The organism is Microbacterium sp. sgz311019 (assembly GCF_056135325.1).
In genome coordinates, this window is the sequence record NZ_JBWAXO010000001.1 from 398,654 (window position 1) to 455,450 (window position 56,797).

Below are 56,797 nucleotides of genomic sequence, written 5' to 3' on the forward strand. Positions count from 1 at the left end.
GCGATCATCCAGAGCGGTCCGCTCGAGGCCGTCGCACCCGAGAAGGCGGGGCGCGTGACCCGCGAGCTCGCCCAGCGCCTCGGCATCCCGGCCACGCGCGACGCCTTCGCCGCCGTGACGCCGCGCGCCCTGCTCGAGGCACGGGCCGCGCAGTCCGCCGGATCGACGCCGCTGTCGGGCGCCCCGGGATTCGCGTTCGCGCTCGATCCCGAATCGCTGCCGGTCTCGCCCGACGTCGGTCTCGGACGTCTCAGCCTGCCGATCGTCATCGGCACGAACACGGACGAGTACCGGCTGTGGCTGCCGCCCGCAGCCCTCGCGAAGATCGGCAGGATGCAGGTGTTCCTGGCGCGGGCCGCGCTGCGCATCCCGCGGTCGACCGCCGCCGCCTACCGTCGTGAGCTTCCCGGCTCGACCCCCGGAGAGATCCTCGGGCAGATGGTGACGGACCGCCTGCTGCGTGCTCCGGCGATCCGCGCCGCGCAGACGCGAGCCGGACGCACCTACGTCTACGAGTTCGCATGGCCGAGCCCGGTGCGCGGCCTGCGGGCGGCGCACGCGATGGAGATCGGCTTCGTCTTCCATCGCGGTGGGACTCCCGATGCCCTTCGGATGGCGGGACCCGGCGCGCCGAAGGCGCTCGCGGACCGCATGCACGACGACTGGATCCGCTTCATCGAGACGCAGGATGCCGGCTGGCCCCCGTTCGACGACAGCCGGACCGTGCGGCGCTACGACACCGAGACGACAGACGTTCCGCTGCCGCGCGCACACGCGCTGGATGCGCTGATGCGCTGAGGCCGCATCCGCTATTCCGTCAGCGCGCGCACCACGGCGTCGGCGAGCAGGCGGCCCCGCAGCGTGAGCACGACGGTTCCGCGGACGGCCGCATGCCCGTCGATCAGCCCGTCCGCGATGAGGGAGGCGACGGCCCGGCGCCCCTCGCTCTGCAGCTCCGACACAGGCAGCCCCTCGCGGATGCGCGAGCGCAGCAGGACGGACTCGAGGGTGCGGGCCGCGGCATCCGGGCGCTCCCGTCCGGCCGCGGGAGACTCGCCGGCCGCGAGCCGCTGCGCGTAGGCCGCGGGGTGCTTGACGTTCCACCAGCGCAGGCCGGCGACATGGCTGTGCGCACCGGGGCCGAAGCCCCACCAGTCGGCGCCGCGCCAGTACGCGAGGTTGTGCCGTGACCGCAGATCGGCGTCGCGCGCCCAGTTCGACACCTCGTACCAGTCGAAGCCGGCGGACTGGAGCCGCTCGTCGACGAGCTCGTACATGTCGGCCTGCAGGTCGTCGTCGGGCGCTGCGACCTCACCGCGGCGGATCTGCCGTGCGAGTTTCGTGCCGTCCTCGATGATGAGCGCATACGCCGAGACGTGGTCGGGCTCGAGTGCGATCGCGGTCTCCACCGAGTCGCGCCAGTCGCCGAGCGACTCCCCCGGGGTGCCGTAGATGAGGTCCACGCTCACCTGCAGCCCGGCTCGCCTCGCCGCAGCCACGGCGGTCCGAACGTTCGCGGGGTCGTGCGTGCGGTCGAGCGCCGCGAGCACATGCGGCACGGAGGACTGCATCCCCACCGACATGCGGGTGACGCCCGCCCCGGCCAGCTCGTCCGCCACGGCATCCGTCACGGTGTCGGGGTTCGCCTCGACCGTGACTTCCGCTCCGTCCACGATGCCGAAGGCGTCGCGGACGCCGGCGAGCATCCGGGCGAGATCGCCGGCAGGCAGGAGCGTGGGGGTGCCGCCGCCGAAGAAGACGGTGGATGCCGGTCGCAGGGCGCCCGCATCCCTCATCGCTCCGCGTGCCAGCTCGACCTCCCGCAGGAGCGTGTCGGCGTACTGATCCTGGCGGGCGCCGCGAAGCTCGTCCGAGGTGTACGTGTTGAAGTCGCAGTACCCGCAGCGCACACGGCAGAACGGCACGTGCAGGTACACGCCGAAGTCGACGGCAGGGTCGACGGGAAGGTCGTCGGGCAGCGCGCCGTCCGCCGGAGCCGGATCGCCGATCGGAAGGGCGGAGCCCATCAGGCGGGCGTCGTGTAGAGCGGCGAGATCGCGCGCAGATACCGCTGGAACAGCGCCCGGCGGCGGCGCTTCACGAGGCTGGGCATGAGCTTGTAGACGAAGGATGCCGGCGCGTCGAAGGCGCGGACGGTGAACCACACCTCATCGGTGTCGGTGCGCCAGTCGAGCATGAACGACTCCTCGCCGCTGACGACGGAGCCGTCGACCGTGCCGAGCGCGAAGCCGATGCGTCGCGGCTCCTCGACGACGAAGATGACGCGCAGCTCTGCGTCGGCCTTCAGGCCGTTGACGCGGCCGCGCACGTGGATCGTCTCGCCCGCGCTGACGTACGGGGTGCCGTCGGCGTCGAAGCGCTGATCGGCCTCGAACTTGGACGCGCCGATCGGCTTGCCCTCGTCATCGAAGCTCACACCCGTGTACATGGGACCTGCCGCCGGACGCACATCGGACACGGTGAGTCCGCCGTCGCGGAGCGCGCGCCAGGACAGCAGCGCCTCCCCCGCACTGTGGAAGCGGGCCTCGCCGCTGCCGATCCGCCACGACTCGTGGGCGGGGACGCTGCGCTCAGGCGGGTACTGCATCAGGTCCGATGCCTGCGTCGCCCCCACGGCCGCATAGTCCACCGTCTCGTCTCGGAAGGTCCCGCGCCGCATGATCTCCACCCTACCCAGACGCGCCTGACCGCTTCGTGAGAGGTCTCTTACGCTACTTCTTGCCTGTTTCGACGTCACCCGAGAGCGCGGCGATGAACGCCTCCTGGGGGACCTCGACGCGGCCGACCATCTTCATTCGCTTCTTGCCCTCCTTCTGCTTCTCGAGGAGCTTGCGCTTGCGGGTGATGTCGCCGCCGTAGCACTTCGCGAGGACGTCCTTGCGCATCGCGCGGATGTTCTCGCGGGCGATGATGCGCGCGCCGATGGCGGCCTGGATCGGCACCTCGAACTGCTGCCGAGGGATGAGCTTGCGCAGCCGCTCGGTCATCATCGTGCCGTAGGCGTACGCCTTGTCGCGGTGCACGATCGAGCTGAAGGCATCCACCTTGTCGCCCTGCAGGAGGATGTCGACCTTGACGAGGTCGGCCTCCTGGGTCCCGGCCGGCTCGTAGTCGAGGCTCGCATAGCCCTGCGTGCGCGACTTGAGCTGGTCGAAGAAGTCGAAGACGATCTCGCCGAGCGGCATGTTGTAGCGCAGCTCCACGCGCTCCTCGCTGAAGTACTCCATGCCGAGCAGCTGTCCGCGCCGGCCCTGGCAGAGCTCCATGACGGTTCCGACGTAGTCCTTCGGCAGGAGGATCGCGGCCTTGACGACAGGCTCGGACACCGTGGCGACGCGACCGTCCGGGTACTCGCTCGGGTTCGTCACCGTCACGTGCTCGCCGGTGTCGGTCGTGACCTCGTAGATGACGCTCGGAGCGGTCGTGATGAGATCGAGGCCGAACTCGCGTGCGAGGCGCTCGGTGATGATCTCGAGGTGCAGAAGGCCGAGGAAGCCGCAGCGGAATCCGAAGCCGAGCGCCACCGACGTCTCCGGCTCGTACTGGAGCGACGCATCCGAGAGCTTGAGCTTGTCGAGCGCCTCGCGCAGATCCCCGTAGTCGCTGCCGTCGATCGGATAGACGCCCGAGAAGACCATCGGCTTCGGGTCGGTGTACCCGGGGAGGGCGTCCTTCGCCGGCTTGCGCAGGTTCGTGATCGTGTCGCCGACCTTGGACTGGCGCACATCCTTCACGCCCGTGATCAGATAGCCGACCTCGCCGACGCCCAGGCCCCTCGTCGGCACCGGCTCCGGGCTCGACACACCGATCTCGAGGAGGTCGTGCGTGGCCCTCGTCGACATCATCTGGATGCGCTCGCGCGGCTCGAGCTTGCCGTCCACCATGCGAACGTAGGTGACGACGCCGCGGTACGAGTCGTAGACCGAGTCGAAGATCATGGCGCGCGCCGGGGCGTCCGCCTGGCCGGTGGGCGCCGGGATGTCGCGGATGATGCGGTCGAGCAGCTCCTCGACACCCTGGCCGGTCTTTCCCGACACCCGCAGCACGTCATCGGGGTCGCCCCCGATGAGGTTGGCGAGCTCCAGCGCGAACTTCTCCGGGTCCGCCGCGGGCAGGTCGATCTTGTTCAGCACCGGGATGACCGTGAGGTCGTTCTCGAGGGCCAGGTAGAGGTTGGCGAGCGTCTGCGCCTCGATGCCCTGCGCGGCATCCACCAGCAGGATCGCGCCCTCGCACGCGGCGAGACTCCGGCTCACCTCGTACGTGAAGTCGACGTGACCGGGGGTGTCGATCATGTTCAGCGCGAACGTGCCGTCCTGAGCCGACCACGGCATGCGGACGGCCTGCGACTTGATCGTGATGCCCCGCTCGCGCTCGATGTCCATGCGGTCGAGGTACTGAGCGCGCATATCGCGGTCGGCGACGACGCCGGTGATCTGCAGCATGCGATCGGCCAGCGTCGACTTTCCGTGGTCGATGTGGGCGATGATGCAGAAGTTGCGGATCAGCTCGGGCGGCGTGGCGGACGGCTCGAGGGGCTTCAGGGCGCGCGGTGACATGTCCTGAAGATTCTACGGGGCAAAGGAGCGGCGGCAGGATGCGGGGTCTGCCGGCAGCGATCGCGCGGCGCAGCCGGCTGCGGAGAATTCATCGGAATTTCCCAGCAAATCCTTTTCTTTGTCTGCGGCCAGGGGCAGGGTGGGTCCGGAGTCGTGTCACCCGCGGCTCCTCTCTTCCGATCCATCATCCATGGAGGTGGGCTTCCGATGCCCTTGACCAAGAATCGACGCCTCGCCGTCGCTGCAGCGGCGGCCACCGCGGCCTGTCTGCTCAGTGCCGGGCTCTCGGCACCGGCGTTCGCGAACACTGCCGGATCGGGCCTCGTCATCAGCGAGGCCTATGTCAACGGCGGGTCGGCGGGCGCGTCGTACCTCAACAAGTTCGTGGAGCTGTACAACCCGACGTCCGCGCCGATCGGCCTCTCCGGCGACACGCTCCAGTACCGCGCCGCCACGAGCACGGTCACGCCCGCCGGATCCCAGGTGTACGCGCTGAGCGGCACGGTTCCGGCGCACGGGCATTTCCTGATCCAGCTCCCGAGCAACGGCGCCAACGGGGCGGCGCTGCCGACGCCGGACCTCGACACGGGCACGAGCATCAACCCGGGCGGGAGTGGAGGCACCCTCTTCATCGCCTCGAGCACGACCGGCGTCCTCCCGAGCGCCGCGAGCGTGATCGACAAGATCGGCTGGGGCACGAGCAACTCCCCCGAGGGCACCGCGGCCTCGGGCAACTCGGTCGTCCTCAGCTACCAGCGCTCGGCGACGGGCCTCGACACCGACAACAACGCCGCCGACTTCACGGTCGCCGCACCGACCCCGCAGGCTGCAGGCGGCGACACGACTCCCCCCGGCGGCGACACTCCCCCGACGCTGGCCATCGCCGACATCCAGGGCTCGACCGACACCTCTCCGTACGTCGGTCAGAAGGTCACCACGACAGGCGTGGTGACCGCCGACTACCGGACCGGCGGATTCAACGGCTTCTTCCTCGAGACAGGCGGCGCCGGCGGCGCGCCGGCGGACGATGCGACGCCCGGCAAGTCGGACGCGGTGTTCGTCTTCGGCTCCATCTCGGCCGGCCAGGTGAGCGTCGGCGACAGCGTCTCCGTCACGGGCACGGTCGCCGAGTTCAAGGGCGAGACCGAGATCACCTCGCCGACGGTGACGAAGCTCCCGGCCGCGCTGCCCGCGGTCGCGCCCGACACGCTCGCGTGGACGGACCTCACGACGGACGCGCAGAAGGAGGCGCACGAGGGCGAGCTCATGGCCCCGCAGGGGACCTTCACCGTCACCGACAACTACGACGCGAACTGGTACGGCTCCTTCACGCTGGCCGCAGGTGACACCCCCCTTCGGCAGCCGACGGATGCCGGCACCGCCGGCTCGGCCGAGGCGATGGCCACGGCGGCCGACAACTCCGCGCGCACGATCACGCTCGACGACGGCGCGAGCACCAACTTCAGTTCGTCGTCCAACACCGGCATCCCGCTGCCGTGGCTCACCGCGGGGAACACGGTGAGCGTCGGCGCATCCGTCACGTTCCACGCGCCCGTGGTGCTCGACTATCGGAACAGCCTGTGGAATTTCCAGCCCACGACGCCGGTGACGGATGACGGCGCCGCCGTCGCCACCTTCAGCGACCGCCGCGCGGCCAACCAGCAGCCGGCCAGCACCGGTGGCGGCGTACGGATGGCGACCTTCAACGTCGAGAACTACTTCCCGATGACGGGTGAGAAGTTCGTCGCGAGCGGGCTCGGTTCGTGCACGTACTACACGGACCGTCAGGGCAACCGCATCGCGGTCAACACCTGCACCACGACCGATGGTCAGGCCGGCCCCCGCGGAGCGGCGAACGATGCGAGCTTCGCGCGCCAGCAGCAGAAGATCGTCACGGGGATCAATCGCCTGGGTGCCAGCATCGTCTCGCTCGAGGAGATCGAGAACTCGGTCAGGTTCGGCGAGCTGCGCGACACCGCCCTCGCCGGCCTCGTCGACGCACTGAACACCGCGGTCGGCGCGAAGGTGTGGGCCTACGTGCCGTCGCCTTCGGCGGACCAGCTGCCGGCGCTCGCCGACCAGGACGTCATCCGCACCGCGTTCATCTACAAGCCGGGCGCCGTCACCCCGGTGGGCTCCTCGGTGGTGCTCACCAGCGCATCCGGCCCCGGTCAGTCCTTCTCGATCGCGCGCGAGCCGCTGGCACAGGGCTTCAAGCGGGCGAATACGACGGATGCCGACGCCTTCGTCGCGGTCGCGAACCACTGGAAGTCGAAGGGCACGGGCACGCCGCTCTACCCGGGAGACGAGGAGAACACCTCCTCGCCTGCCGTCGACCAGGGCGGATACAACGCGACGCGTGTCCAGGAGGCGAAGGACACGATGGCCTTCGCGAACCAGGTCGCGGCGGGCCTCGGCACGCAGCGCATCTTCCTGCTCGGAGACCTGAACGCCTACACGCACGAGGACCCGCTGGAGGCGCTCTACGCGGGCGGCTACACCGACCTCGGCAGCACCTTCGACCCGAGCGAGCAGACGTACTCGTACAACGGGCTCGAGGGCTCGCTCGACCACGTGCTCGCCAACGCCGAGGCCCTGAAGATGGTCACGGGTGCCGATGTGTGGCAGATCAACGCGCAGGAGGCCGTCGCCTACAACTACAGCCGCTACAACTACAACGCGACGCTGCTGTTCGACGGCGGCGACCCCTTCGCCGCGTCGGATCACGACCCGGTCGTGGTGGGGCTCGACCTCCCCGCACCCGCCGCATGGCAGTCGAACGTGGCCTACACCACGGGCGACCTCGTCACCTACGGCGGATCCATCTGGCAGGCGCAGTTCTACACGAAGGGCGACGTGCCCGGCGCATCCAAGAAGGTCGTGTGGGCCGAGCTCGCCACCGCGCCGGACGGCTCCGTCGAGTGGACTCCCACGCGCATCTTCCACACGGGCGACGTCGTCGAATACAACGGCGTGAGCTATGTCGCCCAGTGGTGGACGCAGGGGGACGTGCCCGGCGCATCCCTCAAGAAGCAGCCGTGGAAGCCGCTGAGCTGACGGCGGCGCGATAGGGCGAAGGCCTCCGGCATCCCGCGGGTGCCGGAGGCCTTCCGCACCACGGATAGGCACCGCACCGGCCTCCGGCGCCGAGGCGGGCATAACCTGGATATGTGGTGGTCCAGGTCGTGCTCGTCCACGGCATCCGCACGTCCGCGACGATGTGGCGGGCGCAGGAGGAGTTCCTGACCGCGCGGGGCAACCCGTTCACCACCCTCGATCTGCCTGGCCATGGCGGCCGGATGGCGGAGGACTTCACTCTCGACCATGCGCTGGGCACCATCGACGAGGCGGTCCGGGCGGCGGCCGAGAGGGGCCCGGTGCTCCTCGTCGGCCACTCGATGGGCGGGCTCCTGACGGTGGAGTACGCCGGTCAGGAGACTCCGCCGCCCATCGCCGGGCTCATCGGGGCGTCCTGCACGGCGATCCCACGCCACAACGCACTCGCGACGTATCGCCTGTTCATCCGCGCGTTCGACTCGCTGCCCGATCGCGGCGACTGGCTCGCCGCGCGCGTCCTGGAGCTGACCCTGCCCGAGGCGACCCGCGGTGACGTCTCGGCAGGCGGTTACGCCTACGATGCCCAGCATCTCGCGCTGGCGAGCCTCGAGGCGCTCGACCTCGCAGCCGCACTCCCCCGCATCCAGGTGCCCACCTGGTTCATCAACGGCCAGTTCGACCAGCTGCGCGTCAACGAACGGCAGTTCCTGGCGCTGAAGCCCGACGCCGAGCTCATCGTCGTGCCGCGCACGAGTCACCTCGTGACGGTGATGCGCCCTCGCGTGTTCAACGCCCTGCTCGCGGTGGCCCTCACGACGATCGAGGCGCAGCAGCCGGCTCGGGTCCCCTGACGCGCTCGCGCGCAGCCCACGTCATCGCCGCCCCGACGAGCGACAGCACGCACGCCGCGACGAAGACCAGCCAGAATCCGCCGACGAGGGCGACCAGGGCCGCACCGATCATCGGTCCGATGAGCTGACCGAGCGCCGCGGTCACGTTGACGATGCCGAGGTCGCGGGCGTGATCCTGCTCGTCGGGCAGCAGATCGGTGGCGAACGCGAGGCCGACCGTCGAGAAGCCGCCGTACCCGAGCCCCATGAGGGCGGCGGCGATGAGAGTCACCGTGAACGTCGGCGAGATGGCGATCACCGCGCCGGAGGCGGCCTGCACGACGGCGCTGATCACCGTGAGCCTGCGGCGGCGGCCGGTGCGGTCGGACGCGATGCCCGTTCCCACCGAGGCGATCACGACGAACACCGTGTAGACGACGATGAGCAGCAGCAGGTTGTCCTGCGCCTCGGCCTCCTTCTGGTTGAGCCCGTGGAGCAGGAAGAACAGGAAGAGGGCCGTCCCGAGGGCGTTGCCGATATTGGTCACGAGGCGTCCACCCAGCATCCACGCGAAGTCCCGATCCCGCAGCGAGGCGAGTCTGCCGCGCCGACGCGAGGCTGAGTCGACGTGGGGCGGGAAATCGGATGCCGCGGCCGGCGGATCCGGCAGCAGCAGCGCAGCTGCCGTGCCGCCGACCGCGATGAGGACGGCGAGCAGGAGGTAGCCGGCGAGCACACCGAGCCCGAGCAGCACGACGAGTCCGACCCCGAGCACGATGCCGACGGCCTGACTGGACCCGACGGCAGCGGAGGCCGCACCCCGCTGCGAGGGCGGCAGCTGGTCGGCGATCAGAGCGGTGAAGGCCGCGGAGGCGACCGCGACGCCCACCGACACCCCGACCCACGCCGCGCCGACGGCCCAGGGGCCGCTCGTGAAGCCGGTGGCGACGAGGCACAGCGCCGTGAGCCAGATGCCCCCGAGCGCCCAGGGGCGCCGACGACCCGCGCGGCCGCGCGTTCGGTCGGACAGGGCCCCGGCGAGCGGTCCGGCGACGATTCCGGCGAGACCGCCGATCCCGAGGACGAGCCCGGATGCCACGACCCCCCAGATCCAGTCGCTTCCTGTGGTGTTCAGCTGCAGCGGGAGCAGCAGCTGAACGGGAGTCAGCTGAACTGTCCAGATGACGAGCCATGCCAGGGTGAACAGCGTCATCCATCGCGCACCGACGCGGGCGATCATGCGCGGGACTCCGCGATGAGGGCGCGGTACCAGTCGTACGACGCCTTCGGCGTGCGCTCCCCGCTGTCGAAGTCGACGTGCACGAGGCCGAAGCGCTGCGTGTATCCGTCGAGCCACTCGAAGTTGTCCAGGAGCGACCACACCGTGTACTCCTCCACATCCACTCCCGCTGACATCGCGTCGGCGATCGCGGAGATGTGGCCGGCGAGGTAGCCGATCCGCTCCCCGTCCTCGATGCGCTCGGCTCGTGCCGGCTCGGGGAAGGATGCGCCGTTCTCGCTGATGACGATCGGCGGAAGGTGCTCGCCGTACCGCTCGCGCATCCCGACCAGGAGCGCGGTGAGCGCCTCGGGCACGATCGGCCATTCGGGTCCGAACCCCGTGTACGGGGCGTCCGGCGTGGGCACGAGTTCGAACGGCAGCGGGCTCCCGCCTTCCGCGGCCGTGACGGTCGTCGGGTTGTAGAAGTTCACGCCGTAGAAGTCCTGCGGAGCGGAGATGAGCTCCATGTCGCCGTCGTGGACGGGCATCGGGGGCAGCCCGAACGCCGCCAGATCCGGATAGGCGCCGGTGAGGAGCGGATCGGCGAAGACCCGATTGTGGAGCAGATCGTATGCAGCGGCGGACATCGCATCCTCGTCGTCGTCCCGCAGGGGACGCACCAGAGTGTGGTTGTTGACGATGCCGACGCGGTGGTCGCCGCGCGCGTGCAGGTCCTGCACGGCGAGCGCGTGCGCGAGCAGCTGGTGATGCACGGTGGGCAGCGCACCGAAGAGCAGCTGCTTCAGGGGTGCGAGAGACCCGATGCCGTAGCCCTGGAGCGTCGTCATCGCGGGCTCGTTGATCGTGTACCAGTCGTGGACGCGGTCGCCCAGCCGGTCGGCGACGAGAGACGCGTAGTCGGCGAAGCGCGACGCCGTGTCACGCGCGAGCCACCCGCCCCGCTCCTCGAGGGCCGACGGCAGATCCCAGTGATACAGCGTCGGGAACGGCGTCACCCCGGCCCCGAGCAGAGAGTCCACGAGACGCGAGTAGTAGTCCAGACCCGCGTCGTTCGCCGGTCCGACGCCGTCGGGCTGGACGCGCACCCACGAGATCCCGAACCGGTAGCGGTCCACACCGAGACCTCGCAGGAGAGCCACGTCGTCGGCCGAGCGGCGATAGCTGTCGGCACTGGGGTCGGCCGTCGACCCATCCTTGATCGCACCGGGCGTGTCGACCGCGTCGTCCCAGATGGATCTGCCGCGTCCGTCGGCGGCGCGTGAGCCCTCGATCTGGAACGCGGCGGTCGCGACAGACCATCGCAGGCCCTTCGGGACGGATGCGGTCGGGTGCGCGTGCATGGAACTCCTCGGACGTCGTCGTCGGTGGTACCTGAAGATTGTGCACCCCGTGCCACCGATTCTGCGACTCAGTCCCATCCGGGATGCGCCGCCCCACATCCGGATGCCCGCGCACGTGTTGCTCGGACCGACCTGGTAGACTCGATTCTTGGCTTGCGTGTGGGGTCCCAACCCTCACGACCGCCGCGCGGCGCCCCTCTCGTGTCCGCCGGCAAACGACCGATCCATTTTCGAACGAAAGAGCGTCCACGTGGCGAACATCAAGTCGCAGATCAAGCGCAACAAGACCAATGAGAAGGCGCGCGAGCGCAACAAGGCCGTCAAGAGCGAGCTGAAGACCGAGGTGCGTCGCACCCGCGAGGCCGTCAGCGCCGGTGACAAGGCCGCCGCTCAGAAGGCGCTCAGCAAGGCGTCGAAGAAGCTCGACAAGGCCGTGAGCAAGGGCGTCATCCACCCGAACCAGGCCGCGAACCGCAAGTCGGCGATCGCGAAGCAGGTCGCCGCTCTCTGAGCTGCCCCACCTTTTCGGAAGGCCCGTCCCCACGTGGGGCGGGCCTTCGGCGTTTCGAGGGCTCGGGTTGATGCCCGCCGGGCGGCCGGGCTCAGCCGCCGTACGGCGCGCGAGTCGCGATGATCGTGATCAGCCGCTCGAGCGCGTAGACAGGGTCACGGGACGCCCCCTTGACATCGGCATCCGCCTGCGCCGTCGCCATGATGGCGAGGCCGAGGCTCCGCTCATTCCAACCGCTGAGGTCGCGGCGGGCGTTGTTCACCTGCCAGTCCTTCATGCCGAGCCGGGTCGCAAGGGTGCCTGCCGGCTCACGGCTGCCTGCGACCCGAGCCATCGTCCGCAGCTTCATGGCGATGGCGGCCACAAGCGGCACCGGATCCACCCCTGAGTCGAGAGCCTGACGCAGAGCGACCAGGGCGTCGCCGTAGCGGCCCGCGATGGCGGTGTCGGCAACGGTGAACGCCGACGTCTCCACGCGTCCGCCGTAGTAGCGCTCGACGATCTCGGCGGAGATGTCCCCCGGAACGTCCGAGATGAGCTGCTGGCACGCGGCCGCGAGTTCGGTGAGGTCGTCGGTGAAGGCGGAGACGAGAGTGCGCAGCGCCGCGGGCGCGATGCGTCGCCTCACCGACGCGAACTCGGCGGAGGCGAAGTCGAACCGGTCGGAGTCGCGCTTGATCGCCGGGCAGGCCACCTCGACACCGCCACCGGTGCCCGCGCGGATCGCGTCGAGGAGCTTCTTGCCGCGGACACTCGCCCCGTTGTGACGGAGGATGACCGTCGCCCCGTCCTGCGGCGCCTGGATGTACGCGAGGGCCTCGGTGAGGAACGCGTCGGACATCTTCTCGCCGCCGGAGACGCGAACGAGTCGAGGCTCTCCGAACAGCGATGGCGCGGACACCCCGAGAAGCGATCCGGACGTGTAATCGTCGGCGCGCAGGTCCGAGATCTCCAGGCTCTCGTCCTCGGCACGGAGGTAATCGCGGATGGACGCGATGGCCCGTTCGGCGCAGACCTCTTCAGGCCCCGACACGAGCACGATGGGCGCCGGCTGAGGACTGCGCCACGAGAGCTGCGGAATGGTCGCCTTCGCCGCGGTCGAGCGCGTGCCCGGCTTCGCCGCGGGGGTGCGTCGGGGTGCCGGGGCCATGGCTTCAGCCTATCCGGCGCCGCCGACACGCCTCCCGCCGTGCGAAGGCGTCGGGCTCGGCGCCCCACCCGATGGCGGAGCGCGCTCGTGCCACACTTGGACCCCCGCGCCGACGGCCGTGACGAGCAGCATCCCCTCCCGATCGGTGCGATGGATGCGCGCGCCCAGCGCCATGAGGAACGCCAGCGTCGGTGCACGCGGATGACCGTAGTCGTTCCCGAGGCCCACCGAGATGAGCGCGAGCGATGCGTGCAGCGCGGCGTAGAGGCGAGGCTCCTGATCGGCACTGCCGTGGTGCGCGACCTTGACGACCGCGTACGGCGGTCGCAGGGCGCCGGAGCGCAGGAGCGCTCGCTGAACCGCGGCATCCGTGTCGCACAGGAAGAGCGACGGAGGCACCTCTCCGCCGCGGACGTCCAGCACGATGCACGACTCGTTGCCCGGCGGAAAGGCGCGGCTGCGCGGCTGCGGCCAGAGCACCGTCCACGTCGCGTCACCCAGACTCCCCGACATCCCGGTGTGCGCATCGACGAGTCTCGCGCCCGTCCGTTGGAGACGGTCGAGCACGCGCTGGTCGGACGGCTTTCCGACAGGTCCGTGCAGGACGGTGCCGACGCGGCCGAGGAGCGCCTCGTACCCGCCGGCATGGTCCTTGTCGTAGTGGGTCAGCACGAGGAGGTCGACGCGATCGAGACCGAGCCTGCGCAGGCAGGCCTCGACCGGGGCAGGCTCGGGTCCTGTGTCGATCAGTGCGGTTCGCCCGTCGGAGCGGACGAGAAGCCCGTCACCCTGCCCGACGTCGCACGCCCCGATGGCCCAGGCGGAGGGCAGTCCGATCCGTGCCGTCGCCGCCGACGAGAAGCCGGTGCCTGCGACGACGCCCACGGCGATCGCCAGGATGCCGGCCGCGGGCGCGATCGCACGGCGCAGCCGGGACGGACGGATGACCACAAGCGCCACCGCGACCGCGACCGCGCCGAATGAGGCGACGCCCACGATCCCCGTCAGCCAGGGCACGAGGTGCGCGGGCAGGGACGCCGTCGTCTCGGCGGTGCCGGCGATCCAGGCGGCGGGGATCCACGCGAGCGCCGTGAGTCCGGACTGAAGGAGCGGCAACGGCGCTGCGAGACAGGCGGCCAGTCCCAGGATCGTCGCCGGCCCCGCGGCCGCATCGGCGAGGAGGTTCGCGACGATTCCGTACAGCGGGATCGCGGGGTTGATCGTCATGAGCAGCGGACCGCAGACGAGCTCGGCCGACAGCGGGACGGAGAGCGCGAGGGCGAGGGCACGCGGCATCCATCTCGACAGACCCGCGGCGAGCGGACGAGCAAGCACGAGGAGAGCGGCGGTGGCGCCGGCCGACAACGCGAACCCGAGTGAGAGTGCAAGCGTCGGATCGCCCACCAGCGCGACGACGACCGCCGCGCTCAGGAGCGAGACGCCGGCGCCCGTCCGCCCGAGGAGGACGCCCATCATCGCGATCGCAGCCATGATCGCCGCGCGCACGACGCTCGGCTCGGGCGTGACGATGCCGACGAACAGGCCCAGAACCCCCAGTCCGGCCGCTGCCCGGATGCCGCGACGCGCACCGCACAGCGCGGCCACCCCGAAGGCGATGCCGACGACGAGCGCGCAGTTCGCGCCCGAGACGGCGGTCAGGTGCGTGAGCGACGTGACCTTCATCGCTGCCACGAGCTCAGGGTCGACGGCCGACGTGTCGCCGACCGCAAGGCCCGGCACGAGGCCGGCGCCGGGCTGCGGAAGACCCTCTGCGGAGGCGACCAGGCCATGTCGGAGATCGGATGCCACAGCCAGAAGGCCGGTGGGGCCGCGCTCGACGCGGATCCCGCGCGAGGCGCGCACAACGAGCACGGCGCGCTCCCCGAGGTCCGCGCGGAACGCCGTACCGGAGGCGACGACCGTGGAGCCGACGTCCAGCCGCTCGCCGGACACGTCCTCGGGCGCCACGGCGATCGACACCGGGACGTCGACGCCGTGCCGCTCGCGCCCCCGGTCGATCCGGCTCGCCAGCGCGTCGAGGCGAAGAGTGCCGGTCGCATCACGCTCGACCTTGCCGACGACGATCGCGTGCACGTCGATCGCGCGTCCCCCGTCGATTCCGAGTGCGGACGCCGCCGCCCGCGCCGGCTGGGCGAGCGCCACCTGTCCGCACACCGCCGCGGCGAGAGCGAGGGACACGGCGGCCAGCGAGAGCACCGTGATCCGGGCGGTGCGGCGCAGCGTGAGCGCGGCGCCGATGATGGCCGCCGCCGATGCGGCTCCGGCAGCCCACGCGAACACTCCGGCGCGGTCGGGCTGGAGGACTGCCACGATCGCCGCGCCCCACACGACCGCCGCCACCGGCAGGAGCCTCAGATCGCGCATGTCACACCGTCACGAGCTCGCGCAGGCTCTCGAGCATCTTGTCGCCGATCCCCGGGACGGCCAGGAGGTCGTCGACGCTCGTGAACCGACCGTTCTGCTCTCGCCAGGCGACGATCCGCGCGGCCATCGCCGGACCGATCCGCGGCAGGGCGTCGAGAGCGGCGGCGTCCGCCGTGTTGAGGTTCACGCGGCCGTCGCCGGGGGCCGCGGCCGCCGTCGTCGACGCCGCCTGTGCACCGGCCATCGGCACGATCAACTGCTCGCCGTCGGTCAGGGGGCGCGCGAGGTTCACCGCATCCTGAGCCGCGCCGTCGGCGAATCCGCCTGCTGCCGCGATCGCGTCCACGACACGCGCGCCGTCGTCGAGCCGGTACAGGCCGGGAGACCGGACGGCGCCGGACACATGCACGAAGAGCTTCGAACCGGTGACGACAGCCCCCGTCGTCGAGACGGCGAGCGGGATGTCGTCGACCGGCGCCGTCGCACCGCGCAGGATGCCGATGCCCACAGTGACGGCGAGGGCGACGAGAGCCACGACGATGGCGGCGCCCACGCCGAGGCGCCTCCGCGCACGGGCCGGTTCCTCGGTGGTCACCCGCCCCACGCTAGGAGCGCGCTCCTGCGCTCCCCCCGCAAGCGGAGGAGCGCGTGCACGTGGCCCGCGGCAGGCCCCCTGTGGAGGAGGCTACTTCGTGCTGAAGCTGACGACCTTCGGCGCGCGGACGACGGCCCGGACGATCTCGCGATCGCCGAGGGCGCGCACCACGCGCTGGTCCTCACGTGCCAGCCGCTCGAGCTCCTTCTCGTCGACGCGCGCCGGGACGTCCAGCGTCGCCCGGACCTTGCCGTCCACCTGCACGACAGCGGTCACCGACTCCTCGATGAGCAGGGTCTGATCGGCGCTGCGCCACGGGACGAGACCGACGAAGGGCTTGTAGCCGAGCATCTCCCACATCTCCTCGGCGGTGTGCGGGGCGAACAGGTCGAGGATCATCGCGGTCACCTCGGCCGCCTCGCGCACGGCGGGGTCGGCCGCGCCGGCACCGGAGTCGATCGCCTTGCGCGTGGCGTTGACGAGCTCCATCAGGCGGGCGACCACGACGTTGAACTTCGTCTGCTCGACGAGGCCCGGCGCATCCGCCAGCAGTCGATGGGTGACGCGACGCAGGGATGCGTCGCCGTCGGCCCACACGACAGCGGGATCGCTCGCGACGTCCTGCGCCACGCGCAGGGCGCGCGAGAGGAACTTCTGAGCGCCCGTCGTCGAGACGTCGTTCCAGTCCTTGTCGTCCTCCACGGGACCGGCGAAGGCGAGGGCCACGCGCAGGGCGTCGGCACCGTGCGCATCCAGTTCGTCCTGGAAGACGACGAGGTTGCCCTTGCTCTTGGACATCTTCGCGCCGCCCAGGATCACCATGCCCTGGTTGATGAGGCTCGAGAACGGCTCGGTGAAGTCGACCAGGCCCATGTCGTAGAGGGCCTTCGTGATGAAGCGCGCGTACAGCAGGTGCAGGATCGCATGCTCGACGCCGCCGATGTAGAAGTCGACGGGCGCCCACGTGTCGGCGGCCCGCGAGGAGAACGCCTCGGTGGGGTCCGTCGGCGACAGGAAGCGCAGGAAATACCACGAGCTGTCGACGAACGTGTCCATCGTGTCGGGGTCGCGCAGCGCGGGCTCGCCCGTCTCGGGATCGGTCGCCTGCACCCACTCGGTGGCGGCGCCGAGCGGCGACGCGCCCTTCGGCTTCAGGTCCAGCCCCTCGGCGTCGGGCAGGCACACGGGCAGCTGCTCGTCGGGAACGGGCACGATGCGGCCGTCCGCGGTATGCAGCATCGGAATGGGGGTGCCCCAGAAGCGCTGGCGCGAGATCAGCCAGTCCCGCAGGCGGAAGTTCTTCGCCGCACGACCCCGGCCGCTGCGCTCGAGCTCCTCGATGGCGCGCGCGATGGCGTTGCGCTTGGACAGACCGTCCAGGGGTCCGGAGTTGATCATGCGGCCCTCGCCCGTGAGCGCGATGCCGGTGCGCGCGGGATTCAGGTCCTCCAGGTCGACCCCGACGGGAACGCCGTCCTCGTCGAGCTCGATGACCGGGATCGCGCCGGTGATGGGCGCGGTCGTGTCGACCACGACCTTCACCGGCAGATCGAATGCCCGCGCGAAGTCGAGGTCGCGCTGATCGTGAGCCGGCACGGCCATCACCGCGCCGTGGCCGTAGTCCGCGAGCACGTAGTCGGCGGCCCAGATCGGCAGCCGGTCGCCGTTGACCGGGTTGATCGCGTACCGCTCCAGGAACACGCCCGTCTTCGGCCGGTCGGTCGCCTGGCGCTCGATCTCGGACTCGCGCTGCACGCGCTCCAGGTAGTCCTGGAAGCGCAGGCGGATGTCGGCACCGGCCTCCGCGGCCAGCTCGGAGGCCAGATCGGAGTCGGGGGCGACCACGAAGAAGGTGGCGCCGTGCAGGGTGTCAGGGCGCGTCGAGAAGACCGTGACCTTCTCGGCACGGCCCTCGATCTCGAAATCGATGTCCGCGCCGACGGAGCGGCCGATCCAGTTGCGCTGCATCTGGATGACCTTCTGCGGCCAGAAGCCCTCGAGCTGGTTCAGATCGTCGAGCAGCCGGTCGGCGTAGTCCGTGATGCGGAAGTACCACTGCGTCAGCTTCTTCTTGATGACGACGGCGCCGCAGCGCTCGCAGTGCCCGTCGACGACCTGCTCGTTCGCGAGCACGGTCTGGTCGTTCGGGCACCAGTTGACCGGGCTCTCCTTGCGGTATGCCAGACCGCGCTCGTACAGGCGCTGGAACAGCCATTGGTTCCAGCGGTAGTACTCCGGATCGCTCGTGTGCAGCACACGGCTCCAGTCGAAGGAGACGCCGTAGGAGCGGAAGCTCGCCTTCTGCTGGTCGATGTTGGAGTACGTCCAGCCGCGCGGGTCGACCCCGCGCTTGATCGCCGCGTTCTCAGCGGGCAGGCCGAACGAATCCCATCCGATCGGGTTCAGGACGTTGTAGCCGCGATGGCGCCAGAAGCGCGCGACGATGTCGGAGTAGAGGTAGTTCTCGGCGTGCCCCATGTGCAGGTCGCCCGAGGGGTAGGGGAACATCGCGAGGATGTACTTGCGCGGCCGCGTGTCCTCGTCGCCGCCCGCACGGAAGGGGTCCTTCTCCGCCCAGAGCGCCTGCCACTTCGCATGCATCGCATGCGTGTCGAAGCCGGCGGCGTCTGATGCACCGGCTGCGGTGGTGGTCGAGGAGTTCTGAGACACGGAGTGGGCCGATCCTTACCTACGGGGGTGGCACGCGAAAAAACGTGCATTCCAGGTTACCGGACGGGTGGCTTCACCAGCCGGGGGGCAGCTGCGCCCCGAGCGCCGCGAGCGGCGCCCGCGCCTTCACGCCGACCTCGGCGACCTCCTCGGCTGCGACGGACAGCCAGGTGATCCCGCCGCCCGCTCCGACGTAGGCGCCGCGCGCGTGCACGACGATCGAGCGGATCACCATCGCCGCATCCATGCTCCCGTCCTCGCCCACCCATCCGAAGCAGCCCGCGAAGACACCGCGAGGCCGGCGCTCGAGACGGTGCAGGATCGTCATCGCCGAGAGCTTCGGGGCACCGGTCATGCTGCCGGCGGGGAACGCGGCATCCCACAGCTCCCCCACCGTGGCACCGGGCGCGAGCCGCGCGGCCACGGTGCTGACGAGCTGGTGGACCGCTGGATACGATTCGACCTCCAGCAGCCGCTCGACCGTGACGGTGCCAGTCTGCGCGACGCGAGAGAGGTCGTTGCGCATGAGATCGACGATCATCACGTTCTCGGCACGCTCCTTCGGGCTGGAGAGCAGCTCCGTGCGCAGGTCCCCGTCGGAGGCGGCATCCGTCCCGCGCGGCCGCGTGCCCTTGATCGGATGGGTCCGCACGACAGCGCCGCCGCGCTCGTGGTCCGGGGCGACCTCGAGGAACCGCTCCGGACTCGCGCTCGCGAGCGACACGTCCGCGATGCGCACGAAGCCGCCGTGGTGGGCGGGGGTCGCGGTGCGCAGCGCGAGATACGCACCGACGTCGTCGACCGGGCCGTCGACGTCGAACCGTGTCGTCAGGCACAGCTGGTAGGCGTCGCCCTCGCGGATCGCCGCACGACAGTCCTCGACGAGCCCCGCGTACTCCCCCGGCGTGTGCCGGGCTCGCGCCGTCCGCGGCTGCGGACCGCCCACCGGCGGCTCTGCGTCCCATGTGTCCAGCTCACGGGCGAAGGCGTCCGCATCGGGGGCGAAGAGCCACGTGCATCGCATGGCATGGTCGAAGGCGACGTAGCGCTCCGCCCGCATCCAGCGCGACGGGATGCCGTCCCCCGGAGCGACCGGCGCCCCGGCGCGCGCCGCGCCGTCCTCGTAGGCGAGCCACCCCACCCAGCCGCCGCGGAACGGGCCGCCCGTCGCCTTGTCGGACGCCGTGCACACGACGGCACGCACGTCGTCCACGTCGGCGGGCGACCCCACGCCGAGCCAGCTCCAGCCCTCCGTGGCGGCGGGTCCCGCATCCAGCCAGAAGAGGTGGGGATGCCGGGCAGCCGCACCCGCGAACAGCCGCTCGGGCTCGCGCCACGTCGCGCGCACGGGTTGGAGCTCCACGCGTCCAGGGTAGGGGCAGGTGCTCCTAGGGGATGCGGAGGTGCTCCTTCTAGGCTCGGACCATGAACGACGTGCTGTCCTGGCTGCTCGACGCCGTTCAGTCCGTCGACCCGATCGCGCGGATGCTGCTCGCAGGCGGCGCGATGCTGCTGGAGACGAGCCTGTTCGTCGGGCTCGTCGTGCCGGGCGACACCGTTGTGATCGTCGCAGGAACGGCGGTCGGGTCGCCTCTCGAAGGCGTGACGCTGGCCGTCGCGATCGTTCTCGCCTCGCTCGCCGGCGAGAGCATCGGCTTCTGCCTCGGACGGTGGGCCGGCCCCGCCATCCGGCATTCATGGATCGGCCGTCGCATCGGGGAGGACACGTGGGCGCGCGCCGAGCTGTACATCGGGCGCCGCGGCGGGCCGGCGATCTTCCTCTCGCGATTCCTTCCGGTGCTGCATTCCGTCGTACCCGTCGCGGTCGGCATGAGCGGCTACCCGTACCGCCGGTTCCTCGCGTGGACGGCACCCGCGTGCGCCCTCTGGGCGTCGCTCTACGTGACGGTGAGCGCGCTGGCTGCCGGCACCTACCGCAGCCTGTCGCAGGAGCTCCACATCGCCGGGTACCTGTTCGTCGGCGTCATCGCGCTGTTTCTCGTCGCCGTCGTCGCGGCGAAGTGGGCGCTGCACCGGCGGGAACGGCGCCATCTCGAGCCCGATGACGGCGACGCGTCGACGCGGCCGCACGGCGGGAATGCCCAGACGGGCATGGGAGACTGAGGGGATGTCCCGAGAGACCGCCGAGCCGACGCGCGCCCGCGTGCTGTGGATCGCGCGCCTCGAATACCGGTTCCATGCGTGGCGCGAGCGCCGTGCGCGGCGGAAGGGCCTCACCCCCACCGTCATGACATTCCCCGGTTACGGCGGCGACGGCTGGGTGCGCGTCCTCGGCCGGGTCATGATCGTGCCCCTGGTGCCGACGCGGCGCCGCCGCGAGGTCACGGCGTCGGTCCGCGGCTGGCGCAGCTTCGCCGCAGTGCCGATCGGCTTCGCCCAGGTGCAGGTGACGATCGGCGGCGTCACGCACGAGGTCGTCGCCGATCGCGGCGGCGTCGTCGACGTCGTGCTGCCGGCGCCGCTCGAGCCCGGCTGGCACACGTTCACCCTCGCTGTCGAGGGTGGCGAGCCGGTCGAGTCCCGCAGTCTCGTGGTCGGGCCCGATGTCCGGTTCGGCATCGTCTCCGACGTCGACGACACCGTCATGGTGACGGCGCTGCCGCGGCCGTTCGTCGCAGCGTGGAACACCTTCGTCGTCGACGAGCACGCGCGTCAGCCGGTTCCGGGCATGTCCGTGCTGATCGAGCGCATCGTGCGCGAGAACCCCGGAGCGCCGGTCGTCTACCTGTCCACCGGCGCGTGGAACATCGCACCGACCCTGATGCGCTTCTTCACGCGGCACCTCTTCCCCTCAGGCGCCATCCTCCTCACCGACTGGGGCCCGACGCACGACCGGTGGTTCCGCAGCGGCCCGGCGCACAAGCTCCACAACCTGCGGCGCCTGGCGAAGGAGTTCCCCCACATCCGGTGGCTGCTCATCGGCGACGACGGCCAGGCCGACGACGACATCTACACGACGTTCGCCGGCGAGAACCCCGCCAACGTAGTGGGCGTCGCCATCCGCCGCCTCTCCCCCGCCGAGGCCGTGCTGGCCGGAGGCCGCACGGTCGTCGACGACCACTCGGCCGCCGAGGTGCCGTGGGTCACCGGCGGCGACGGCGCCGAACTGCTCGACCGTCTCACCGAGGTCGGCATCCTCGGCGGCACGGACGTCCGACCCCGCGCGTAGGCTGGCGCCATGTGCGGACGATTCGTGGTCGCGAACGTGGGCTCCGAGCTCGTGGGGGTGCTGCGGGTCGACGTCGAGGCGGATGACCTGCCCGCTCCGTCGTACAACGTCGCCCCGACGTCGAAGGTGGCGATCGTGCTCGACTCGGCCAAGACCGAGCCGCCCACGCGACGCCTGGAGCCTGCCCGCTGGGGACTCGTCCCCGCGTGGGCGAAGGACCCGGCGATCGGCTCCAAGGCGTTCAACGCGCGCGCCGAGGAGGTCGAGGACAAGCCGATGTTCCGCAACGCCCTCGTCAAGCGCCGTGCGGTCGTCCCGGCGTCGGGCTACTACGAGTGGAAGGCGACGGATGCGGGCAAGATCCCGCACTACATCCACCCGGCGGACGACGGACCCCTCTTCTTCGCCGGCCTCTACGAGTGGTGGCGCAATCCCGCCCTCGCCGACGACGACCCGAACAGGTGGATGCTGAGCTTCACAATCCTCACCCGCGACTCGGTCGGCGACCTCGGCTCGATCCACGATCGCATGCCGCTGTTCCTCGACGCCGACTTCGCCGATGCGTGGCTCGACCCGACGGTCGAGAACGTCGGCGACATCCTCGACGCGGCCATCGACGCCGCTCCCGTCCTGGCCGAGACGCTCGACAACCACGTGGTGTCCAAGGCCGTCGGCAACGTCCGCAACGACTCCCCGGACCTCATCGAACCGGTCGACGACGCCGCCTGATGATCGACAGCGACACCGCCTCCCGGCGCAGGCTCGATTCCGCCGCGTGGCGCGCGCTCGCCGCCGCGCACGAGCAGCGGGCGGATGCGCTCACCGCCGGCCACCGCGCTCGCGCCGCGCGCGGCGAGAGGCATCCGATCGACGACTTCCTCTTCACCTACTACTCGTACAAGCCGGCGGTACTCCGCCGCTGGCACCCGGGCGCGGGCGTCGAACTGGCGGAGGCGGCCGCCGCCCCTCGCGCTGGATGGCGCTGGTATGTCGCGGGCAGCGAAGAGGGGTCGCTGCAGGTCGATGCGGCGGGCTTGCTCACCGAGAAGGCCCTGCTCGTCCAGGGGATCGCGCGCATCGTGCGGTCGACGCTCCACCGGCCCGCGGGCTTCGGATGCTTCGGGCTGCATGAATGGGCGATGGTGTATCGACAGGACGAGCACCGGCACGAGGTTCCGCTGCGGCTCGGGCAGGCGGGCACCGACGCGGTGGTGGATGCACACGACCTGCGCTGCACGCACGTCGACGCATTCCGGTTCTTCACCGCCGAGGCCGTGCCGCGCAACCGCCTCCAGCCGACCCGCGAGCGCCAGGCGGCCATGGAGCAGCCCGGGTGCCTGCATGCGGGCATGGATGTGTACAAGTGGGCGATCAAGCTCGGGCCGCTGGTTCCCGGCGACCTCCTGCTCGATGCGTTCGAGCTCGCGAGCGACATCCGCCGCCTCGACATGGAGGCCTCGCCGTACGACCTTCGCGCGTGGGGCGCGGAGCCGGTCGCGATCGAGACCGCGGCGGGCAAGGCCGAGTACGTGCGCCGCCAGCGCGCATTCTCGGAGCGCGCCCAGGGGCTGCGCCGGCGCCTGCTCGACGCGCTGGAGCCGGCCCGGGCCGAGGCGTCGGCGGCCGCCCGACTCAGGCGGGCGGGCAGCCGAGGTCGGCGGCAACCGCCCGCATCGCGTCGCGGGCGGCATCCACGGTGATGAGGGCATTGCCCCCGACGACGTGCAGCCCGTACGCGTCCTCGAGGGCGACCATCGTCATGGCGAGCTGCTCGTCGTCCAGCCTGGGCGAGAAGACGCCCGCTGAGCGGCCTCGGGCGAACACGCCCCCGTAGGTCGCCAGCTGCCGGACGTAGAGCTTCTGCACCAGTTCGTCGTGCAGCGCCGATCCGCCCGCGAGCACGTCGAACTCGTAGAGCAGCCGCATGAGCGCGTCGTCGGGACCGCTCGGAAGGCCGGCGTCGATCGCGACCGCGAGCTGCGCGCGCGGATCGTCGAGAAGCGCGATGCGCGCGTCCCGTTCGTCGCAGAAGCGGGTGACGCCCGCCGAGTGCGCCTCGACGAGCAGAGCATCGAGGTCGGAGTAGTAGTACAGGATCGCCCCGCGCGTGAGGCCCGCGGACGCGGCGACATCGGTGAGCGACAGGGTGCGCAGGCCGTGCTCGGCGCCGGCGCGGTAAGTCGCCTCGATGAGCGCGGCACGCCGCTCCTCCTGCCGCCTCGGTCGACCCACGCCGTTGACACTAGCCGAGGAGCGTGTCAGCCTGGAAGTGTTTTTTGACATCAGCGTCAAAGAATCACGGAAGGACGAACCGGCATGGCGGCCATCGACACGCTCATCACCCGGGCGCGCGTGCGCACCTTCGACCCCGCTCAGCCGTGGGCCGAGGTCGTCGGGATCGAGGACGACCGCGTCGTGTACATCGGCTCCGCCGCCGACGCGCCCGCTGCGCGCCGCACGATCGACGCCGGCGGTCGCCTTGTGACCCCGGGCGTCATCGACAGCCACAACCACCTCCTGCTCGGATTCGACGAGGATGCCGTGAGCCTGGAGGGTGCGCACGACCTCGGCGAGGTGCGCCGGCGCATCGGCGCGTTCGCCGCGTGCCGTCCCGACCTGGACTGGATCTGCGCCGAGAACGCTGTGTACTCGATCGTGCAGAACCGGCGGCCGGATGCCGCTGACCTGGCGGGACTCACCGACCGCCCGATCTTCGTGACCACCTACGACCAGCACTCCGTGTGGCTGAACCGTGCGGCGCTGCAGACACTCGGCATCCTCTCCGGCGGCGACATCGCGTGGGGACGCCCCGAGCGCGACGAGCTCACCGGCGAGCCGACCGGATGGGTCACCGACTTCTACACGAGCGCCATGACCGAGGCGGGGCTCGCGCAGCTGCAGCGCGACATCCCGATGTACTCCCCCGCCCGTCGCTATCGCAAACTCCGGTCGAGCATGCGCATGGCGACCGCACTCGGCATCACGACCGTCGTCGAGCCGCAGGTTCCCCTCGCCGAGCTCCCGCTGTTCGAGCAGGCACGGGCCGAGGGAGCGCTGAGCTCCCGCGTGATCGCCGCGCTCTTCCATCCGGTCGGCGCCGACGGCGACTTCCGCCGTCGCCTCCGCGAGACGATCGCCGGGTTCGCCCGCGACCCGCTGCTCCGGGTGGGACCCGTCAAGCTCTATGCCGACGACGTCATCGAGCCCCACACGGCGCTCATGCTCGAGGACTATGCGAACCGGCCGGGCCGGCGCGGACGGCCGAGCTACCCGGGCCGCGAGCTCGTCGACGTCATCACGGAGCTCGACCGGCTGGGACTTCAGACCCACACGCATGCCACGGGGGATGCCGGCATCCGTCTCGCCCTGGACGCCATCGAGAACGCCCAGCGCGTCAACGCAACGATGGACCGGCGTCACGGCGTCGTCCACGTCGAGTGCCTGCATCCCGACGATCTCGTCCGCTTCCGTCAGCTGGGCGTGACCGCGGCCATGCAGCCCCGCCACTGCTCTCCGGATCTCGTGGCCGGGACCTGGATGGACAACGTCGGCGAGGAGCGCTGGGACCGGGCGTGGCGGTTCAAGAGCCTTCTCGACTCGGGCGCGACGGTCGCGTTCTCGAGCGACTGGCAGGTCGGCGAGATGGATCCGCTCGTCGGCGTCTTCTCCGCCGCGACCCGGGCGGCGCTCGACGGGACGGATGCCTGGACCCCCGCCGAACGGGTCGGCATCGACCGCTCGCTGGAGGCCTACACGGTCCACGGAGCGCGGGCGTGGCACGCGGAGGACAGCCTCGGGACCCTCCGCCCCGGCATGGCCGCCGACGTGGTCGTGTGGTCGAGCGACCTCTACGCCCACGAGGAGGACCCGCACGGCCTCCTCGGCGAGCACGCGGAAGTCACGATGGTCGGCGGGCGCGTCGCGCACTCGCGTGGCGCGGTGACGGATGCCGTCGGCGCGGCGCCGGCCGCCGACCCGGCGGCTACCGGCCACAGTGACGACCCGCACGGCCACGAACGCTGAGAAGCGCTGTCCGACTCGCCTCGGTCGGTCGTTGGCCTGACGGAGCCGTTGGCCGTCAGCCGATGCGCTCCTCGGCGCCTGCGGTCGCGAGCGCCGGGCCGCCCGCGGTCGCGAGGGTGTACTGCTCCTCCGCGGTGAGTGGGGCACGCGTGACGATGTCGTGCACGAACGCCAGCTTGTGCCGCACCGGCGCGACGATCGTGAACGGATAGAGGTCGCCGAAGCCCATCGACCGGTTGATGCGGTTGAACCCCTGCGACATCCACTCCCAGTCGGCGAGCAGCCGCTGGATCGGCTCGTGCTCGTACGATCCCAGCGGGATGACGTCGGTGTCGCGCAGATTCGTCGCGGTCGCATCCAGATGGATGCCGAGCATCGCCGCGGTCTGCAGGGTGCCCGTGATGTGCAGGTAGTGGGCGAAGGTCTCGGCGAAGTCCTCCCACGGATGCATCGTCGCGTACTCGGAGATGAACGACTCGTTCCAGTCCGGCGGCGCGCCGAGCTTGTAGTGGCGCTGCAGCGCCTCGCGGTAGCTCGTCCGCTCGTCGCCGAACAGCTCGCGACACTGGCCCCACAGCGCGTCGTCGGTGAGCAGCACCCGCTGGTAGTAGTGGCCGACTTCGTGACGCAGATGCCCGAGCATCGTGCGGTACGGCTCCCCCAGCCGCACGCGCAGCGCCTCGCGCCGATCGTCGAGGCTCTCGGCGAGGTCGATCGTGATGATGCCGTTGGCGTGGCCGATCGTGACGCGCTTGCCGTCGGAGAGGCTCGAGATGAGGTCGAAGCCGAGACCGCCCGGTGCGAGGTCCCAGCCGACCATCGGCAGGCCGAGGTCCGCCAGCTGCAGGATCAGGCGGCGCTTCGCCTCCTCCGTCTTGGCGAGCTTCTCGAGGGCGACGGTGTCGTCCGCGGCGGGACGGCGGCGCGTGAGCCGGCAGGAGAAGCAGCGGCCCGCGGGCGCGTTCTCCCACACCAGCCAGTTGCAGTCCCACTCCCGATTGGAGCACGGGTACCAGGTCTGCCCGTCGATGGCGACCTGACCGTGGCGGATGCCGTAGAACTCGCGGCTCGGCATGTGGTAGCCGATCTCCGCCTCGCAGCTGGGGCACGCCAAGGTGTCGAGGTAGACGAAATGGCGGCAGTGCGGACAGCGCGGCTGTGTCATCACGCTCTCACCGTAGCGTGACATTCGCCTGACGAATCCGACGCCGCCCGTCAGTGACGTTCGAGGATGGCGGCGGCATCCGTCGCGGCCGGCAGCACGCCGTACTGCGCCCCTCGGTCCTCGCCCATCCGCGCGGCGATGAACGTGTGGGCGTTCCGGCCGGGCGCGTGCCTGAGCATGAGCGATCCCTGGAGGGCGAGGCCGAGCGCCTCCGTGAGGCGGCGCGCCTGGGCCTGCGCGGCATCCGGATCCCCCGCGATCTCGGCCAGGAGGGCGAGAGTGCGGCCGACGTGCGCATCCAGCACCGGATTCTCCCCGCGGGTCATCGCGAGCTCGGCGCGCAGCGCGTCGGCCGAGTCGGTGTCGCGTGCGAGCGCGCGCAGCACGTCCAGCGCGATGACGTTGCCCGAGCCCTCCCAGATCGCCATGACCGGCTGCTCGCGGTAGCGGCGGGCGAGCGGGAAGGATTCGGTGTAGCCGTTGCCGCCGAGACACTCCATCGCCTCGTACGCGTGGTGCGGACCGCGCTTGCACACCCAGTACTTGAGGGCCGGCGTGGCCAGGCGGCGCCAGGCGGTGTCGTGCTCCGAAGCGTCCTGCTCGAACGCCTGCGCGAGGCGCAGACCCGCGAGCATCGCCGCCTCCGATTCGAGCGCGAGGTCGGCGAGGACCGCCGTCATTGCGGGCTGGTCGACGAGAAGCGCGCCGAAGGCCGAGCGGTGCCGGGTGTGCCACAGCGCCTCGGCGACCGACTGCCGCATCCCCGCGGCGCTGCCGAGCACGCAGTCCAGCCGCGTGCGCTGGACCATCTCGATGATCGCCCGCACGCCGCGGCCCGGCTCCCCGACGAGGGTCGCGATCGTGCCATCGAACTCGACCTCCGACGACGCGTTCGACCTGTTGCCGAGCTTGTCCTTCAGACGCTGGATGCGGAACGGATTGCGCGTTCCGTCGTCGAGGACGCGCGGCACGAACAGGCACGACAGCCCTTCGTCCGTGCCGCCGCTGCGCGTCTGCGCGAGCACGAGGAACGCATCCGACATGGGCGCCGAGCAGAACCACTTGTGCCCGTCGAGCTGGTAGCTGCGTCCGCCGAGGCTCACGCCCTCGCTGCGGTTGGCGCGCACGTCCGATCCGCCGTGCTTCTCGGTCATCGCCATGCCGACCAGCACGCCGTTCTTCTCGGCGGCGGGGAGCAGGCGGGGATCGTACTCCCGGGTGAGCAGGCGCGGCATCCATTCGTCCGCGATCCAGGGCGAGCCCTCCAGGGAGGCCACCGCCGCGTGGGTCATGGAGATCGGGCACGCGTGACCGGGCTCCACCTGCGCGAACAGCATGAACGTGGCCGCGCGGGCGACGCCGGACCCCGTCCGCGGATCGGCCCAGCCCGCGGTGTGCGCGCCGTGAGCGACCGCCTGAGCGATCACCCGATGGTACGACTCGTCGTAGTCGACCTCGTCGATGCGTGCGCCGTACCGGTCCCACACGCGGGCGACCGGCGGGTGCACGTCGGCACGCTCTGCATCGCGCTGGAAGTCCCCGGAGCCGACGAGCGCGCCGACCTCGTGCAGGCCATCGCTCGCCCAGTCCGCGCCGAAGATGCGCACCGCCTCGGTCAGGGCGACGTTGGCCCCGAACTCGTTGAGATCGACACGCGGAGGCGGCTGGTTCGTGGGTTCGGTGCTCATTGCGGCGGGGCTCCTCTCGCCCGAGTCGCAGGGACGGCCCGGCTCAACTCGACACTGTCACGCCATCTCCGGCTGGGGCGCGCAGCGTTCCGTAACGCTCCATCCGGTGCCACCTCAGCCGGCGCCCCGCGAACGCGGTGAAGACGGACTGGATGACCACGAGGTACATCAGCTGACGGTACACGACCTGCTGGAGGGGCAGAGTCCACAGCGGGCCCGGCGATTCGCGGTCGAGGAAGAATGCGTAGGCAGCCGCGAGGGTCTGCACGAGGAGGAAGGCGAACCACAGGCCGATGATCTTCACCGGATCGAGGAAGAACAGGCCGTAGAGCGCGAAGAGGTCCACGACGGGAGCCAGGAGCGGCATGAGCACCTGGAGGATCAGCAGGTACACGAGACCGCGGCGCCCGAGCTTGCCCGCGGCGCCGCCCTGCGCGATCGCGCCGCGGTGCTTGAACATCGCCTGGAGCGTGCCGTAGCACCAGCGGTACCGCTGCTTCCACAGAGCGCCGAGGGTGGCAGGCACCTCCGTCCAGGCGCGAGCATCCTCGCAGTAGACCACGCGCCACTCGTCGCGCAGGAGCGACATCGTGAGGTCGGTGTCCTCGGCCAGGGTGTCGTCGCTCACTCCCCCGACCGCGCGCAGCGCGGACCGCCGGAACGCGCCGATGGCACCGGGCACCGTCGGCATGCACCGGGCCACGTCGAACAGGCGCCGATCGAGATTGAAGCCGACGACGTACTCGATGTGCTGCCAGCGGCCGAGGATGCCCTCGCGGTTGGCGACCTTCGTGTTGCCCGAGATCGCGCCGACGGCGGGGTCGGCGAACGGCTGCACCAGCCGTGTGACGGTCTCCGGCTCGAAGACCGTGTCTCCGTCGACCATGACGACGAGCTCGTGGCTCGCGGCCGCGATCCCCGTGTTGAGCGCGGAGGGCTTGCCGCCGTTCGCCTGGCGGATGACACGGACGCAGGGGAGGCGCATCCGCTCGACGATGGCCGCGGTGTCGTCCGTCGAGCCGTCGTCGACGACGATGATCTCGACAGGATGCGTCGACGCGGCGATCGAGCGGACCGATGCCTCGATCCCCGCCGCTTCGTTGTACGCGGGGACGATCACGGTGACGGGGTCCAGAACCGGCACGCGCGACGCCGACCCGCCGGCGCCGCCGCGGGGTCTGCGGCGCGAGGTGTAGGCATGCCGCGCGGCGACGACGATGACGAGGGCCGACCGGATGAGGATGACGACTCCGCTGAGCATGAGCAGCCACGCGACGACCTGGACGACCCCGTCGCTGATGCGGACCGTCCACCCGAAGGCGCCCGCCTCGACACGTTCGGCCGTCGTGGCCGGGCGCATGGTGCGGGTGAGGCCGGTAGCCGCGCCCGCCGTCGTCACCGTGAATCCGCGCGCCTTGAGCTCCGGCAGGAGGCGTTCCAGCGCGGCCACGGTCTGGCTCCGGTCGCCTCCGCCGTCGTGCATGAGCAGCACCTGGCCCGCGGTTCCCGCGGGCGTCGCATTGCGGACGATCGTGTCGACGCCCGGACGCCGCCAGTCCTCGCTGTCGATCGTGCTGAGGACCGTGACGTAGCCGACCGAACCCGCCTCCTGGATCGCACGCCACGTGGCATCGGTGACCGCCGAGTTCTCCGAGCTGTACGGAGGGCGCAGCAGGGCGGACGTCTCCCCCGTCGCATCCACGACGGCCTGCTGGCCGCCTTGCAGCTCGAGCTGCCGACGCCACGCGGGAGCGGTGCCGAGATCGACATGGGTCAGCGTATGGACTCCGACCTCGTTGCCTGCGGCGACGATGCTCCGCACGATGTCGGGGTGTCCGATCGCCTGCTCCCCGACGACGAAGAAGGTGGCGTGCACGCCGTTGCGGCGGAGCACGTCGAGGATCGCCGGCGTCCAGGCCGGGTCCGGTCCGTCGTCGAACGTGAGCGCGATCGTGCCACCCCGCGGAGCCAGCGTGCGGACGCCGTCGTGAGTCGCGATGATCGGACCGCCCTGGGAGACGCCGGCGGGAACCCCGGCGGCGGATCCGCCGGTTCCGAGGCCGTCGTCGCTGACACCGGCCAGGTGGTGCGTATACCCCTGGACGACCAGCGCGATCGCGAGGAATGCGAGCACGGCCGTCAGCGCCACCCAATGCGAGCGTGGCCTCACGGTCCGCCGGGCATCCCGTCGGGAGGCGCGACTCACGGCTTCCCGGGCGGGGTCGGCTGCACGGTGTGCTTCGGCGCCGCGCCGCTGCGGCCCGGCGAGGTCGCGGTGGGGCTCGGAGTCGGCGCCGCAGGGGCCGGTGTCGCCGCGGGTGCCGGATGGGCCGACGGCGCCGCCGACGCGACCGGCGGGGCCGCGGGGCCGGTGGATCGACCGGGCGTCGCGACGCCGGGGGTCGCGGACGAGGCCGGGGAAGCGTGCGACGTCGGGGTCGGAGTGACGACCGGATGGGCGGGCGAACCGGCGACAGGCGGCTGCAGCCCCGGCAGGAGCGGGGCACCGACCCCGGGGACTCCCACCACTGCCAGTACCAGGAACGCCGCGTAGCCGACGACGCCGACGACGACCGCGCAGACCACCATCCGGAGGCGGCGCGACCGGCGACCGGACGGGTCCACGAACACGGCTTCGCTCGCGGCGGCGTTCGCGGCCGCGGCGAGTCGTGCTTCGCGTCGGGTCGCGGGCGGCTCAGTCATGCGGGCAATCGTCCTCAGGGGGAGTCGGACCCGTCGAGGATAGCGCAGCCCCCTGAACCGCGCCTGGACCAGCGCTGGGCGCAGCGCGGCCGATCGGCGCAACGTCCCGCGCGCGGCACGCGCGTGGAACAGTGGATGCGTGGCACCCCGCATCCGACTCGTCCAGCCGACCGACGACAGCGTCCTGGCGGAGCTGCAGGCCCGCAATCGCGAGTTCCTGGCGCCGTGGGATCCGCTTCGGCCCGATGAGTACTTCACGATCGGTGGCCAGCGCGCCGACGTCGAGTCCGCCCTCGCGCGCCACCGCCTGGGTGAGGCGGTGCCGTTCGTCGTCCTCGACGACGACGGCGAGGTCGCGGGTCGCCTCACTCTCAGCACGATCGTCCGGGGTGCGTTCCAGTCATGCAGCATGGGGTACTGGCTGTCGCAGGACCGGACCGGCAGGGGTTACGCGACCCAGGCGGTGAATGACGCCGTGACGCTCGCATTCACCGAGTTCGGACTCCACCGCGTCCAGGCCGCCACCCTCGTGTCGAACACCGCATCCCAGAACGTCCTCCGCCGTGCCGGCTTCGAGCGCTTCGGCCTCGCCCCGCGCTACCTGCGCATCGCGGGGCGCTGGCAGGACCACATCCTGTTCCAGCGGCTGAACGGTGAGGACTGACGCCTCGCCGCGTTTCAGGAGGGCGGCAGCTGCAGCGTGACGTCCGCGGTGCGCGTCTGGCCGTCGCGCACGTAGGTCACCTTGACGCCGTCGCCCGCCTTGGTCGTCATCACGGTGTGGGTGAGCACATCCGGACTCGTCGCGGGTGTGCCGTCGACCTCGGTGATGACGTCGCCTGCTTGGAGCCCGGCCTCCGCCGACGGACCCCCCTCGACGACCGAGATGACGTAGAGGCCGTCGGTGACATTCAGCTTCTGCGCGGCGGCGGGCGGGATGGGGGCCACCGAGATCCCGAAGTACGGGTAGGTCACGTGACCCGTCGCGATGATCTGGTCGACGAGGCTCTTCGCGAAGTCCGACGGGATCGCGAATCCGATGCCCACGCTTCCGCCCCCCGACTGACCGGCCGAGTTCGGCACCGTGGCGATCGCGGAGTTGATGCCGATCAGATCGCCGGCGCAGTTCACGAGCGCACCGCCCGAGTTTCCGGGGTTGATCGACGCGTCGGTCTGGATGGCGTTGGCGAGGATGGCAGTCTGCCCGTTGTCGCTCGGCACGGGCACCGTCCGGCCGATGGCGCTGATGATGCCGGAGGTCACCGTGCCCGACAGACCGAGCGGCGCGCCGAGCGCGACCACCGGCTGCCCGACGAGCACTTTCGCCGAATCGCCCCACGGCACGGTCGGCAGCGACGCGGACGCCGTGACCTTGAGCACCGCGATGTCGGCGCGCGGGTCGCGGCCCACCAGTTGGGCCGGCATCGACACGCCGCCCGACGTGAGGATCGAGATCGTGCCGCCGTCGACGGCGGGCGCGATCACGTGGTTGTTGGTGACGATGTAACCGTCCGGGCGAATGATCTCCCCCGTGCCGGTGCCTCCCCCGGCCGACCCGACAGCCGCCACCGTGACGACGGCGGGGAGCACCTCATCCGAGACCGCGACCGCGTCGCAGACGTTGCCGGTCGGGGCCGTCGTGCTCGTCGTCTGCGCAGCGGGCGACACCGCGCTGGAGCGGCCGACACCCCATCCGGCGAGTGCGCCGACGATGAGGGCCGCGACCACCCCCACCACGGCCCAGATCCATCCCGAACGTCGGGCCCGCGGCGGCCGGCCCTGCGGCTGCTGGACAGGCTGCGGCTGCTGGACTGACTGCGGCTCATTCTCCGACATGTGCGATCCCCCCGGCTCGTGCAATGCCCGCTTCGGGTCTACACCCCGCGTCAGGCGGCGTGCAACCGAACACGGGACGAACGGGACGAGAAGTGACACACCAACGGCATCCATCGGCCTGCTCACCGCCACGCCGAATCGCCCCCGCCCGATTTCGTCGCGCACCCATCGATGCAGTACGCTTGATGAGTTGCCCGGAGCGATCCGAGCAGCGTCTGGGCCTGTGGCGCAGCTGGTAGCGCACCTGCATGGCATGCAGGGGGTCAGGGGTTCGAGTCCCCTCAGGTCCACCACCACACCGTCGGAATTCCACGGTTCTCCGCCGATTTCGGCTCTGGATGTCCGAGCTCTCGGATAGCTTCGTCCCATCGGACGGAGGCACCATGGCAGGACTCGGCAACATCACCTTCTACGCGAACGACCCGCAGCGGCTCGCTCGTTTCTGGGCCGGCGTGTTCGGGTACCCCGTGCAGGAGTTCGTCGACCCGCTCAAGCAGCAACTGCTGGATGCCGGGCTCACCGAGGACGACCTGGGGAAGGTCGGGATGGCCGAGGATCCCGCCGGGGTGGGACCCCGGTTCTTCTTCCACCACGCGGACGGCCCCAAGAGCGGGCGGAACCGACTCCACATCGACGTCTCGACGACGCCGGGGCGCCGTCCGATGCCCGAGGAGCTCGACGCGGAGCGCGACCGACTGGTCGGCCTGGGAGCGGAGGTCGTTCGGCTCGTGCACCAGATGTGGGGGCCGTGGCCCGAGCACTACTACCAGATGCGCGATCCCGAGGGGAACGAGTTCTGCCTGCAGTGAGTCAGCCCGCGGCGGGGCCCGCCGCCACCTGGCTGGAGATCTCGAGCGCCACCGTCGGGCAGTCCTTCCACAGGCGCTCGAGCCCGTAGTAGATGCGCTCCTCCTCGTGGAAGACATGCACCACGAGGTCGCCGAAGTCGAGCAGCACCCAGCGAGCCTCGTTGCGACCCTCCCGGCGCAGCCGCTTGTGCCCGGCGAGAAGCAGCTGCTCCTCGACCTCGTCGGCGATCGCCGCGACATTGCGCTCACTGCGTCCCGTGACGAGCAGGAAGACGTCGACGAGCGGCAGCGGCTCCGACACGTCGAGCGCGACGAGGTCCTCGCCGCCCTTCGCATCCGCGGCGCGGGCCGCGATCTGGGCCATCTCGATGCCCTGAGCGGAGGCGGTCATGAGGTGAACACCCCCGTGGCGAAGGCGACGACGAGCACGCCGACGAGTGCCAGCGCGAGGGCGCCGGCCGTGATGGCGAGTGTGAGCATGAGCCTGCTGTTCTTCTCGGGTGCGGGCGGGCGGATGAGGTCGTCCTGACCCTTCGCCGTGCTGATCGCCGCGCTGGCCGCGATCGGGGTCGGAGACGAGTGGACGGGCAGCTCGCCGTCGACGAGCGTCGCATCCACCTCCTTGCCGTCCGCCGCGCCCGGCACATGACCCATCGAGCCGAGGCCGTCGGGCAACGCGTACGTGCCGGTTACCAGGACTTCGCCGGTCGACGCGATCGGCGCCGAGATCGGCCCCGCCGTCGGATTCTGCGACACGATGAGCGTGTGGGGCGAGGCGACCGAGCCGTTCGTCGAGGTGTCACGGGAGAGGACGCCGTCGAACGACTCATCGCTCTGTGCGGGCGCGGATGCCGCTCCCCCAGGCTGCAGCGACGCGCCGAAGGCGCTGCTCACCGTGGGACGGTCGCTCTGGACCGGAGTGGACCCGCTGCCGAGCTTCGCCAGTGCGTCCGTGAACTCGTCGCGCTGCGGAGCGGGCGGCACGGTGAACGCGGGCGTCGGTGCGACGGGAGCCGGTGTCGGGTCCGCGGAGCCCGTCGGGGCCTCGTCTGCCGGCTCGAAGAGCGAGCGCAGTGACGATGCCGCGGTGAGCGGCTCGGGCTCCGTGGGACGGGGCGACGGCGAGGTGAGGGCTTGGCCGAATACGGGCGGCGTGGTGAGCGGCGCCGGCGCAGGCGTCGGTGCCGGCTCGGGCGTCGCCGGCGCGGCGGTTGTCGCCGCGTTGTGGGCGGCCGCCACCTCGGGGGTGATCACGGGCACCGATGCGGTGCGGATGCGCTCCTGCTGGCGCGCCTGGCGCCGCGTGAGGGGCGACACGCCGAGGTCGACGCTCGCGTCGGGGACGGGTGCCGGGGATACGGTCGCCGGCTCGGCCGGCCGCGGCAGCGGCGGAACCGGCGGGACGGCGACGGGCTGGGGTCCCGCGGCGGGCGCGGGTGCGGGCGTGATCGGCACAGCGCCGGTCTCGCGCTGCTGCTCGCGCATCCGCTTGCGCGTGAGCTGAGAAGTTTCTGACTGCTCAGGTGTGCTCATGCCTTGCTCCGATAGAGATGATGCTTCGCGATGTACTGGACGACACCGTCGGGAACGAGGTACCACACGGGGTGACCTCGGTCGACGCGATCCCGACAGTCTGTGGACGAGATCGCGAGGGCGGGAACCTCGAGCTGGCTGACGACGTGTTCGGGCAGGCCGTCGGTGCTCAGGACGTGCCCCGGCCGCGATACCGCGACGAAGTGTGCGAGTTCCCAGAGTTCATCATGGTCCCTCCAGCTGAGAATCTGCGCCACGGCGTCTGCACCCGTGATGAAGTAGAGCTCCGCATCCGGCCGCTGTGCCCGCAGGTCGCGGAGGGTGTCGATCGTGTAGGTGGGCCCCGGCCGGTCGATGTCCACCCTGCTCACGGTGAAACGAGGGTTGGATGCGGTGGCCACCACCGTCATCAGGTATCGGTGCTCGCTGTCGGTGACTTTGGCCTTCTGCCACGGCTCACCCGTGGGGACGAAGACGACCTCGTCGAGGTCGAAGGACTGCGCGACCTCGCTCGCCGCGACCAGGTGGCCATTGTGGATGGGATCGAAGGTCCCGCCCATGACCCCGATCCGCCGGGTCCGCGTCACCGTCATTCGGCTGCCTAGTGCCCGTGCCCCGTCTGCTGCAGTTCGTCCGCGTGAGCACGGGCGTACGCCTCAGCCTTGTGCGCGTGACGGTTGGAGACGTTGCGGTACGAGACGGTGACGAGCGCGAGGCACGCGAAGGTGGAGATCGCGATGATCGGGTACATGACCGTCTCGAGCATGACGTTGCCGGAGTGCCCGGCCTCGGCGGCGGCGAAGGCGATCAGTGTGGCGATGGACATCGGGGCTCCGTTTCGGGGTTCGGACGCGCAGAGCGCTCCCGCCAGTCTATGCCGTCAGCCGCGGACTTGTCCGGAGCCGCGCGCGAGCCACTTGGTGCTCGTCAGCTCCGGCAGCCCCATGGGCCCTCGCGCGTGCAGCTTCTGCGTGGAGATGCCCACCTCGGCGCCGAAGCCGAACTCGCCGCCGTCGGTGAAGCGGGTGGACGCGTTGGCCATGACGACCGCCGAGTCGACCTCGGCGAGGAATCGCTCGGCGTTCGCGTCATCCAGCGTGATGATCGATTCGGTGTGATGCGTGGAATAGGTGCGGATGTGCTCGAGCGCCTCGTCGAGGTCGTCCACGACCCGCATGGCGAGGTCGAGGCTCATGTACTCGGTCTGCCAGTCGGCATCCGTCGCGGGCACGACGCCCGTGGCCAGTGCGGCGACCGTCTCGTCGCCGTGGATCGTGACACCCGCATCCTGCAGAGCCTCGACGACCGGGATGACCAGTCTGGATGCCGCGTCGCCGACGACGAGCACGGTCTCCACCGCATTGCACACGCTCGGGCGCTGGACCTTGGCGTTCACAACGATGTCGCGGGCCCACTCCAGCGGCGCGCTCTCATCGAGGACGATGTGGACGACGCCGGCGCCGGTCTCGATGACCGGCACGGACGACTCGGTCACGACCGTGTCGATGAGCTGTGCGCTCCCCCGCGGCACGAGCACGTCGACGATGCCGCGCGCGTTCATCAGCTGGCGGGCGCCGTCGCGGCCGAAGTCGTCGACCGTCTGGATCGCCTCGGGGTCGATGCCCTGCTCGGCCAACGCGTCGCGCATGGCCGTGATGAGTGCGGCGTTGGATCGCTCGGCCGCCGTGCCGCCGCGCAGGACGACCGCGTTGCCGGATCGCAGCGCGAGCGCCGCGATGTCGACGGTGACGTTCGGTCGCGCCTCGTAGATCGAGCCGACGACCCCGAAGGGCACCGACACCTTCTGCAGGCGCACACCGCTCGGCAGCACGCGCTCGTCGAGCATGCGGCCGACCGGATCGGGAAGCGCCGCGACGTCGCGCACAGCGGCCGCGAGGGCGAAGACCCGGGGCTCGTCGAGCCGGAGACGGTCGAGCAGCCCCTCAGAGAGTCCGGCCGCACGACCGCGCTCGAGGTCCTCCGCGTTCGCGGCCACGACAGCCGCCGCCGCGGACTCGATGGCTCCCGCCATGGCGAGCAGCGCGTCGCGCTTGCGCTCGTCGGAGAGCAGGGCGATCTGGCGCGCGGCATCCTTCGCGAGCAGCATGCGCTCGCGCGCGGTGCCGGCGGTCGCCGCGGTCGAGATCCCCGTCGAGATCACCCTCGAGATCATCTCGTCAGTGTATCGGCGGTGTGGACGGGCCCGGTCGCCATCGGCAGCGCCACCACGTCGTCCGGCGCGAACCACGTGCCCACATCCTGGCCCGACAGCGCTTCGTCCACCAGGTCGGCGCTCGTCACGAGGACGCCGGTGCCCGCGGCCGCCGCGAGCCGAGCGGCGGAGACCTTGGTCGCCGCTCCCCCCGTTCCCACGCTGTTGACGACGGTGGAGCCGAACTCGAATTCGCCGAGATCGGCGCCGAACGGCACCGTGCGGATGGGCTCGGCGCCCGCCTCGTGCGGCGGGCGGGTGTAGAGGCACTCGATGTCGCTCAGGAGGACCAGGCCGTCGGCGCCGACGAGGTGCGCGACGAGCGCCGCCAGGCGGTCGTTGTCGCCGAACCGGATCTCGTGCGTGGCGACCGTGTCGTTCTCGTTGACGATCGGGAGGATGCGCAGCCCCAGGAGCCGCTCCATCGCGCGCCGCGCGTTGGAGCGGTGGGTCGGATCCTCGAAGTCGCCCGCCGTCAGCAGCACCTGACCTGCGACGATGCCGAACTCCCGCAGCGCCTGCTGGTAGCGGTAGATCAGCACGTTCTGGCCGACGGCCGCAGCGGCCTGCTGGGTCGCAAGATCCGTGGGCCGCGTGTCGAGGGCGAGAAAGGGCATGCCGGTCGCGATGGCGCCGGACGAGACGAGCACGACCTCGGTGCCCCGCGCGTGCGCGGCGGCGAGCCCCCGCACGATCGGATCGATCTTCGCCGCGTTCTCGCCGCTGATCGAGGACGACCCCACCTTCACGACCACCCGGCGCGCGCCGCGCAGCTCGGATCGATCGCGAAGGGTCACTCCTCGCCCTCCAGCTCGAACTCGGCCGTGCTGGCCAGTCGCTCGGATTCCAGCTCAGCCGTCGTCATCAGCCGTTCGGCCTCGAGCTCCGCGCGGGCGGCGGCCTTGGCATCCATCATCTCGTGGTAACGCTCGCGGCGCTGGGCCGTCGTCCGACGCGCGTTCTGGTCCAGGCGCGGGTCGGTGCCGCGCGGAGCGGTCATGAGCTCAGCCGTGGAGCTCAGGGCGGGCTGCCAGTCGAAGACGATGCCGGCGCCCGCGCCGATCACGACGGTCGCGCCCGGCGTCGCACCCACGCGGAACAGCTCGTTCTCGACCCCGAGCTTCTCGAGGCGATCGGCGAGGAAGCCGACGGCCTCGTCGTTCTGGAAGTCGGTCTGCTGCACCCACCGCACCGGCTTTTCGCCCAGGATGCGGTACACCGGCCCGTACGTGCCGCCCTCGACGCGCACCGTGAAGTCCGTGTCGGCGCCCTTCGGGCGGATGACCACGCGCGGCGAGGCGGGCTTCGACGCCTCTTCCGTGCGGTGGCGGGCGATGATGTCGGCCAGCGCGAAGTTCAGCGGGCGCAGGCCCGCGTGGCTCACGGTCGAGATCTCGAACACCCGGTAGCCGCGCGCCTCGAGGTCGGGGCGGACCATGTCCGCGAGATCCTTCGCCTCGGGCACGTCGATCTTGTTGAGCGCGACGAGCTGGGGCCGCTCGATGAGCGGCACCTGGCCCTCGGGCACGGGGTAGGCCGCCAGCTCGCCGAGGATGACCTCGAGGTCGGTGAGCGGGTCGCGCCCGGGCTCCAGCGTCGCGCAGTCAAGGACGTGCACGAGTGCCGTGCAGCGCTCGACGTGGCGCAGGAACTCGAGGCCGAGTCCCTTGCCCTCGCTCGCGCCCTCGATGAGGCCGGGCACGTCCGCGACCGTGTAGCGCACGTCGCCGGCCTCGACGACGCCGAGATTCGGATGCAGCGTCGTGAACGGGTAGTCGGCGATCTTCGGACGCGCGGCAGACATCGCGGCGATGAGGCTCGACTTGCCCGCCGAGGGGAACCCGACGAGTGCGACATCGGCGACGGTCTTGAGCTCGAGGACGACGTCGCCCTCCCAGCCGGGAGTGCCGAGCAGCGCGAAGCCGGGGGCCTTGCGCTTCGTGGTCGCGAGGGCCGCGTTGCCGAGGCCGCCGCGGCCGCCGGGCGCGACGATGAACCGCATGCCCGGATCGAGCATGTCAGCGACGACCTTGCCCTCGGCATCCTTCACGACCGTCCCCACCGGGACGGTCAGCTCGATGTCCTCGCCCTCGGCTCCGGAGCGGTGGTCGCCCATGCCGAACCCGCCGTTGCCGGCGGCGCGGTGCGGCGAGTGGTGATACGAGAGGAGCGTCGTCACCTGCGGGTCGGCGACGAGCACGATGTCTCCGCCATCACCGCCGTTGCCGCCGTCGGGGCCGGCAAGCGGCTTGAACTTCTCGCGTCGTACCGAGACGCATCCGTTGCCGCCCTTGCCTGCGCGCAGATGCAGGGTGACGCGATCGACGAAGGTGACCATGCCGCTCCTCACGTTGTGTCGTCCCGGAGATCTCTACGGATTCTGCCGGAAATGGGCGAGGGGCGGGCCGAAGCCCGCCCCTCGCGAAAGCTGCGAAGTCGCCTCGGAATTACTCCGCGGCCGCCACGATGTTGACGACCTTGCGGCCGCCCTTGGTGCCGAACTCGACAGCACCCGCGGCAAGCGCGAACAGCGTGTCGTCGCCACCGCGTCCGACGTTGGCGCCGGGGTGGAAGTGCGTGCCGCGCTGGCGGACGATGATCTCGCCGGCGAGGACCTGCTGGCCGCCGAAGCGCTTCACGCCCAGTCGCTGAGCGTTGGAGTCACGACCGTTACGGGTGGAGCTTGCGCCCTTTTTGTGTGCCATCTCTGCGTCTCTTCCTGGACTTACTTGATGCCGGTGACCTTGACGCGCGTGAGGTCCTGACGGTGCCCCTGGCGCTTCTTGTAGCCGGTCTTGTTCTTGAACTTCTGGATCACGATCTTCGGGCCGCGCTCCTCACCGAGCACCTCCGCGGTGACAGACACCTTCGCGAGAGCGTCGGCATCCGTCGTCACGGCGTCGCCGTCGACGAGGAGGACGGCGGGGAGCTCGATCGTGTCGCCGATCCGGGCCTTCTGGCGGTCGAGCACGACGACCGTGCCGACCGACACCTTCTCCTGCCGGCCGCCGGCGCGCACAACTGCGTAAACCACTTCACACCTGTTTCGTCTGGGAGCCGAGGGCTCCGAATTGTCTGGGAAGACGGGAAGTCCTGGTGCGGGCCACCTGCGGGCCGCAGGGCGACCCGTTCGGGGACGGGCGTCGGCCACAGTCCCGGGGACGCAACGCACCAAAGGAATACTTTACCCGATGCCCCGCCCTCAGGCAAAAGCGCGAAGCCGCGGCGCGACTTCCCGCCCTGCGCACTCACTGCTCGCTCTAGGATCGGCGGGTGGCCATCCTGATCGACGACCCGCGCTGGCCGGCACACGGACGCCTGTGGGCGCACCTCGTCAGCGACGAGAGCGTCGACGAGCTGCACGCGTTCGCCGAGGCCAACGGCGTCCCTCGACGAGGCTTCGATCGCGACCACTACGACGTCCCCGAGGAGATCCACGCGCGGCTCATCGAGGCCGGCGCGGAGCACGTCGACGGGCACGAGCTGGTGCGCAGGCTCATCGCCTCGGGACTGCGGGTCACCGCGCGCGAGCGGCGCGAGGATCTGCCATGACCTCGGCGCGGCTGGAGGCCTTCAGCGACGGCGTGCTCGCCATCATCATCACCGTGATGGTGCTCGGTCTGGCGGTGCCCACGGGCGACGGATGGGCGGACCTCCTGCACACGTCCGGTCTCGGCCTGCTCACCTACCTCTTGAGCTTCGTGTACATCGGCATCTACTGGAACAACCACCACCACCTGTTCCAGCTGCACCCCAGCGTCAGCGGCGGGGTGCTGTGGGCCAACCTGCATCTGCTGTTCTGGCTGTCGCTGTACCCGTTCACCACCGCATGGCTCACCGAGACCCACGTCGCGCTGGTCCCGACGGTCGTGTACGGGCTGAATCTCCTCGGCGCCGCGATCGCCTACTTCGTCCTTCAGAACACCATCGCCCGGCAGCCCGGTGGCGAGCGCATCCGCGAGGCCTTCGGTCGCGACCTCAAGGGCTGGGTGTCGCCGGCCCTCTACATGCTCGGGATCGGACTCGCTTTCATCGTGCCGTGGCTCGGCCTCGTGCCGTTCATCATCGTCGCCGTGATCTGGCTGGTTCCCGATCGCCGGATCGAGCGTTACCTGAAGACGCACCAGGACACGCTGGACGAGGACGACGTCGGCTGACGTCGTCCTCGCACGGCGCGTGCTACTCCGCGTCGGGCGTGTGCACCACAGGCGTGCCGGGAAGGCCCGCCGTCGTCACGCGGCGCCGGCTGCGGCCCTGTCCGGGGGCCTTGGGCTCCGGGAGGGCGTTGAGCACCGAGTCGAGCAGGATCTCCTTCTCGGTCTTCGGGGCATTGCGTGCGGTGTCAGTCTTCTTGCGGCGCTTCTTGCGCTCCGGCGTCTGCAGCTCGACGGGGGCCGTCTCCGCCATCCCCGCGGTGGCATCCATCTGCAGGTCGTCGAGATGGACCTCATCGTGCGGGTGGATCGTCGAGGCCGCGATCTGCGCGAGCGCCGACTTCACGCCCTCCGTGATGACATGCGTGCCGGTCGTCGAGGTGGTCGTCGCGGGCGCACTGGATCGCGGCGGGCGGCGGCTGCCGCCGTTCCCGTTCCCGTTGCCGTTCGTCGCGGGAGCGCGGTGCTTGACGACGGGATCGTGGTGCACGACGACACCGCGGCCCGCGCACACCTCGCACGGCTCGCTGAAGGTCTCCAGCAGACCCAGGCCGAGCTTCTTGCGCGTCATCTGCACGAGCCCGAGCGAGGTGACCTCGGCAACCTGGTGCTTCGTGCGGTCGCGGCTCAGGCACTCGACGAGGCGACGGAGGACGAGGTCGCGGTTGGACTCGAGCACCATGTCGATGAAGTCCACGACGATGATGCCGCCGATGTCGCGCAGCCGCAGCTGACGGACGATCTCCTCCGCGGCCTCGAGGTTGTTCTTGGTGACCGTCTCCTCGAGATTGCCGCCCGAGCCGACGAACTTGCCGGTGTTTACATCGACGACGGTCATCGCCTCGGTGCGGTCGATGACGAGCGAGCCGCCCGACGGCAGCCAGACCTTGCGGTCGAGGGCCTTCTCGATCTGCTCGGTGACACGGAACTGGTCGAACGGGTCCCTCTCGCCCTCGTACCGCTCGACGCGCTCGAGGAGGTCGGGCGCGACGCTCGCGAGATAGGTCTCGATCGTGCGCTGCGCGTCTTCGCCCTGGATGAGCATCTTCGAGAAGTCCTCGTTGAAGACGTCGCGGACGATCTTGACGAGAAGGTCGGGCTCGGAGTGCAGCAGGGAGGGCGCCTGGATCGTCTCGATCTGCCGGCTGATGTGCTCCCACTGGTTCGTGAGGCGCTGGACGTCGCGCGTCAGCTGGTCTTCGGTGGCGCCCTCGGCGGCGGTGCGGACGATGACGCCCGACGACTCCGGGAGCACCTCCTTGAGGATCTTCTTCAGGCGCGCCCGCTCGGTGTCGGGGAGTTTGCGCGAGATGCCGTTCATCGCGCCGCCGGGGACGTACACGAGGTAGCGGCCCGGGAGGGAGATCTGGCTCGTCAGGCGGGCGCCCTTGTGGCCCACAGGGTCCTTCGTGACCTGCACGAGCACCTTGTCGCCGGACTTCAGCGCAAGCTCGATGCGGCGCGGCTGGTTGCCGGTCTCGACGCCGTCCCAGTCGACCTCGCCGGAGTACAGCACCGCGTTGCGGCCGCGGCCGATGTCGACGAACGCGGCCTCCATGCTCGGAAGCACATTCTGGACGCGACCGAGGTAGACGTTGCCGATCAGCGACGCATCCTGGTTGCGCGCGACGTAGTGCTCCACGAGCACCTTGTCCTCGAGGACGGCGATCTGGATGCGGCCGTTCTTGGAGCGGACGATCATGACCCGGTCGACGGCCTCACGGCGCGCGAGGAACTCTGCCTCGGTCACGACGGGACGGCGACGGCCCGCCTCACGGCCGTCGCGGCGGCGCTGCTTCTTCGCCTCGAGGCGCGTCGAGCCCTTGATGCGCTGCGGCTCCGTGATGAGCTCGACGGCACGCTGGCGCGGCTGGGCGACGGGCTGCTGCTGCTCTTCGGACGCGTCGTCCCGGCCGCCGCGGCGGCGACGGCGGCGCGAGCTGCTGCTCTGGCCGTCCTCGACCTCGGGCTCGGGCCGGGCCGCGAGGACGGTGATCTCCGGCGCGTAGAAGTGGAGCTGCGTCGACACCGAGGAGACGAACACCTCGGGCAGGAGGCCGAGCGAGACCGCCGTGACCGGCGTCGCCTCGGACTCTTGCGCGACCTCCGACTGCTCCGGCTGAGACGCTTCGACGTGCTCGGGCACGTCGACGGACTCGGGGACCTCGGCCGCCTGCGGCTGCTCGGTGGTCTCGGGCAGCTCGACATCGGGTCCCTCCACGGGCCCGGGGACCTCGTCGGAGGGCACGAAGAGCTGCGGCGCCTCGACGTTGTCGGGGTCGGCGGACTCCTCGACCGCAGCGTCCGCAGCCTCGTCGGAAGCGGGCGTCAAGGACGCGGCATCCGATACGTGCTCGAGGTCGGGGTTGTCGTTGTTGTTCTCATCGGCCATCACCGGCGTACTCCCAGCGGGGCGACACCGCGCGTCGCCCGGCGAAATCTCGTGCGGCGCCGCACCTGCGGTGCCGCGAACTCACTCGGTCTGCAGTCGGCCCGCGGCGCGAACTGCGGGGGCTGTCATCGCCCCGAAGTCTTCTGTGATGCGCTGCTGCGGCGCGGCCGCATGTGCGCATCGACCCCCATTATCGCACCAAGATGGCCTTCAGCGCGAAAGCGGCGCGTCGACGCGCGCAGCGTGGCGGATGCCGGCGCGCACGACAGGAGCCGGATCGCGCATCCGAGACGCTCTGATGTCGCCGCGCACATCCGATCGTCCGAGGCGCCGCATGGCAGGGACTGCTGGGCGAGGGATGCCATAATCCGAGACATGGCGCAGACCACCGCGACGACCGTCCCCTCCGAGACGTCCGCCCCCTCCCGCCCGACCGTGTTCGCCATCTGGCTCATCATCGCCGGCGTCATCGGTTGGTGGGCCGCCTTTCAGCTGACCGTCGAGAAGTTCCACCTGCTCGCGAACCCCGGCACGAAGGCATCCTGCGACATCAGCATCCTCGTGCAGTGCGGAAAGAACCTCGAGTCGTGGCAGGGCTCGGCATTCGGGTTCCCCAACCCGATCATCGGTCTCACCGCATGGATGGCGCCGGTCGTCGTCGGCATGGCGATCCTCGCCGGGGCGCGCTTTGCGAACTGGTTCTGGGTCCTGTTCTGGCTCGGATTCGTCTTCGCGTTCGGCTTCGTGTGCTGGCTCATCAGCCAGAGCATCTTCGTCCTGCTCACGCTGTGCCCCTGGTGCATGGTCACGTGGGCGGTGACGATCCCGTCGTTCTACGCCGTCACCCTGCATCTGTTCCGGACAGGCGTCTTCCCGGTGCCCGAGCGCGGTCGCGAGATCGCCGACCGGCTCATGGCGTGGGTGCCGCTCATGGCGATCGTCAGCTACTTCGTCATCCTGCTCATCGCGCAGGTGCGCCTGAACGCCATCGTGAACATCTGGCAGACGCTCTTCCGCTGATCAGCCGCCGGCGCCGCCGCAGCGGCCGCGGGGGCGCCCCCGCGCTGCAGCCCGCCGATCGCGGGCGCGCACGCTGTCAGAACCAGATGTCGAGCTCGCGCGCGGCCGACTCGGGGCTGTCGGAGCCGTGCACCAGGTTCTGCTGGACTTTCAGGCCCCAGTCCCGACCGAAGTCACCGCGGATCGTTCCGGGCGCGGCGGTCGTCGGGTCGGTGGTGCCGGCGAGCGACCGGAAGCCCTCGATGACCCGGTTGCCGGCGACGCGGATCGCGACTGCCGGGCCCGACATCATGAACTCGACCAGGGGCTCGTAGAAGGGCTTGCCCTCATGCTCGGCGTAGTGCCGCTCGAGACGCTCGCGGTCGGGCTCCACCAGCCGGATGTCGACGAGTGCGTAGCCCTTCGCCTCGATGCGGGCGAGGATCGCGCCGGTCAGCCCGCGGGCGACGCCGTCGGGCTTGACGAGGACGAGGGTCTCTTCCATGGCCATGTCAGACTCCGTTCGAGGATTCGGGCGAGGATGCCGGGGTTTCGGGCGCCGCTGCCGGAGGCTCTGCCCCCGATGCAGCGGTCTCACGCGCACGGCGCGCGTTGCGCCGGTCCAGTGACGCCCCCTTGATCGTCGCATACCCCCACATTCCGCCGAAAATCAGCGCGATGATCAGGATCGCCGGCACGAAGAACGCCGCCAGTGCCACGATGACCTGGAGGATCCAGCCGACGACGATCGCCCACCGGTACCGCAGGAGCCCGGAGAGCAGGATCATCAGAAGGGCGACGACCGCTCCCCCGACGATGCCCCACCACGGCTCGACGCCCGCAGGCGTGGCCTTCAGTCCGTAGACCACGAGGCCGGCGAGGAACACGACGACCGACTCGAAGCCGAGCACGATCGCGCCGAGCGACTCGGCGGCGCCGCGCTGCCGGCGCTGCCGCGGGGGCTTCACCGCGGGCGCCGGGCCGGTCGCCGTCTCGGCCGACGTCGACTCCTCCGCGGGCGTGGCATCGCCTTCGCTCACGACTCCCACCCGGCCTTCCAGTCCTCTGCGGTGGCGAGCGCGAGGGCCTGGCCGGCGAGCACCACCGACCCCGCGATCACGACGGCGCGACGATCGGATGCCGCGGCCCACGCGCGCGCCGCCTCGGCGGCGTCGGCGAGATCGGGGTGGACGGTGACGGGCAGATCGACCCTCTCGACGAGATCGGCGATCGCATCCGCGTCGCTTGCGCGCTCCGATGCCGGAGCGGTCGCGAAGACGTGCGCGGCGATCGGGGCGATCTCCACGACGATGCCCGCCGCATCCTTGTCGGCCAGCACGCCGAGCACGACGCCCCACTCGTCGAAGTCGAAGGATGCGCGCAGCGCCTCGACGAGCGCGTGGACCCCATGCGGGTTGTGGGCCGCATCGACGACCACCGTCGGCGCGACGCCGACCAGCTGCAGGCGCCCAGGCGAGGTCGCCGCACCGAGTCCCTCGGCGAGGACGTCACCGGTGATCGGCTGCGTGGCGCCCCCGATGAGCGCCTCGACGGCCGCGATCGCGAGCGCCGCATTGCGGGCCTGGTGGGGCCCGTACAGGGGCAGGTACTCGTCGTCATAGGTGCCCGCGAGTCCGCGGACGGAGATCTGCTGGCCTCCGACGGCGAGCCGGTCGTCGGTGAGGGCGAAGTCCTCGCCCTCGAACGCGATCGTCGCACCGTGCGCGGCGGCGGCGGATCTCAGCACGGCCTCGGCCGCCGCATCCTGCCGCGCCGACACGGCCGCCGCGCCGTCCTTGATGATCCCCGACTTCACCGAGGCGATCTCGGCGATGGTGCCGCCCAGGCGATCGGTGTGATCGATGCCGATCGGCGCGAAGACCGCGACGTCGCCGTCGGCGGTGTTCGTCGAGTCCCACGAGCCGCCCATGCCCACCTCGATGACGGCGACGTCGACGGGCGCATCGGCGAAGACCACGAACGAGAGCGCCGTCAGCAGCTCGAAGAACGTGAGCGGCGCGTCGTCCGCCCCGGTGAGCTCGGCGTCGACCAGCTCGACGAACGGCGCCAGCTCCTCCCATGCGTCGGCGATCGCCGCGTCTTCCGCGGGCTCGCCGTCCACGACGATCCGCTCGGTGAATCGCTCGAGGTGCGGGCTCGTGAACAGCCCCGTGCGCAGCCCGTGCGCGCGCAGGAGGCTCTCGATGATGCGGCTCGTCGAGGTCTTGCCGTTGGTGCCCGTGACGTGCACGACCCGGTAGGTGCGCTGCGGGTTGTCGAGCAGGTCGAGCAGGCGCTGCGTCCGCTCGACGCGCGGCTGGACCCAGCGCTCCCCCTGGCGGGTCAGCAGGTCGGCGTACACCGCATCCGCCCTGTCGCGGGCGTTCATGCGCGCACCCCCGCCCGCGTGACCGCGATGTACATGCCGCCGGTGTTGGCGTAGGTGCCGGCGGGCACATACCCCACGTGCTCGGGGTCGCCGCCGAACACGATCGCGTGCCAGGTCTCGGGCGGTGCGTCGTCGGGGATGTGCAGGCCTCGGCCGTTGACGAGGATGTCGTGCGCGGTGGCGAGCGTCTCGCCGGCCACATCGGCGACATCGAACGCCGAGGCGACGGCGTCCCCGTCGAGGTGATGCAGGAACAGCAGCTGCAGACGGATGCGGTCGCTGACGTCGAAGCCGGCGGCCTTGCGGGTGTCCTGCACGGCGCGGATGACGTCGCGCGCAAGGCCTTCGGCCTCGAGCTCCGGTGTCGTCGTCGTGTCGAGCAGCACGAATCCGCGGGAGGGCAGGAGGGCGAGCGCCTCGCCGTCCGGACGACCGGAGGTCTCGAGCACGAGGTCGTACTCGCCGGGCTCGAGCCGGATGCCGCCCGCCGTGACGACCCCGTCGACCGCGCTCCAGTCGCCGGACTTCGCGCCGGCGATCGCGTGCTGCACCTGCTTGCCCAGGCGCGGACCCGCCGCGCGGGCATTCACCGACAGGCGGTTCGTGATGCCGTAGGCGGCGGCCGTGCCTTCCTCCAGCTCGACGAGCTCGACGGATTTCACGTTGAGCTCGTCCCGGATGATGCCCTCGAACTGTGCGAGGGACGCGGCATCCGTCGTCACGACCGACAGGCGCGCGAGCGGCAGGCGCACGCGCTTGCCCTCCTTCTTGCGCAGCGCATTGGCGACGCTGGACACCTCGCGGACGGCATCCATCGCGGCACGGATATCGGATGCCGGCGCGAACGCGTCCGCATCCGGCCAGTCCTCCAGGTGCACGCTGCGGCCGCCGGTGAGTCCCTGCCACACGCGCTCGGCGATCAGCGGGATGAGGGGCGCTGCCACGCGAGTCAGGGTCTCGAGCACCGTGTAGAGCGTGTCGAAGGCCTCGGCGTTCGACTCCGCGCCCACCCAGAACCGGTCGCGGGAGCGCCGGATGTACCAGTTCGTCAGCACCTCGGCGAAGTCGCGCAGGCGATCCGCGGCCGTCGTCGAGTCGAGGCCCTCCAGGTCTCCGGCGACCTCGCGGACGAGGTCGCCCGTGCGGGCCAGGATGTACCGGTCGAGCACGTCCGTCGAGTCGGTGCGCCAGGATGCCTCGTACCCTCCGGCGGAGGCGTTGGCGTAGGTCGCGAAGAAGTACCACGCGTTCCACAGCGGCAGGAGGAACTCGCGCACACCGGCGCGGATGCCCTCCTCGGTGACGATGAGGTTGCCGCCGCGCAGCACGGAGCTGCCCATGAGGAACCACCGCATCGCGTCGGAGCCGTCCCGATCGAACACCTCCGAGACGTCCGGATAGTTCCGCAGCGACTTCGACATCTTCTGCCCGTCGCTTCCGAGCACGATGCCGTGGCATGCCACACCGGTGAAGGCCGGGCGATCGAACAGGGCCGTGGACAGCACGTGCATGAGGTAGAACCAGCCGCGGGTCTGCCCGATGTACTCGACGATGAAGTCGGCCGGGGCGTGCGTGTCGAACCACTCCTGGTTCTCGAAGGGGTAGTGCACCTGGGCGTACGGCATCGAGCCGGAGTCGAACCACACGTCGAACACGTCCTCGATGCGGCGCATCGTGCTCGCGCCCGTGGGGTCGTCCGGGTTCGGGCGCGTCAGCTCGTCGATGTACGGGCGGTGGAGGTCCACCTCGCCCTCGGGGTTGCGCGGCAGCGTGCCGAAGTCGCGCTCCAGCTCCTCCAGCGATCCGTACGCGTCGACGCGAGGGTGGGCCGGGTCGTCGCTCTTCCAGATCGGGATGGGCGAGCCCCAGTAGCGGTTGCGGCTGATCGACCAGTCGCGAGCGCCCTCGAGCCATTTGCCGAACTGCCCGTGCTTGACGTTCTCCGGCACCCAGGTGATCTGCTCGTTGTTCGCGAGCATCCGGTCCTTGATCTCGGTGACACGCACGAACCAGCTCGACACGGCTTTGTAGATGAGCGGGTTCCGGCAGCGCCAGCAGTGCGGGTACGAGTGCTCATAGCTCGCCTCGCGCAGGAGGCGTCCACTCTCGCGCAGCAGGCGGATGAGCGGTCGGTTCGCATCCATCCACAGCTGCCCGGCGACATCCGTGACCTGGGGAAGGAAGCGCCCGCCGTCGTCCAGGCTCATGATGAGCGGGATGCAGGCGGCCTCGGTCACGCGCTGGTCGTCCTCGCCGTAGGCCGGCGCCTGGTGGACGATGCCCGTGCCGTCGCTCGTCGTGACGTAGTCGTCGACGAGGATGCGCCAGGCGCGCTGCGTTCCCCACGCCTCGTCGGCGTAGTAGTCGAAGAGCCGGTCGTAGGCGACGTCGACGAGGTCGGCGCCGAGAACGGTCTGCTCGACCGCATCTTTCGCCGCCTCTGCCGAGTCGTAGCCGAGGTCCTTCGCGTAGCCGGCCAGCAGGTCGGCGGCGAGGAGGTAGCGATGCGCCGTGGCGCCCTCGGGATCGTCGCCGGCGGGGATGTCCGCTGCGCCGTTCGGTCCGCCCGGCACCACGACATAGCCGATCTCCGGACCCACCGCGAGCGCGAGGTTCGTCGGCAACGTCCACGGGGTGGTCGTCCACGCGAGAGCGCGTACGCCAGTGAGCCCGAGCGCCTCGGCCTTCAGACCGACGAGCGGGAAGGTCACGGTGACCGACGGGTCCTGGCGCATCTTGTAGACGTCGTCGTCCATCCGCAGCTCGTGCGAGGACAGCGGGGTCTCGTCGCGCCAGCAGTACGGCAGCACACGGTACCCCTCGTACGCGAGGCCCTTGTCGTAGAGGGTCTTGAACGCCCAGAGCACGCTCTCCATGTAGGAGACGTCGAGCGTCTTGTAGCCGCGCTCGAAGTCGACCCAGCGGGCCTGACGGGTGACGTAGTCCTCCCACTCCCGCGTGTACTCGAGGACGGAGGCGCGGGCCTTCGCGTTGAAGGTCGCGATTCCCATCCGCTCGATCTCGTCCTTCTCGGTGATGCCCAGCTGCTTCATCGCTTCGAGCTCGGCGGGCAGCCCGTGCGTGTCCCAGCCGAACACGCGGTCGACCTTCTTGCCGCGCATCGTCTGGAAACGCGGGAAGAGGTCCTTGGCGTACCCGGTCAGGAGGTGGCCGTAGTGCGGCAGGCCGTTCGCGAAGGGCGGACCGTCGTAGAAGACCCACTCCTGCGCGTCCTCGCGCTGGGCGATGGATGCCCGGAAGGTGTCGTCGGTCTTCCAGAAAGCGAGCACATCGCGCTCGATGTCGGGGAAGCGCGGGCTCGGGACGACGGGGCCGTTGTCGGCCGCAGGGCCGAAGGAGGAGGACTTGGGGTAGGTCATCTCATCTCGCAGGTGCTCGCTCGTGTGCTGCCTGCCGGGACGACGCGTCCTGGATACTGACCCAGGTGCGCCGCGGTACCACCCTGCGTTGCCGGACGACAGCCCTTCCGAGCTCTCGTCGGCCCCTCTCACAGCGGCTGTGACGGGCCTGCCCCGCTCGGTTCTAATGAGGGCCGAAACCCCGTTCTTCCGAGAGCTCCCCGGTGATGGCCGGATCGATGCTGCGCGCCCAGTCTACGGGGTCGAGCGGCGCCGCGCCCGATCGCTCCCCGAGGGCGCGGGGAATGCGGCATCCGGAGCCCGAGTTGTTGGACTCGTGCCAAGATCGATGTCCGTGACTGCAGCATCCCCCGTTCTCGCTCCGTCCACACTGCCCACCCGTCGCGTCGCGTGGGCGTCGATGGTCGGCACCTCCCTCGAGTCGTTCGACTTCTACGTCTTCGCCTACTTCTCGGCCTTCTTCATCGGCCCGCTCTTCTTCGAGCCGCTCGGGCATTTCGGCGGCACGCTGGCGTCGTTCTCGACCGTCGCGCTGGCGTTCGTCATCCGCCCGATCGGCGCGATCGTGTTCGGCCACATGGGCGACCGGCTCGGGCGGCGCGCGACCCTCCTGTGGACCGTCGCGATCATGGGCGTCGCCACAGGGCTCATCGGCGTCCTGCCGACGTATGCCCAGGCGGGCTGGGTCGGGGCGGTCCTGCTGGTCCTGCTGCGCCTCATCCAGGGCCTGTCGCTCGGCGGCGAGTGGGGCGGCTCGATCCTGCTGGCGACCGAGCACTCGGGGCGCGTGAAGCGCGCGTTCTACGCCTCGATCCCCCAGCTGGGCTCGCCGGTCGGCTCGACCCTGACCGCGATCGTGTTCCTCGTGATGGCGACCGCGCTGCCCACCGCCCAGCTCGCCGCGTGGGGGTGGCGCATCCCGTTCCTCCTCGCGTTCCCGCTGCTCGCCGTCTCGCTGTACCTTCGCTGGTCTATCGACGAGACGCCGGTCTTCCGGGAGGTCGTCGCCGAGCACCGCCGCGACCGGCTGCCGATGCTCGCGATGTTCCGCCAGGCTCCGGTCGCGCTCCTGATCGCGATCGGCGCCGCCGTTCTCGGCATCGGGTCGTACTCGCTCATGAACACGTACACGATGGAGTACGGCTCGGCACAGCTGCATTACGACTACACGCAGCTCCTGATCGCGACGACGATCGGCAGCCTGCTGCAGTTCGTCACCATCCCGCTGTTCGGCGCGTGGGCGAACCGCATCGGCTCCGCGAAGGTCGTCATGTGGGGTGCGCTCGGCACGCTCGTCATCGCGTTCCCGATCTACTTCCTGCTGCAGACCGCCTCGTTCGGCGTGCTGGTCGGCATGATGATCATCGGCGGAATCCTCCCGACCGCTGCCTGGGCGGCCCTCGGCGGTCTCATGAACGACCTGTTCCCCGACCACTTCCGCTACTCGGCACTGTCGATCGCCTACGCCGTCGCTGCGACGATCAGCGGCTTCGTGCCCCTCGTCACGCTCGGGCTCGGTCAGGCCACCCACTACGCGTGGTGGCACCCGGGAGTCGTGCTCGCGGTTCTCTCGGCCGTCACGCTGCTGTGCGCCTGGCTCGCCGCACGGCGGCCGCGCGTTCCGGAGTCGGAGTCCGAGGCGGCTGCAGAGCTCGCGAACGCATGAGCGCTCGGAGCACGGGCGAGCCGCAGGCGCCGCGGATCTCTGCGCCCGATCTGCCCGATCGCCTCGACGACATCGACCGGCTCGACGCGGGCGACGATGTCGTCCAGGCGCGCATCCGGGGTCTGGCAGGCGACGTCGATGCGGCTCGCGCGACGGTGGCGGAGAGCGTCGTGGAGGGTGACGTCGACCGACTGGACCTCACGCTCGCGCGGCTCACCGACGTCGAGGTCGCGGGGCTGCGCGCGACCGAGCTCGTCGCGACGCGCGGGTCGTGGCGCAACGTGCGGATCGCCGGCGGGCGGATCGGCGCGCTCGACCTCGCCCGGGCCGAGCTGTACAGCGTGGAGCTGCGCGGCGTGCGGATCGACTACCTGACCCTCGGCGAGGCGGATGCATCCGACCTCCTCATCGCGGACTGCACCATCGGGACCCTCGACCTGCCGGGCGCGAAGCTCTCACGTGTGCGCTTCGAGGGCACGCGCGCGGACGAGGTCGACACGCGCGAGCTGCGGTCGACGCACGTCGACCTCCGGGGACTGGATGCGGTCGCCTTCACCTCACCCGCCGGGCTGCGCGGGGCCACCCTCGCGTCGCGGCAGGTCGAGCTGATGGCCGCCGACCTCGCCTCCGCCCTCGGCATCGACGTCCGCGACTGAGGCGATCGCGCCCGTGCGGCGCCGCAGCGCCAGCACGAGTCCGGCGATGCCGATGATCGCGAACACCCCGTAGACGAGCGCGAGGCTGGGGCGCGGCATCCATCCCGCCGTGTGCAGGGCGGAGTAGAGCCCGCCCCCGAGCAGCGCCGCCCACGCCGTGCCCGCCGTCTCCGCGAACGCGATGAGGGCGCCGGCCGTCGATGCCGAGGCGCTGAGGCGGAACGGCTCGGTCGACAGCAGCGGATAGGCGAGCCCCATCCCCCAGCCGGCGAGGCCCGCCGCCGCGACGGACAGGACGATCGCGACAAGGCCGGATGCCGTGGCCACGGTCACCGCGAGCGCCACGGTCGCCACGACAGCGAGCGCGATGCCGACGATCACGCGATCGGGTCGCGCCTCGGGCCGCGGCCGGAGTCCCGCAACCGACCAGGCGATCAGGCCGGCCATGAGCACTCCCGCAGCCCAGACGACGGTGAACGAGAAGCCCTCGATGACGGCGAGCGAGAGCAGCTCGTACGCGCCGAAGAACGCGGCGCAGAGGATCGCGAACGTGATCAGGATGCGGGCGGCGGCCGCGCCGCGCAGGAGGAAGACGACGATCGCGGCCGCCGCTCCGGCGACGCCGACGGCGAAGGCCGCGATCGCCCAGGACCCGGATGCGGCGGATCCCCACGCGCCGAGGGCGAGGCATCCCGTCACCACGAGACCCGCAACAGGACGGACGGGCTCGTGACGTCGCTGCCAGGGGATCCCCCGGACCGCCGTCCCCATCGCGATGCGCGCCACCACGACCGCGACCGCGGGCCAGCCGATCGCCCAGCGCCACCCGGCGAACTCGGTGATCACCCCGTTCAGCGCCGGGCCGACGAGCGAGGGCAACAGCCACACGAAGGCGAACAGGCCCATGACCCTCGGCCGCTCGCGCTCGTCGTAGAGGCCGCCGATCGCCCCCATGCCGAAGCCGCCCATGAGCCCGCCCGCGACGCCCCGCACGAGCGAGCCGATGAGGACGACCATCATCGTGGGTGCGAACACGCACGCCGCCGCGCCCACGACGTACAGCACAGTGGCGGCCAGCAGCACCGTCCCGGGGCGCACGCGGGCGAGGATCGGCGCCGCGAAACCGAGCATCAGCACAGCGGAGACGGTGCCGGCGGCGAGGGTCGCACCGAAGAGGGCGTAGCCGTCGAGATCGTTCGCGATGACCGGAAGCACGGTGGTGTACGCGATCCCCTGCATGGCCGCGGCGAGCTCGGCGAGAAGCAGCGCGGCGAGGAAGGACCCCCGCGCACCGTGGAAGATCTCCCGGAGCGGGATGCGGTCGGTCGTCATGTCACGCGGCTCGCGGCGATCGGGAGATCACGCCTCGACGACGAGCGCGAGCGAGGTGTCGCCGCACGAGACGACGAGCGAGCCGTCCGGCAGCGTCAGCGAGAGCGGCTCCCAGGATGCCTGACGCAGGGGCGCGAGCGCATCGGCGAGACCGTCGCGCCGCAGGAGCGCGCCGGTCGCCGTGCGCGGAAGAGCGGACGAGACCACGCGCCCCGAGGCGTTCACGAGGGTCGAGGGCATACCCGCGCGCAGCACGGGCAGGAGCTCCTGCTCGAGCCGGGCGACATACACGTCGACTCCGGCCATGCCCACCGTGACGCCGTCCACGACGACGGGCGTCGTCACCGTCACGGTGTAGTCGTCGGTGCAGAGGTAGTCCACATACGGGCCGGTGAGATGCCGCGCTCCGCTGGCCGCAGGCACGCGCCACCACTCGAGCGCCGTGTAATCGCGGAATTCGTCGGCATCGGGGTCGTCGACCGTGACGAGCCGCTCGATGCCCGCCGCCCGGCGGAGCCACCATGCGAGGTGCCAAGGCGCGTCGGGAAGGATGCCGGGCGCCGCGACGAAGCCCGCTCCCGTGATGAGTCGCGCGTCGCTGCTCAGGTCCGGAGCGACGAGGTCGTGCACGAGCGCGTCGAGCTCGACGACGGAGGGGATGGATGCGGCGAACCTCCTCGCGATCTCGTCGCGCCACGCATCCACCAGGGCGAAGACGGGGTCGAGCGTGCCGGCGATCCGCGCCGTCATCCCCTCGATCCCGGTGGCGATGACCGTCATGTCAGGCTCCTCTCTCGGCTACCGCCTCGAGCCGCGCCTTCTCATCGATGAGCCATTCGACGGCGTCCTGGATGAGCGCCGTCGTCGCGGCGCGAGAGGCGACGGGGTCGGCCGCACGGAGGGCGGCGGCGACGCCGCCGCGCGCAAGGCTACTCCGTTCCCGCATGTCGTGGTCGCGCATGCACATCCACAGCAGCGCTCCGCCCTCGGCCTGCAGCCGCAGCTCCTCGCGCACGAGCCGCGGCGACTGGCTCATCGCGGCGACCTCGAGCTGGAAGCGAGCGACGGCCCGGCGCGCGCCCCCGGCCGTCGAGATGTCGGCCCGCCCTTCGAGAGCCGCCAGTGCGGCGAGGTCATCGTCGCTGGCCCGATCAGCCGCGCTCTCGGCGGCGGACGCTGCGATGGCGACGTAATGCAGCGCGTGGTCGCGCAGCTCGATGCGACTGGCCTCGCGCAGGCGCGCCTCCATGGCATGAGCGGATGCGTCGCGGTCGGAGGTGATGAAGCTGCCCCCGCCGCGTCCGCGCCGCGTCTGTACCATCCCTCGGTCGCGGAGCGCCTCGAGCGCCTCACGCGCGGTGACCACGGCCACCCCGAACTGGGCCGCGAGCGCGGACTCGCTGGGCAGGCGCTCGCCGTCGCGCAGAAGGCCCGCGATGATCGCGTCCGCGATGCGGCGCTCCACGAGGGCGGCCCGACCCGAGCCGTCCAGAGGCGCGAACACCACGGCGCGCGTCGCGTCGGCACCCGCCGAGGTCTGCGGCATCCGTCCTCCTCTTCGAAGCGGACCGAGACTCGACCGTAACATGCACCACTGGACAAAAGCATCTGGATCCATAGGATTTATCTCGCGAACGCATCGAAGGAGATGCCATGACCGAGTCCACGGCGTCGGGGCCGACATCCCCCGACGCGACCCCCGCCATCCGTCTCTCCGGCCTCACCAAGGACTTCGGAGGGGTGACCGCCGTCGACCACGTCGACCTGGACATCGCCGCCGGAGAGTTCTTCTCGATGCTCGGCCCGTCCGGCTCGGGCAAGACGACCGTCCTGCGTCTCATCGCCGGTTTCGAGCGCCCGACCTCCGGTTCGATCGAGCTGTTCGGGCAGGATGTCACGACCTCCGCCCCCTTCGACCGCGATGTCAACACGGTGTTCCAGGACTATGCGCTCTTCCCGCACATGAACGTCCTGGAGAACGTGGCGTACGGCCTGCGCGTGCGCGGGGTCGGCCGCAAAGAGCGCACCGAGAAGGCGCTCGCGGCGCTCGCCTCGGTCCGCCTGCAGGATCTCGCGCAGCGCAAGCCCTCGCAGCTCTCCGGCGGACAGCGTCAGCGCGTGGCGATCGCCCGCGCCACCGTCGTGCAGCCGAAGGCGCTGCTGCTCGACGAGCCGCTCGGCGCCCTGGATCTGAAGCTCCGCGAGCAGATGCAGGTCGAGCTGAAGCAGATCCAGCGCGACCTCGGCATCACCTTCATCTTCGTGACGCACGACCAGGAGGAGGCGCTCACCCTCTCCGACCGCATCGC

At 70.7% G+C, this 56,797-nt stretch carries 50 protein-coding genes and 1 tRNA gene (2 of these 51 cut by a window edge); 18 read left to right on the plus strand and 33 right to left on the minus strand.

The genetic code is table 11. The features are described 5' to 3' along the window. On the plus strand, window positions 1-798 hold the 3' portion of the coding sequence (locus AC0NZN_RS01895; protein ID WP_474590568.1) for a carboxylesterase/lipase family protein. Its footprint begins 645 nt before the window's first position; 798 of the gene's 1,443 nt are visible here — the last part of the coding sequence; its start codon lies off the left edge, out of view; its stop codon occupies window positions 796-798. A gap of 11 nt (window positions 799-809) precedes the next feature. Here the strand turns inward: AC0NZN_RS01895 and hemW are convergent, their stop codons facing one another. The 3 genes from hemW to lepA are packed head-to-tail and all read right to left on the minus strand — an operon-like array spanning window position 810 to window position 4,580. Then, window positions 810-2,027, minus strand: coding sequence for a radical SAM family heme chaperone HemW (gene hemW / locus AC0NZN_RS01900; protein ID WP_474590569.1), 1,218 nt, complete (start codon window positions 2,025-2,027; stop codon window positions 810-812). Beyond that, entirely contained in the window at window positions 2,027-2,680 is a 654-nt protein-coding gene (locus AC0NZN_RS01905) for a DUF1990 family protein (RefSeq protein WP_474590570.1), read from the minus strand. Before AC0NZN_RS01905 ends, hemW begins: the two co-directional genes overlap by 1 nt. 52 nt (window positions 2,681-2,732) lie before the next feature. Continuing rightward, complete coding sequence (gene lepA, locus AC0NZN_RS01910; RefSeq protein WP_474590571.1) at window positions 2,733-4,580, minus strand: translation elongation factor 4; 1,848 nt, start codon at window positions 4,578-4,580, stop codon at window positions 2,733-2,735. Window positions 4,581-4,787: 207 nt separating this feature from the next. On the opposite strand from lepA, the gene AC0NZN_RS01915 reads away from it, so the two are divergent. Together AC0NZN_RS01915 and AC0NZN_RS01920 are read left to right on the plus strand one after the other, a co-directional pair. Further along, a complete protein-coding gene (locus AC0NZN_RS01915) occupies window positions 4,788-7,637 on the plus strand; it encodes an ExeM/NucH family extracellular endonuclease (RefSeq protein ID WP_474590572.1) in 2,850 nt (949 codons plus the stop codon). Window positions 7,638-7,750: 113 nt separating this feature from the next. Next, window positions 7,751-8,488, plus strand: coding sequence for an alpha/beta fold hydrolase (locus AC0NZN_RS01920; RefSeq protein ID WP_474590573.1), 738 nt, complete (start codon window positions 7,751-7,753; stop codon window positions 8,486-8,488). Here the strand turns inward: AC0NZN_RS01920 and AC0NZN_RS01925 are convergent. Then, window positions 8,448-9,707, minus strand: coding sequence for an MFS transporter (locus tag AC0NZN_RS01925; RefSeq protein ID WP_474590574.1), 1,260 nt, complete (start codon window positions 9,705-9,707; stop codon window positions 8,448-8,450). The genes AC0NZN_RS01920 and AC0NZN_RS01925 overlap by 41 nt on opposite strands. Further along, entirely contained in the window at window positions 9,704-11,050 is a 1,347-nt protein-coding gene (locus AC0NZN_RS01930; RefSeq protein WP_474590575.1) for a GH1 family beta-glucosidase, read from the minus strand. The genes AC0NZN_RS01925 and AC0NZN_RS01930 overlap by 4 nt, the downstream gene beginning before the upstream one ends. Before the next feature lie 250 nt (window positions 11,051-11,300). Between AC0NZN_RS01930 and rpsT the strand changes: the two genes are divergently transcribed. Then, window positions 11,301-11,561, plus strand: a complete 261-nt coding sequence (rpsT, locus tag AC0NZN_RS01935; RefSeq protein WP_474590576.1) for a 30S ribosomal protein S20 — start codon at window positions 11,301-11,303, stop codon at window positions 11,559-11,561. A gap of 91 nt (window positions 11,562-11,652) precedes the next feature. Here the strand turns inward: rpsT and holA are convergent, their stop codons facing one another. The 5 genes from holA to AC0NZN_RS01960 all read right to left on the minus strand — a co-directional run bounded on the left by holA (window position 11,653) and on the right by AC0NZN_RS01960 (window position 19,724). After that, window positions 11,653-12,711 carry a DNA polymerase III subunit delta gene (holA, locus tag AC0NZN_RS01940; RefSeq protein WP_474590577.1) on the minus strand — a complete coding sequence of 353 codons (1,059 nt, stop codon included), beginning with the start codon at window positions 12,709-12,711 and terminating at the stop codon, window positions 11,653-11,655. 9 nt (window positions 12,712-12,720) lie between these two features. After that, window positions 12,721-15,096, minus strand: a complete 2,376-nt coding sequence (locus AC0NZN_RS01945; protein ID WP_474590578.1) for a ComEC/Rec2 family competence protein — start codon at window positions 15,094-15,096, stop codon at window positions 12,721-12,723. Between the two features lies 1 nt (window position 15,097). Beyond that, window positions 15,098-15,691: a ComEA family DNA-binding protein gene (locus AC0NZN_RS01950; RefSeq protein ID WP_474590579.1), complete on the minus strand. Its 594-nt coding sequence runs from the start codon at window positions 15,689-15,691 to the stop codon at window positions 15,098-15,100. Between the two features lie 90 nt (window positions 15,692-15,781). Continuing rightward, window positions 15,782-18,292 (minus strand): leucine--tRNA ligase, encoded by a 2,511-nt coding sequence (leuS, locus tag AC0NZN_RS01955; RefSeq protein WP_474590746.1) that lies wholly within the window; start codon window positions 18,290-18,292, stop codon window positions 15,782-15,784. Between the two features lie 142 nt (window positions 18,293-18,434). Then, window positions 18,435-19,724: an anthranilate synthase component I family protein gene (locus AC0NZN_RS01960; protein ID WP_474590580.1), complete on the minus strand. Its 1,290-nt coding sequence runs from the start codon at window positions 19,722-19,724 to the stop codon at window positions 18,435-18,437. A 62-nt stretch (window positions 19,725-19,786) separates the two neighbouring features. On the opposite strand from AC0NZN_RS01960, the gene AC0NZN_RS01965 reads away from it, so the two are divergent. From AC0NZN_RS01965 to AC0NZN_RS01980, 4 genes are read left to right on the plus strand one after another with little or no spacing between them, the layout of a single operon-like run. Beyond that, a complete protein-coding gene (locus AC0NZN_RS01965) occupies window positions 19,787-20,485 on the plus strand; it encodes a DedA family protein (protein WP_474590581.1) in 699 nt (232 codons plus the stop codon). Window positions 20,486-20,489: 4 nt separating this feature from the next. Beyond that, window positions 20,490-21,551, plus strand: a complete 1,062-nt coding sequence (locus AC0NZN_RS01970; RefSeq protein WP_474590582.1) for an App1 family protein — start codon at window positions 20,490-20,492, stop codon at window positions 21,549-21,551. A gap of 9 nt (window positions 21,552-21,560) precedes the next feature. Next, window positions 21,561-22,280 (plus strand): SOS response-associated peptidase, encoded by a 720-nt coding sequence (locus AC0NZN_RS01975; RefSeq protein ID WP_474590583.1) that lies wholly within the window; start codon window positions 21,561-21,563, stop codon window positions 22,278-22,280. Further along, window positions 22,280-23,251, plus strand: coding sequence for a 3-methyladenine DNA glycosylase (locus tag AC0NZN_RS01980; protein WP_474590584.1), 972 nt, complete (start codon window positions 22,280-22,282; stop codon window positions 23,249-23,251). The genes AC0NZN_RS01975 and AC0NZN_RS01980 overlap by 1 nt, the downstream gene beginning before the upstream one ends. Here the strand turns inward: AC0NZN_RS01980 and AC0NZN_RS01985 are convergent. Beyond that, a complete protein-coding gene (locus AC0NZN_RS01985; RefSeq protein WP_474590585.1) occupies window positions 23,184-23,783 on the minus strand; it encodes a TetR/AcrR family transcriptional regulator in 600 nt (199 codons plus the stop codon). The two genes, AC0NZN_RS01980 and AC0NZN_RS01985, sit on opposite strands and share 68 nt — an antisense overlap. A gap of 84 nt (window positions 23,784-23,867) precedes the next feature. On the opposite strand from AC0NZN_RS01985, the gene AC0NZN_RS01990 reads away from it, so the two are divergent. Continuing rightward, a complete protein-coding gene (locus AC0NZN_RS01990) occupies window positions 23,868-25,574 on the plus strand; it encodes an amidohydrolase (protein ID WP_474590586.1) in 1,707 nt (568 codons plus the stop codon). 55 nt (window positions 25,575-25,629) lie between these two features. Here AC0NZN_RS01990 and AC0NZN_RS01995 read toward each other — a convergent pair whose 3' ends face one another. From AC0NZN_RS01995 to AC0NZN_RS02010, 4 genes are read right to left on the minus strand one after another with little or no spacing between them, the layout of a single operon-like run. Then, on the minus strand, window positions 25,630-26,739 hold the full coding sequence (locus tag AC0NZN_RS01995) for a zinc-binding metallopeptidase family protein (protein WP_474590747.1): 1,110 nt from the start codon (window positions 26,737-26,739) through the stop codon (window positions 25,630-25,632). Window positions 26,740-26,789: 50 nt separating this feature from the next. After that, window positions 26,790-28,427, minus strand: coding sequence for an acyl-CoA dehydrogenase family protein (locus AC0NZN_RS02000; RefSeq protein ID WP_474590587.1), 1,638 nt, complete (start codon window positions 28,425-28,427; stop codon window positions 26,790-26,792). Between the two features lie 43 nt (window positions 28,428-28,470). Continuing rightward, the gene (locus AC0NZN_RS02005) at window positions 28,471-30,576 is read right to left on the minus strand and encodes a bifunctional polysaccharide deacetylase/glycosyltransferase family 2 protein (RefSeq protein WP_474590588.1); all 2,106 of its coding nucleotides are present in this window, start codon (window positions 30,574-30,576) and stop codon (window positions 28,471-28,473) included. 53 nt (window positions 30,577-30,629) lie between these two features. Next, a complete protein-coding gene (locus tag AC0NZN_RS02010; RefSeq protein WP_474590589.1) occupies window positions 30,630-31,130 on the minus strand; it encodes a hypothetical protein in 501 nt (166 codons plus the stop codon). A gap of 139 nt (window positions 31,131-31,269) precedes the next feature. On the opposite strand from AC0NZN_RS02010, the gene AC0NZN_RS02015 reads away from it, so the two are divergent. Next, window positions 31,270-31,794 (plus strand): GNAT family N-acetyltransferase, encoded by a 525-nt coding sequence (locus AC0NZN_RS02015; protein WP_474590590.1) that lies wholly within the window; start codon window positions 31,270-31,272, stop codon window positions 31,792-31,794. A gap of 14 nt (window positions 31,795-31,808) precedes the next feature. Here AC0NZN_RS02015 and AC0NZN_RS02020 read toward each other — a convergent pair whose 3' ends face one another. Continuing rightward, window positions 31,809-32,966 (minus strand): S1C family serine protease, encoded by a 1,158-nt coding sequence (locus AC0NZN_RS02020; protein WP_474590591.1) that lies wholly within the window; start codon window positions 32,964-32,966, stop codon window positions 31,809-31,811. A 217-nt stretch (window positions 32,967-33,183) separates the two neighbouring features. Here AC0NZN_RS02020 and AC0NZN_RS02025 point away from each other — a divergent pair. Together AC0NZN_RS02025 and AC0NZN_RS02030 are read left to right on the plus strand one after the other, a co-directional pair. Further along, window positions 33,184-33,259: transfer RNA gene (locus AC0NZN_RS02025), tRNA-Ala, on the plus strand. Window positions 33,260-33,349: 90 nt separating this feature from the next. Further along, window positions 33,350-33,775: a VOC family protein gene (locus AC0NZN_RS02030; protein WP_474590592.1), complete on the plus strand. Its 426-nt coding sequence runs from the start codon at window positions 33,350-33,352 to the stop codon at window positions 33,773-33,775. Window position 33,776: 1 nt separating this feature from the next. On the opposite strand, the gene rsfS is transcribed toward AC0NZN_RS02030, so the two are convergent. From rsfS to rplU, 9 genes are all read right to left on the minus strand, one after another. After that, window positions 33,777-34,166, minus strand: coding sequence for a ribosome silencing factor (gene rsfS / locus AC0NZN_RS02035; RefSeq protein ID WP_474590593.1), 390 nt, complete (start codon window positions 34,164-34,166; stop codon window positions 33,777-33,779). After that, window positions 34,163-35,308 (minus strand): hypothetical protein, encoded by a 1,146-nt coding sequence (locus AC0NZN_RS02040; protein WP_474590594.1) that lies wholly within the window; start codon window positions 35,306-35,308, stop codon window positions 34,163-34,165. Before AC0NZN_RS02040 ends, rsfS begins: the two co-directional genes overlap by 4 nt. Further along, on the minus strand, window positions 35,305-35,901 hold the full coding sequence (gene nadD, locus AC0NZN_RS02045; RefSeq protein ID WP_474590595.1) for a nicotinate-nucleotide adenylyltransferase: 597 nt from the start codon (window positions 35,899-35,901) through the stop codon (window positions 35,305-35,307). The genes AC0NZN_RS02040 and nadD overlap by 4 nt, the downstream gene beginning before the upstream one ends. Window positions 35,902-35,909: 8 nt before the next feature. Continuing rightward, window positions 35,910-36,134 carry a hypothetical protein gene (locus AC0NZN_RS02050; protein WP_474590596.1) on the minus strand — a complete coding sequence of 75 codons (225 nt, stop codon included), beginning with the start codon at window positions 36,132-36,134 and terminating at the stop codon, window positions 35,910-35,912. 54 nt (window positions 36,135-36,188) lie between these two features. Further along, the gene (locus AC0NZN_RS02055) at window positions 36,189-37,481 is read right to left on the minus strand and encodes a glutamate-5-semialdehyde dehydrogenase (protein WP_474590597.1); all 1,293 of its coding nucleotides are present in this window, start codon (window positions 37,479-37,481) and stop codon (window positions 36,189-36,191) included. Further along, a complete protein-coding gene (gene proB, locus AC0NZN_RS02060; protein ID WP_474590598.1) occupies window positions 37,478-38,317 on the minus strand; it encodes a glutamate 5-kinase in 840 nt (279 codons plus the stop codon). Before proB ends, AC0NZN_RS02055 begins: the two co-directional genes overlap by 4 nt. Further along, on the minus strand, window positions 38,314-39,858 hold the full coding sequence (obgE, locus tag AC0NZN_RS02065; RefSeq protein WP_474590599.1) for a GTPase ObgE: 1,545 nt from the start codon (window positions 39,856-39,858) through the stop codon (window positions 38,314-38,316). The genes proB and obgE overlap by 4 nt, the downstream gene beginning before the upstream one ends. Before the next feature lie 109 nt (window positions 39,859-39,967). After that, window positions 39,968-40,225, minus strand: coding sequence for a 50S ribosomal protein L27 (rpmA, locus tag AC0NZN_RS02070; RefSeq protein ID WP_474590600.1), 258 nt, complete (start codon window positions 40,223-40,225; stop codon window positions 39,968-39,970). A gap of 20 nt (window positions 40,226-40,245) precedes the next feature. Further along, window positions 40,246-40,554, minus strand: coding sequence for a 50S ribosomal protein L21 (gene rplU / locus AC0NZN_RS02075; RefSeq protein WP_474590601.1), 309 nt, complete (start codon window positions 40,552-40,554; stop codon window positions 40,246-40,248). Between the two features lie 239 nt (window positions 40,555-40,793). On the opposite strand from rplU, the gene AC0NZN_RS02080 reads away from it, so the two are divergent. Together AC0NZN_RS02080 and AC0NZN_RS02085 are read left to right on the plus strand one after the other, a co-directional pair. Next, complete coding sequence (locus AC0NZN_RS02080; protein ID WP_474590602.1) at window positions 40,794-41,072, plus strand: DUF4031 domain-containing protein; 279 nt, start codon at window positions 40,794-40,796, stop codon at window positions 41,070-41,072. Continuing rightward, window positions 41,069-41,677: a TMEM175 family protein gene (locus tag AC0NZN_RS02085; RefSeq protein ID WP_474590603.1), complete on the plus strand. Its 609-nt coding sequence runs from the start codon at window positions 41,069-41,071 to the stop codon at window positions 41,675-41,677. Before AC0NZN_RS02080 ends, AC0NZN_RS02085 begins: the two co-directional genes overlap by 4 nt. 22 nt (window positions 41,678-41,699) lie before the next feature. Here AC0NZN_RS02085 and AC0NZN_RS02090 read toward each other — a convergent pair whose 3' ends face one another. Next, on the minus strand, window positions 41,700-44,066 hold the full coding sequence (locus AC0NZN_RS02090; RefSeq protein WP_474590748.1) for an Rne/Rng family ribonuclease: 2,367 nt from the start codon (window positions 44,064-44,066) through the stop codon (window positions 41,700-41,702). Between the two features lie 375 nt (window positions 44,067-44,441). On the opposite strand from AC0NZN_RS02090, the gene AC0NZN_RS02095 reads away from it, so the two are divergent. Further along, complete coding sequence (locus tag AC0NZN_RS02095; protein ID WP_474590604.1) at window positions 44,442-45,086, plus strand: vitamin K epoxide reductase family protein; 645 nt, start codon at window positions 44,442-44,444, stop codon at window positions 45,084-45,086. Between the two features lie 76 nt (window positions 45,087-45,162). Here AC0NZN_RS02095 and ndk read toward each other — a convergent pair whose 3' ends face one another. Genes ndk through ileS form a run of 4 tightly spaced genes read right to left on the minus strand, consistent with a single transcriptional unit; the run spans window position 45,163 to window position 50,834 of the window. Next, window positions 45,163-45,576 carry a nucleoside-diphosphate kinase gene (ndk, locus tag AC0NZN_RS02100; protein WP_474590605.1) on the minus strand — a complete coding sequence of 138 codons (414 nt, stop codon included), beginning with the start codon at window positions 45,574-45,576 and terminating at the stop codon, window positions 45,163-45,165. A gap of 1 nt (window position 45,577) precedes the next feature. Beyond that, the gene (locus AC0NZN_RS02105; protein WP_474590606.1) at window positions 45,578-46,105 is read right to left on the minus strand and encodes a DUF4233 domain-containing protein; all 528 of its coding nucleotides are present in this window, start codon (window positions 46,103-46,105) and stop codon (window positions 45,578-45,580) included. Next, window positions 46,102-47,454, minus strand: coding sequence for a bifunctional folylpolyglutamate synthase/dihydrofolate synthase (locus tag AC0NZN_RS02110; protein ID WP_474590607.1), 1,353 nt, complete (start codon window positions 47,452-47,454; stop codon window positions 46,102-46,104). Before AC0NZN_RS02110 ends, AC0NZN_RS02105 begins: the two co-directional genes overlap by 4 nt. After that, on the minus strand, window positions 47,451-50,834 hold the full coding sequence (ileS, locus tag AC0NZN_RS02115) for an isoleucine--tRNA ligase (RefSeq protein ID WP_474590608.1): 3,384 nt from the start codon (window positions 50,832-50,834) through the stop codon (window positions 47,451-47,453). The genes AC0NZN_RS02110 and ileS overlap by 4 nt, the downstream gene beginning before the upstream one ends. Before the next feature lie 328 nt (window positions 50,835-51,162). Between ileS and AC0NZN_RS02120 the strand changes: the two genes are divergently transcribed. Both AC0NZN_RS02120 and AC0NZN_RS02125 read left to right on the plus strand, forming a co-directional pair. Then, window positions 51,163-52,500 (plus strand): MFS transporter, encoded by a 1,338-nt coding sequence (locus AC0NZN_RS02120; RefSeq protein WP_474590609.1) that lies wholly within the window; start codon window positions 51,163-51,165, stop codon window positions 52,498-52,500. After that, window positions 52,497-53,156 carry a hypothetical protein gene (locus AC0NZN_RS02125; RefSeq protein ID WP_474590610.1) on the plus strand — a complete coding sequence of 220 codons (660 nt, stop codon included), beginning with the start codon at window positions 52,497-52,499 and terminating at the stop codon, window positions 53,154-53,156. The genes AC0NZN_RS02120 and AC0NZN_RS02125 overlap by 4 nt, the downstream gene beginning before the upstream one ends. Here the strand turns inward: AC0NZN_RS02125 and AC0NZN_RS02130 are convergent. The 3 genes from AC0NZN_RS02130 to AC0NZN_RS02140 are packed head-to-tail and all read right to left on the minus strand — an operon-like array spanning window position 53,058 to window position 56,034. Beyond that, complete coding sequence (locus tag AC0NZN_RS02130) at window positions 53,058-54,488, minus strand: MFS transporter (RefSeq protein WP_474590611.1); 1,431 nt, start codon at window positions 54,486-54,488, stop codon at window positions 53,058-53,060. The genes AC0NZN_RS02125 and AC0NZN_RS02130 overlap by 99 nt on opposite strands. Window positions 54,489-54,515: 27 nt before the next feature. Then, window positions 54,516-55,268 carry a PDC sensor domain-containing protein gene (locus tag AC0NZN_RS02135; protein ID WP_474590612.1) on the minus strand — a complete coding sequence of 251 codons (753 nt, stop codon included), beginning with the start codon at window positions 55,266-55,268 and terminating at the stop codon, window positions 54,516-54,518. Between the two features lies 1 nt (window position 55,269). Next, window positions 55,270-56,034, minus strand: a complete 765-nt coding sequence (locus AC0NZN_RS02140) for a FadR/GntR family transcriptional regulator (RefSeq protein WP_474590613.1) — start codon at window positions 56,032-56,034, stop codon at window positions 55,270-55,272. Between the two features lie 107 nt (window positions 56,035-56,141). On the opposite strand from AC0NZN_RS02140, the gene AC0NZN_RS02145 reads away from it, so the two are divergent. After that, window positions 56,142-56,797 carry the 5' portion of an ABC transporter ATP-binding protein gene (locus AC0NZN_RS02145; protein WP_474590614.1) on the plus strand. Its footprint extends 466 nt past the window's final position, so only the first 656 of its 1,122 coding nucleotides appear in the window; it begins with the start codon at window positions 56,142-56,144; its stop codon lies beyond the right edge, outside the window.

Bases quoted from the DNA above. Each gene is read 5' to 3' on its own strand.
- AC0NZN_RS02135 (WP_474590612.1), bottom strand. From the start codon at position 55,268: ATGACGGTCATCGCCACCGGGATCGAGGGGATGACGGCGCGGATCGCC.
- AC0NZN_RS01975 (WP_474590583.1), top strand. From the start codon at position 21,561: ATGTGCGGACGATTCGTGGTCGCGAACGTGGGCTCCGAGCTCGTGGGG.
- AC0NZN_RS02110 (WP_474590607.1), bottom strand. From the start codon at position 47,454: ATGAACGCCCGCGACAGGGCGGATGCGGTGTACGCCGACCTGCTGACC.
- AC0NZN_RS01915 (WP_474590572.1), top strand. From the start codon at position 4,788: ATGCCCTTGACCAAGAATCGACGCCTCGCCGTCGCTGCAGCGGCGGCC.
- AC0NZN_RS02085 (WP_474590603.1), top strand. From the start codon at position 41,069: ATGACCTCGGCGCGGCTGGAGGCCTTCAGCGACGGCGTGCTCGCCATC.
- ndk (WP_474590605.1), bottom strand. From the start codon at position 45,576: ATGGCCATGGAAGAGACCCTCGTCCTCGTCAAGCCCGACGGCGTCGCC.
- AC0NZN_RS02140 (WP_474590613.1), bottom strand. From the start codon at position 56,034: ATGCCGCAGACCTCGGCGGGTGCCGACGCGACGCGCGCCGTGGTGTTC.
- AC0NZN_RS01995 (WP_474590747.1), bottom strand. From the start codon at position 26,739: ATGACACAGCCGCGCTGTCCGCACTGCCGCCATTTCGTCTACCTCGAC.
- AC0NZN_RS02055 (WP_474590597.1), bottom strand. From the start codon at position 37,481: ATGATCTCGAGGGTGATCTCGACGGGGATCTCGACCGCGGCGACCGCC.
- obgE (WP_474590599.1), bottom strand. From the start codon at position 39,858: ATGGTCACCTTCGTCGATCGCGTCACCCTGCATCTGCGCGCAGGCAAG.
- AC0NZN_RS01970 (WP_474590582.1), top strand. From the start codon at position 20,490: ATGTCCCGAGAGACCGCCGAGCCGACGCGCGCCCGCGTGCTGTGGATC.
- AC0NZN_RS02000 (WP_474590587.1), bottom strand. From the start codon at position 28,427: ATGAGCACCGAACCCACGAACCAGCCGCCTCCGCGTGTCGATCTCAAC.
- lepA (WP_474590571.1), bottom strand. From the start codon at position 4,580: ATGTCACCGCGCGCCCTGAAGCCCCTCGAGCCGTCCGCCACGCCGCCC.
- AC0NZN_RS01990 (WP_474590586.1), top strand. From the start codon at position 23,868: ATGGCGGCCATCGACACGCTCATCACCCGGGCGCGCGTGCGCACCTTC.
- AC0NZN_RS01905 (WP_474590570.1), bottom strand. From the start codon at position 2,680: ATGCGGCGCGGGACCTTCCGAGACGAGACGGTGGACTATGCGGCCGTG.
- leuS (WP_474590746.1), bottom strand. From the start codon at position 18,292: ATGCATGCGAAGTGGCAGGCGCTCTGGGCGGAGAAGGACCCCTTCCGT.
- AC0NZN_RS02130 (WP_474590611.1), bottom strand. From the start codon at position 54,488: ATGACGACCGACCGCATCCCGCTCCGGGAGATCTTCCACGGTGCGCGG.
- AC0NZN_RS02020 (WP_474590591.1), bottom strand. From the start codon at position 32,966: ATGTCGGAGAATGAGCCGCAGTCAGTCCAGCAGCCGCAGCCTGTCCAG.
- AC0NZN_RS01930 (WP_474590575.1), bottom strand. From the start codon at position 11,050: ATGCACGCGCACCCGACCGCATCCGTCCCGAAGGGCCTGCGATGGTCT.
- AC0NZN_RS02050 (WP_474590596.1), bottom strand. From the start codon at position 36,134: ATGTCCATCGCCACACTGATCGCCTTCGCCGCCGCCGAGGCCGGGCAC.
- ileS (WP_474590608.1), bottom strand. From the start codon at position 50,834: ATGACCTACCCCAAGTCCTCCTCCTTCGGCCCTGCGGCCGACAACGGC.
- AC0NZN_RS02090 (WP_474590748.1), bottom strand. From the start codon at position 44,066: ATGGCCGATGAGAACAACAACGACAACCCCGACCTCGAGCACGTATCG.
- AC0NZN_RS02095 (WP_474590604.1), top strand. From the start codon at position 44,442: ATGGCGCAGACCACCGCGACGACCGTCCCCTCCGAGACGTCCGCCCCC.
- AC0NZN_RS02040 (WP_474590594.1), bottom strand. From the start codon at position 35,308: ATGAGCACACCTGAGCAGTCAGAAACTTCTCAGCTCACGCGCAAGCGG.
- AC0NZN_RS01945 (WP_474590578.1), bottom strand. From the start codon at position 15,096: ATGCGCGATCTGAGGCTCCTGCCGGTGGCGGCGGTCGTGTGGGGCGCG.
- rpmA (WP_474590600.1), bottom strand. From the start codon at position 40,225: ATGGCACACAAAAAGGGCGCAAGCTCCACCCGTAACGGTCGTGACTCC.
- AC0NZN_RS02030 (WP_474590592.1), top strand. From the start codon at position 33,350: ATGGCAGGACTCGGCAACATCACCTTCTACGCGAACGACCCGCAGCGG.
- AC0NZN_RS02010 (WP_474590589.1), bottom strand. From the start codon at position 31,130: ATGACTGAGCCGCCCGCGACCCGACGCGAAGCACGACTCGCCGCGGCC.
- AC0NZN_RS02120 (WP_474590609.1), top strand. From the start codon at position 51,163: ATGTCCGTGACTGCAGCATCCCCCGTTCTCGCTCCGTCCACACTGCCC.
- AC0NZN_RS01980 (WP_474590584.1), top strand. From the start codon at position 22,280: ATGATCGACAGCGACACCGCCTCCCGGCGCAGGCTCGATTCCGCCGCG.
- rsfS (WP_474590593.1), bottom strand. From the start codon at position 34,166: ATGACCGCCTCCGCTCAGGGCATCGAGATGGCCCAGATCGCGGCCCGC.
- holA (WP_474590577.1), bottom strand. From the start codon at position 12,711: ATGGCCCCGGCACCCCGACGCACCCCCGCGGCGAAGCCGGGCACGCGC.
- AC0NZN_RS02125 (WP_474590610.1), top strand. From the start codon at position 52,497: ATGAGCGCTCGGAGCACGGGCGAGCCGCAGGCGCCGCGGATCTCTGCG.
- AC0NZN_RS01965 (WP_474590581.1), top strand. From the start codon at position 19,787: ATGAACGACGTGCTGTCCTGGCTGCTCGACGCCGTTCAGTCCGTCGAC.
- AC0NZN_RS01925 (WP_474590574.1), bottom strand. From the start codon at position 9,707: ATGATCGCCCGCGTCGGTGCGCGATGGATGACGCTGTTCACCCTGGCA.
- nadD (WP_474590595.1), bottom strand. From the start codon at position 35,901: ATGACGGTGACGCGGACCCGGCGGATCGGGGTCATGGGCGGGACCTTC.
- hemW (WP_474590569.1), bottom strand. From the start codon at position 2,027: ATGGGCTCCGCCCTTCCGATCGGCGATCCGGCTCCGGCGGACGGCGCG.